This window comes from Methylorubrum sp. SL192 (genome assembly GCF_026672325.1).
Lineage (GTDB): Bacteria > Pseudomonadota > Alphaproteobacteria > Rhizobiales > Beijerinckiaceae > Methylobacterium > Methylobacterium extorquens.
Genome location: NZ_JAPPQV010000003.1, coordinates 3493571 through 3549959, shown reverse-complemented (window position 1 = coordinate 3549959; position 56389 = coordinate 3493571). Strand labels below are relative to the sequence as shown.

At 69.9% G+C, this 56389-nt stretch carries 52 protein-coding genes and 1 tRNA gene (2 of these 53 cut by a window edge); 30 read left to right on the top strand and 23 right to left on the bottom strand.

Annotated features, from left to right (window positions below):
* On the top strand, positions 1-1163 hold the 3' portion of the coding sequence (locus OVA30_RS17425) for an L-lactate permease (protein WP_003601303.1). Its footprint begins 577 nt before the window's first position; 1163 of the gene's 1740 nt are visible here — the last part of the coding sequence; its start codon lies off the left edge, out of view; its stop codon occupies positions 1161-1163.
* Positions 1164-1235: 72 nt separating this feature from the next.
* On the opposite strand, the gene OVA30_RS17420 is transcribed toward OVA30_RS17425, so the two are convergent.
* Positions 1236-1679 carry a DUF983 domain-containing protein gene (locus tag OVA30_RS17420; RefSeq protein WP_268176188.1) on the bottom strand — a complete coding sequence of 148 codons (444 nt, stop codon included), beginning with the start codon at positions 1677-1679 and terminating at the stop codon, positions 1236-1238.
* A 174-nt stretch (positions 1680-1853) separates the two neighbouring features.
* Here OVA30_RS17420 and OVA30_RS17415 point away from each other — a divergent pair, with 174 nt between their 5' ends.
* Together OVA30_RS17415 and OVA30_RS17410 are read left to right on the top strand one after the other, a co-directional pair.
* Positions 1854-2384: a GNAT family N-acetyltransferase gene (locus tag OVA30_RS17415; protein WP_268176187.1), complete on the top strand. Its 531-nt coding sequence runs from the start codon at positions 1854-1856 to the stop codon at positions 2382-2384.
* Positions 2385-2509: 125 nt separating this feature from the next.
* Entirely contained in the window at positions 2510-3244 is a 735-nt protein-coding gene (locus tag OVA30_RS17410) for a response regulator (protein WP_003601306.1), read from the top strand.
* Between the two features lie 12 nt (positions 3245-3256).
* Here OVA30_RS17410 and OVA30_RS17405 read toward each other — a convergent pair whose 3' ends face one another.
* On the bottom strand, positions 3257-4144 hold the full coding sequence (locus OVA30_RS17405; protein WP_268176186.1) for a DMT family transporter: 888 nt from the start codon (positions 4142-4144) through the stop codon (positions 3257-3259).
* Positions 4145-4265: 121 nt separating this feature from the next.
* Here OVA30_RS17405 and OVA30_RS17400 point away from each other — a divergent pair, with 121 nt between their 5' ends.
* Positions 4266-5681 (top strand): aminotransferase-like domain-containing protein, encoded by a 1416-nt coding sequence (locus OVA30_RS17400; protein WP_268176185.1) that lies wholly within the window; start codon positions 4266-4268, stop codon positions 5679-5681.
* Positions 5682-5796: 115 nt separating this feature from the next.
* Here the strand turns inward: OVA30_RS17400 and OVA30_RS17395 are convergent, their stop codons facing one another.
* Together OVA30_RS17395 and OVA30_RS17390 are read right to left on the bottom strand one after the other, a co-directional pair.
* Positions 5797-8205, bottom strand: coding sequence for a hybrid sensor histidine kinase/response regulator (locus tag OVA30_RS17395; protein WP_253387495.1), 2409 nt, complete (start codon positions 8203-8205; stop codon positions 5797-5799).
* 86 nt (positions 8206-8291) lie between these two features.
* Positions 8292-9653, bottom strand: a complete 1362-nt coding sequence (locus tag OVA30_RS17390) for a pentapeptide repeat-containing protein (RefSeq protein WP_268176184.1) — start codon at positions 9651-9653, stop codon at positions 8292-8294.
* A 172-nt stretch (positions 9654-9825) separates the two neighbouring features.
* Here OVA30_RS17390 and OVA30_RS17385 point away from each other — a divergent pair, with 172 nt between their 5' ends.
* Positions 9826-10200, top strand: coding sequence for a response regulator (locus OVA30_RS17385; RefSeq protein WP_003601316.1), 375 nt, complete (start codon positions 9826-9828; stop codon positions 10198-10200).
* A gap of 228 nt (positions 10201-10428) precedes the next feature.
* On the top strand, positions 10429-12387 hold the full coding sequence (locus OVA30_RS17380) for an AI-2E family transporter (protein ID WP_268176183.1): 1959 nt from the start codon (positions 10429-10431) through the stop codon (positions 12385-12387).
* Positions 12388-12405: 18 nt separating this feature from the next.
* Here OVA30_RS17380 and OVA30_RS17375 read toward each other — a convergent pair whose 3' ends face one another.
* Entirely contained in the window at positions 12406-12852 is a 447-nt protein-coding gene (locus OVA30_RS17375) for a DMT family transporter (protein WP_012255334.1), read from the bottom strand.
* A 245-nt stretch (positions 12853-13097) separates the two neighbouring features.
* Here OVA30_RS17375 and OVA30_RS17370 point away from each other — a divergent pair, with 245 nt between their 5' ends.
* Positions 13098-14258: a glycosyltransferase gene (locus OVA30_RS17370; RefSeq protein ID WP_268176182.1), complete on the top strand. Its 1161-nt coding sequence runs from the start codon at positions 13098-13100 to the stop codon at positions 14256-14258.
* A 125-nt stretch (positions 14259-14383) separates the two neighbouring features.
* Here OVA30_RS17370 and lipB read toward each other — a convergent pair whose 3' ends face one another.
* Positions 14384-15076: a lipoyl(octanoyl) transferase LipB gene (lipB, locus tag OVA30_RS17365; RefSeq protein WP_268177510.1), complete on the bottom strand. Its 693-nt coding sequence runs from the start codon at positions 15074-15076 to the stop codon at positions 14384-14386.
* A gap of 100 nt (positions 15077-15176) precedes the next feature.
* Here lipB and OVA30_RS17360 point away from each other — a divergent pair, with 100 nt between their 5' ends.
* Together OVA30_RS17360 and OVA30_RS17355 are read left to right on the top strand one after the other, a co-directional pair.
* On the top strand, positions 15177-15482 hold the full coding sequence (locus OVA30_RS17360) for a FliM/FliN family flagellar motor switch protein (protein ID WP_003601400.1): 306 nt from the start codon (positions 15177-15179) through the stop codon (positions 15480-15482).
* A gap of 123 nt (positions 15483-15605) precedes the next feature.
* Positions 15606-15690, top strand: a tRNA-Leu gene (locus tag OVA30_RS17355).
* A 374-nt stretch (positions 15691-16064) separates the two neighbouring features.
* Here the strand turns inward: OVA30_RS17355 and OVA30_RS17350 are convergent.
* Positions 16065-17396, bottom strand: coding sequence for an O-antigen ligase family protein (locus OVA30_RS17350; RefSeq protein WP_268176181.1), 1332 nt, complete (start codon positions 17394-17396; stop codon positions 16065-16067).
* An 82-nt stretch (positions 17397-17478) separates the two neighbouring features.
* Entirely contained in the window at positions 17479-18954 is a 1476-nt protein-coding gene (locus OVA30_RS17345; protein ID WP_268176180.1) for a GumC family protein, read from the bottom strand.
* 435 nt (positions 18955-19389) lie between these two features.
* Here OVA30_RS17345 and OVA30_RS17340 point away from each other — a divergent pair, with 435 nt between their 5' ends.
* The 5 genes from OVA30_RS17340 to OVA30_RS17320 all read left to right on the top strand — a co-directional run bounded on the left by OVA30_RS17340 (position 19390) and on the right by OVA30_RS17320 (position 26964).
* A complete protein-coding gene (locus tag OVA30_RS17340) occupies positions 19390-19596 on the top strand; it encodes a hypothetical protein (RefSeq protein WP_268176179.1) in 207 nt (68 codons plus the stop codon).
* 165 nt (positions 19597-19761) lie between these two features.
* The gene (locus OVA30_RS17335) at positions 19762-21195 is read left to right on the top strand and encodes an NAD-dependent succinate-semialdehyde dehydrogenase (RefSeq protein ID WP_268176178.1); all 1434 of its coding nucleotides are present in this window, start codon (positions 19762-19764) and stop codon (positions 21193-21195) included.
* A 300-nt stretch (positions 21196-21495) separates the two neighbouring features.
* A complete protein-coding gene (locus OVA30_RS17330) occupies positions 21496-22860 on the top strand; it encodes a polyhydroxyalkanoate depolymerase (protein WP_268176177.1) in 1365 nt (454 codons plus the stop codon).
* Between the two features lie 182 nt (positions 22861-23042).
* Positions 23043-26015: an FAD-binding and (Fe-S)-binding domain-containing protein gene (locus OVA30_RS17325; protein WP_268176176.1), complete on the top strand. Its 2973-nt coding sequence runs from the start codon at positions 23043-23045 to the stop codon at positions 26013-26015.
* A 76-nt stretch (positions 26016-26091) separates the two neighbouring features.
* Complete coding sequence (locus tag OVA30_RS17320) at positions 26092-26964, top strand: SDR family oxidoreductase (protein WP_056464637.1); 873 nt, start codon at positions 26092-26094, stop codon at positions 26962-26964.
* 115 nt (positions 26965-27079) lie between these two features.
* Here OVA30_RS17320 and hyi read toward each other — a convergent pair whose 3' ends face one another.
* Entirely contained in the window at positions 27080-27856 is a 777-nt protein-coding gene (gene hyi, locus OVA30_RS17315) for a hydroxypyruvate isomerase (RefSeq protein ID WP_268176175.1), read from the bottom strand.
* A 55-nt stretch (positions 27857-27911) separates the two neighbouring features.
* Positions 27912-28691, bottom strand: a complete 780-nt coding sequence (locus OVA30_RS17310) for a GntR family transcriptional regulator (RefSeq protein ID WP_056499650.1) — start codon at positions 28689-28691, stop codon at positions 27912-27914.
* Positions 28692-28854: 163 nt separating this feature from the next.
* Between OVA30_RS17310 and OVA30_RS17305 the strand changes: the two genes are divergently transcribed.
* Together OVA30_RS17305 and OVA30_RS17300 are read left to right on the top strand one after the other, a co-directional pair.
* On the top strand, positions 28855-30030 hold the full coding sequence (locus OVA30_RS17305) for a pyridoxal-phosphate-dependent aminotransferase family protein (RefSeq protein WP_268176174.1): 1176 nt from the start codon (positions 28855-28857) through the stop codon (positions 30028-30030).
* Positions 30031-30120: 90 nt separating this feature from the next.
* On the top strand, positions 30121-31422 hold the full coding sequence (locus OVA30_RS17300; RefSeq protein ID WP_056464629.1) for an MFS transporter: 1302 nt from the start codon (positions 30121-30123) through the stop codon (positions 31420-31422).
* Positions 31423-31459: 37 nt separating this feature from the next.
* Here OVA30_RS17300 and OVA30_RS17295 read toward each other — a convergent pair whose 3' ends face one another.
* From OVA30_RS17295 to OVA30_RS17285, 3 genes are all read right to left on the bottom strand, one after another.
* Positions 31460-31849: a hypothetical protein gene (locus OVA30_RS17295; RefSeq protein ID WP_003601380.1), complete on the bottom strand. Its 390-nt coding sequence runs from the start codon at positions 31847-31849 to the stop codon at positions 31460-31462.
* 422 nt (positions 31850-32271) lie between these two features.
* Positions 32272-34986 (bottom strand): DUF2339 domain-containing protein, encoded by a 2715-nt coding sequence (locus OVA30_RS17290; RefSeq protein WP_268176173.1) that lies wholly within the window; start codon positions 34984-34986, stop codon positions 32272-32274.
* Positions 34987-35156: 170 nt separating this feature from the next.
* Positions 35157-35408: a hypothetical protein gene (locus tag OVA30_RS17285; RefSeq protein WP_012255321.1), complete on the bottom strand. Its 252-nt coding sequence runs from the start codon at positions 35406-35408 to the stop codon at positions 35157-35159.
* Between the two features lie 376 nt (positions 35409-35784).
* On the opposite strand from OVA30_RS17285, the gene OVA30_RS17280 reads away from it, so the two are divergent.
* From OVA30_RS17280 to OVA30_RS17255, 6 genes are all read left to right on the top strand, one after another.
* Positions 35785-36489: a Crp/Fnr family transcriptional regulator gene (locus OVA30_RS17280; RefSeq protein WP_268176172.1), complete on the top strand. Its 705-nt coding sequence runs from the start codon at positions 35785-35787 to the stop codon at positions 36487-36489.
* A gap of 88 nt (positions 36490-36577) precedes the next feature.
* The gene (locus tag OVA30_RS17275; RefSeq protein WP_268176171.1) at positions 36578-37663 is read left to right on the top strand and encodes an ABC transporter ATP-binding protein; all 1086 of its coding nucleotides are present in this window, start codon (positions 36578-36580) and stop codon (positions 37661-37663) included.
* Complete coding sequence (locus OVA30_RS17270; protein WP_268176170.1) at positions 37660-38655, top strand: ABC transporter permease; 996 nt, start codon at positions 37660-37662, stop codon at positions 38653-38655. The genes OVA30_RS17275 and OVA30_RS17270 overlap by 4 nt, the downstream gene beginning before the upstream one ends.
* A complete protein-coding gene (locus tag OVA30_RS17265; RefSeq protein WP_012255318.1) occupies positions 38652-39431 on the top strand; it encodes an ABC transporter permease in 780 nt (259 codons plus the stop codon). Before OVA30_RS17270 ends, OVA30_RS17265 begins: the two co-directional genes overlap by 4 nt.
* A 54-nt stretch (positions 39432-39485) precedes the next feature.
* Complete coding sequence (gene tmk / locus OVA30_RS17260; RefSeq protein WP_268177509.1) at positions 39486-40205, top strand: dTMP kinase; 720 nt, start codon at positions 39486-39488, stop codon at positions 40203-40205.
* Entirely contained in the window at positions 40195-41286 is a 1092-nt protein-coding gene (locus OVA30_RS17255; protein ID WP_265244393.1) for a DNA polymerase III subunit delta', read from the top strand. Before tmk ends, OVA30_RS17255 begins: the two co-directional genes overlap by 11 nt.
* Before the next feature lie 104 nt (positions 41287-41390).
* Here the strand turns inward: OVA30_RS17255 and OVA30_RS17250 are convergent, their stop codons facing one another.
* On the bottom strand, positions 41391-41591 hold the full coding sequence (locus OVA30_RS17250; protein ID WP_012255315.1) for a hypothetical protein: 201 nt from the start codon (positions 41589-41591) through the stop codon (positions 41391-41393).
* A gap of 297 nt (positions 41592-41888) precedes the next feature.
* On the opposite strand from OVA30_RS17250, the gene OVA30_RS17245 reads away from it, so the two are divergent.
* From OVA30_RS17245 to OVA30_RS17230, 4 genes are all read left to right on the top strand, one after another.
* Entirely contained in the window at positions 41889-42104 is a 216-nt protein-coding gene (locus OVA30_RS17245; RefSeq protein ID WP_003602059.1) for a hypothetical protein, read from the top strand.
* 225 nt (positions 42105-42329) lie between these two features.
* The gene (gene metG / locus OVA30_RS17240; protein ID WP_268176169.1) at positions 42330-43898 is read left to right on the top strand and encodes a methionine--tRNA ligase; all 1569 of its coding nucleotides are present in this window, start codon (positions 42330-42332) and stop codon (positions 43896-43898) included.
* A 49-nt stretch (positions 43899-43947) separates the two neighbouring features.
* Positions 43948-44745, top strand: a complete 798-nt coding sequence (locus OVA30_RS17235) for a TatD family hydrolase (protein ID WP_253398090.1) — start codon at positions 43948-43950, stop codon at positions 44743-44745.
* 16 nt (positions 44746-44761) lie between these two features.
* Complete coding sequence (locus OVA30_RS17230; protein ID WP_268176168.1) at positions 44762-45592, top strand: MBL fold metallo-hydrolase; 831 nt, start codon at positions 44762-44764, stop codon at positions 45590-45592.
* A 108-nt stretch (positions 45593-45700) separates the two neighbouring features.
* Here the strand turns inward: OVA30_RS17230 and OVA30_RS17225 are convergent, their stop codons facing one another.
* The 6 genes from OVA30_RS17225 to OVA30_RS17200 form a co-directional block, all read right to left on the bottom strand.
* The gene (locus tag OVA30_RS17225; RefSeq protein WP_147017001.1) at positions 45701-46093 is read right to left on the bottom strand and encodes a group III truncated hemoglobin; all 393 of its coding nucleotides are present in this window, start codon (positions 46091-46093) and stop codon (positions 45701-45703) included.
* A gap of 67 nt (positions 46094-46160) precedes the next feature.
* Positions 46161-46964: an SGNH/GDSL hydrolase family protein gene (locus tag OVA30_RS17220; protein WP_268176167.1), complete on the bottom strand. Its 804-nt coding sequence runs from the start codon at positions 46962-46964 to the stop codon at positions 46161-46163.
* Between the two features lie 359 nt (positions 46965-47323).
* Positions 47324-48340: a sensor histidine kinase gene (locus OVA30_RS17215; protein ID WP_015824292.1), complete on the bottom strand. Its 1017-nt coding sequence runs from the start codon at positions 48338-48340 to the stop codon at positions 47324-47326.
* Positions 48341-48658: 318 nt separating this feature from the next.
* Positions 48659-49591 carry a DMT family transporter gene (locus tag OVA30_RS17210; protein ID WP_268176166.1) on the bottom strand — a complete coding sequence of 311 codons (933 nt, stop codon included), beginning with the start codon at positions 49589-49591 and terminating at the stop codon, positions 48659-48661.
* Between the two features lie 16 nt (positions 49592-49607).
* Positions 49608-50009 carry a hypothetical protein gene (locus tag OVA30_RS17205; RefSeq protein ID WP_015824290.1) on the bottom strand — a complete coding sequence of 134 codons (402 nt, stop codon included), beginning with the start codon at positions 50007-50009 and terminating at the stop codon, positions 49608-49610.
* Positions 50010-50015: 6 nt separating this feature from the next.
* Positions 50016-50255, bottom strand: a complete 240-nt coding sequence (locus OVA30_RS17200) for a DUF433 domain-containing protein (RefSeq protein ID WP_147017004.1) — start codon at positions 50253-50255, stop codon at positions 50016-50018.
* Positions 50256-50362: 107 nt separating this feature from the next.
* Between OVA30_RS17200 and OVA30_RS17195 the strand changes: the two genes are divergently transcribed.
* Genes OVA30_RS17195 through OVA30_RS17180 form a run of 4 tightly spaced genes read left to right on the top strand, consistent with a single transcriptional unit; the run spans position 50363 to position 55137 of the window.
* Complete coding sequence (locus OVA30_RS17195) at positions 50363-51859, top strand: protein adenylyltransferase SelO (protein ID WP_268176165.1); 1497 nt, start codon at positions 50363-50365, stop codon at positions 51857-51859.
* A gap of 7 nt (positions 51860-51866) precedes the next feature.
* On the top strand, positions 51867-52691 hold the full coding sequence (locus OVA30_RS17190) for an SDR family NAD(P)-dependent oxidoreductase (protein WP_268176164.1): 825 nt from the start codon (positions 51867-51869) through the stop codon (positions 52689-52691).
* 2 nt (positions 52692-52693) lie between these two features.
* The gene (locus tag OVA30_RS17185; RefSeq protein ID WP_268176163.1) at positions 52694-53629 is read left to right on the top strand and encodes an alpha/beta hydrolase; all 936 of its coding nucleotides are present in this window, start codon (positions 52694-52696) and stop codon (positions 53627-53629) included.
* Positions 53626-55137, top strand: coding sequence for a flavin-containing monooxygenase (locus OVA30_RS17180; protein ID WP_268176162.1), 1512 nt, complete (start codon positions 53626-53628; stop codon positions 55135-55137). The genes OVA30_RS17185 and OVA30_RS17180 overlap by 4 nt, the downstream gene beginning before the upstream one ends.
* On the opposite strand, the gene OVA30_RS17175 is transcribed toward OVA30_RS17180, so the two are convergent.
* The 3 genes in view from OVA30_RS17175 to OVA30_RS17165 are tightly spaced (at most 15 nt apart) and all read right to left on the bottom strand, a layout consistent with a single transcriptional unit that may run on beyond the window.
* Positions 55138-55605, bottom strand: a complete 468-nt coding sequence (locus OVA30_RS17175; RefSeq protein ID WP_268176161.1) for a DUF2721 domain-containing protein — start codon at positions 55603-55605, stop codon at positions 55138-55140.
* A gap of 15 nt (positions 55606-55620) precedes the next feature.
* Entirely contained in the window at positions 55621-55950 is a 330-nt protein-coding gene (locus OVA30_RS17170; protein ID WP_003599063.1) for a lipid-A-disaccharide synthase N-terminal domain-containing protein, read from the bottom strand.
* 4 nt (positions 55951-55954) lie between these two features.
* Positions 55955-56389 carry the 3' portion of a glycosyltransferase family 2 protein gene (locus OVA30_RS17165; protein WP_056464589.1) on the bottom strand. It continues 339 nt past the right edge of the window, so 435 of the gene's 774 nt are visible here — the last part of the coding sequence; the start codon falls outside the window, past its right edge — the gene reads right to left on this strand; it ends in the stop codon at positions 55955-55957.

Sequence of the window (56389 nt, the reverse complement as noted above, 5' to 3'; positions counted from 1 at the left end):
CGATGATCGGCCGTCAGCTGCCGTTCTTCTCCGTGATCGTGCCGTTCTGGCTGATCTGGGTGTTTGCGGGCTTCCGCGGCATGATCGCGATCTGGCCGCCGATCGCCGTTTGCGGCATCTCGTTTGCCGCGGCGCAGTTCCTGATCTCGAACTACATCAACCCCTGGATCGTCGATATCGGCGCCTCGCTGGTCTCGATGGCCGCCCTCGTCGCCTTCCTGAAGGTGTGGCGTCCGGCCCAGCTGTGGACCTCGCCCGCCCTGCGCGGCCACGACCCGTCGGTCGGCTACGGTGAGCCGCGTCCGGCCTCCCTCGGCGCGGGCGTCCCCGGCGATCTGCCCAAGGTGCATGTCGGCGGCCGCACCGCCTCGTCGAGCGAGATCTTCATGGCCTGGGTGCCGTGGATCATCCTCTCGATCATCGTGGCGATCTGGGGCACCGGCTGGTTCAAGGGCATCGTCAACCCGATCTTCTCGTGGAAGTACGAGGTGCCGGGCCTGCACAACATGATCATGAAGGTGCCCCCGGTGGAGGCCGCGCCGAAGGCCGAGGCCGCGATCTTCAACTTCACCTACATGTCCTACACCGGCACGGGCGTGCTGTTCGCCGCGATCATCTCCGGCATCATCATGCGGTTCTCGCCGGTCCGCCTCGTCACGGCGTATTTCGAAACGATCTGGGTGCTGCGCTACTCGCTCATCACCATCGCCGCGATGCTCGCCCTCGGCGTGCTCACCCGCTACGCTGGCGTCGACGCCACGCTCGGCCTCGCCTTCGCCGGCACGGGCATCCTCTACCCGTTCTTCGGCACGCTGCTGGGCTGGCTCGGCGTCGCGCTCACGGGTTCGGACACGGCCTCGAACGTGCTTTTCGGCGGCCTGCAGCGGATCACGTCCGAGCAGCTCGGACTGTCGGGCATCCTCATGGCCTCGGCGAATTCGTCCGGCGGCGTGATGGGCAAGATGATCGACGCCCAGTCGATCGTCGTGGCCTCGACGGCGACGGGCTATTTCGGCCAGGAGAGCAAGATCCTTCGCTTCGTGTTCTGGCACTCGATCGTGCTGGCCTGCCTCGTCGGCGGCCTCGTGATGCTCCAGGCCTACGTCTACCCGTTCACCGAGATGGTGATCCATCCGGCCGCGACGGCACCCGCCGCGCACTGACCGATCGGATCAACGGCACGTAAACGAAGCCCGCCCCGAACGATCGGGGCGGGCTTTTTCGTGGATCGGAAATTAGCGTGGGCCGGGCGCGTCCGGCTTTGCAACCTCGACCGGCGCCGGCCGGGCGAGCCGGCCCTCCTCGGCGCGGTGGACGTATTGGCTCGCCACCAGCCAGCCCTTGAAGAAGCGCAAGGGGAGGGTGCAGGCGATCAGCACCACGGGCAGGGTCAGGGCGAAGTGGAGCCAAACCGGCGGGTCGTAGGTCAGCTCCAGCCACAGGCCGAAGGCGACGGCGGGGATCGCCGTGGTCATCATCACGAAGAAGGCGGGTCCGTCGGCGGGATCGGCAAAGGAGAAGTCGAGGCCGCAGGCGTCGCAGCGCGGGGCGATGCTCAGAAACCCCTTGAACAGGTGGCCCCGGCCGCAGCGCGGGCAGGCGCTGCGCGCCGCCACGGAGAGCGGCGCCTGGGGCTCGTACCGGGTCTCGGTCGGAATCACGTCACGGGTGTCGGTCATCACGGTCTCCTGGCGAGGCAACCAAAGCCCGCTGCGATGGTTCGCCAGCGCCCCGCAGGCCACCCATGCGGGACCGGATGGATTTTTTCGAGCCGAGATTTTTCCAACGACCCTGGATTAAATGGCGGCGACAGAGCGTTAATGGTCTCACGCGCGCCACAGCATGCCGCAAACATGTTCCTCCGCCGGATCCACCGCGACAGCCTGAGCGACCTGCCCGGTCTCGAGACCGGGCGGCTGACGATCGCGCCGCTCAGTGCCGGAGACGCGCGGGCCGTGCACGCACTCACCGACGATCCGGCGATCACCGGCGCTGTCGATTTTCTCGCCACCCCCTTCACCCTGGCGGACGCCGAGGCGCTGATCGCCTCGGGCCGGCATGGGCGCGACCGCTTCCTCGGCGTCTGGAGCCGCGAGGCGGCCGCCCCGCTCGTCGGCGTCGTCGGCACCCATCTGCGGGGGGAGGGCGCGGTCGAGATCGGCTACTGGATCGGCGGCGCCGCCCGCGGCCGCGGCTTCGGGACGGAGGCGGTCTCCGCCATCGTCGGCCTGCTGCGCCGCCGCTTTCCCCGCCGGGCGATCGTGGCCGAATGCCGGCCCGGCAACGTCGCCTCCTGGGGCCTGCTGCACAAGATCGGCTTTCGCGAGACCGGCTCGGAGGGACACCGCCCCGGCCGCCGCCAGCTCGTCCTCGAAGGGGTCTGACGCCGCAGGCGGTGCCGACGGGCCGGACGGGCGGGATGGACCAAAGACCGGGAAGCGGCGGATCTCGAATCGGCTTAAGATCGGCGAATGGGCCCTCGCCGGCCAGTGCCGGCGCGCCGGAAGACATGATCGCGATGACGGCCAGCGCACAATCGGATATCGGCGGCCACTCCGACGAGGCGGCTCCCCTGGCAGGCGGACAGGCCCTGCGCCTCCTGATCGTCGACGATCACCCCCTGTTCCGCGAGGCGCTGGCGAGCGCCATTGCGCTCGCCTTCCCCGAGGCCGTTTTGCACGAGGCGGACGGCATCGGCACGGCCTGCGAGATCCTGGGCCGGAACCCCGCCATCGACCTGACGCTGCTCGATCTCTCGATGCAGGGCGTGACCGGGTTCGAGGGGCTCACCGCGATCCGCACGCGCTTTCCCCGCGTGCCGATCCTGATCGTCTCCGGCGTCACCGATCCGCGCATCATGCACGAGGCCGTTCGGCACGGCGCGGCCGGCTTCGTGCCGAAGGCCGTCGACAAGGCGACCCTGACCCGGGCGATCTCCGAGGTCCTCGGCGGCGCCCTGTTCATGCCGCCCGATCTCGCCGCCGCGCCGGCCCCGGTGCGGGGCGGCGACAAGGCGCCGATCGCCGAGCGGGTCGCCCGCCTGACCCCGCAGCAGATGCGGGTGCTCGGCATGATCCGCCAGGGCAAGCTCAACAAGCAGATCGCCTACGAGCTGCAGGTCGGCGACTCGACGGTGAAGGCCCACGTCTCCGAGATCCTGCGCAAGCTCGAAGTCATCAGCCGCACGCAGATCGTGATCGAGACGGCTTATGTCGATTTCGATCAGGCGGGCGGGGGGTTCTGAGGGGGATCGCCTTCAGGCGAACCGTTTCGCCGCGACGACGCACAGCACCACCCCGGCGGCGACCGCGACCATCGCCCCCTCGACCGGCTCGCCCAGCAGAAGGCCGGCGAGCGCGAGCCCGAAGAAGGGCTGGAGCAGTTGCAGTTGCCCAACCCCGGCGATGCCGCCGAGCGCCAGCCCGCGATACCAGAACACGAAGCCGACCAGCATGCTGAAGACCGAGACGTAGCCGAGCCCGGCCCAGGCCGGCAGGCCGATCCCGGCCCAAGAATCCGGCAGGGTGGCGAGCGCCAGAACGGCCATGGCGGGCGCGGCCAGAACGAGCGCCCAGGAGATGACCTGCCAGCCGCCGAGCCGGCGCGACAGGCGCGCGCCCTCAGCGTAGCCGAGACCGCATAGCAGGATCGCCCCCAGCATCAGCCCGTCGCCGGTCAGGTCAGCGCCGTCGCTGCGCGCCAGGGCGAAGCCCGCCACCAGTACGCTGCCCACGCCCGAGAACAGCCAGAAGGCGGGTTTCGGCCTGTCATCGGCCCCCAGCAAACCGAACAGGGCGGTGGCGAGCGGCAGCAGGCCGATGAAGACGATGGAGCGGGCCGAGGTGATGTGCCGGAGCGCCAGCGCCGTGAGCAGGGGAAAGCCGACCACCACGCCGAGAGCCACCACGCCGAGCGGCGCGAGATCGCCCCGCGCCGGCCGCTTCTGCCGCAGCACGGCCAGGAGCGCGCCTCCGAGCCCCGCGGCGATCACCGCGCGCGAGGCGGTGAGGAAGAGCGGCGTGAAACCGCCGACCGCCACCCGCGTCGCCGGCAGCGAGCCGCTGAAGATGAGCACGCCGAGGAAGCCGTGGCCCCACCCGCGCCAGGTCTTTCCAACCGGACTGTTCGTGTGATGTTCGGGCATCGTTCGTCTCGAAGGGCGATGCGAGGTTAGAGCTTGAACTCTGGCGGTGACAGAAACAGTACCCTACAGTTCAAACCGAACTGTATGGCCCTTTACGCCCATATGCTTGAGCGACCGCGACATGACGGATGAAACCGTGGGCCGTACGGCGGCGGTGATGACGGCGATCCGCACCAAGCTCGCCGCCCGGGCGCTGAGCCCGGGCGAGAAGCTGCCCTCGATCCGCCGCTTCGCCACGACCATGGGCGTCTCGCCCTCGACCGTGGTCGAAGCCTATGACCGGCTCGCGGCGGAGGGGCTGATCCGGGCGCGGCCGGGCGCGGGCTTCTTCGTCTCGGGGGCGGTCTCGCCGCTGGCGCTCACCGAGGCGGAGCCGCGGCGCGAGCGGGCGATCGATCCGCTCTGGGTCTCGCGCCAATCGCTCGATGCCGGTCCGGAGATGCTCAAGCCGGGCTGCGGCTGGCTTCCGGCGGAGTGGATGCCGAACGCGGCGATCCGCCGGGCCGTGCGCGGCCTCGCGCAGGCCGGGGACCCGGTACTGACGGATTACGGCGTCACCCGCGGCGCGCTGTCCCTGCGCCGTCACCTCGTGCGCCGGATGGCGGGGGAGGGGATCGAACTCGGCGCGGATCAGCTGCTGCTCACCGCCTCGGGCACGCAGGCCATCGACCTGATCGGCCGCTTCCTCCTGCGGCCCGGCGACACGGTGATCGTGGACGATCCCTGCTACTTCAACTTCCAGGCCTTGCTGCGCGTCCACGCGGTCCGGATCATCGGGGTGCCCTACACGCCGACGGGGCCCGATCTCGCAGCCTTCGCCGCGGCGCTCGCTGAGCATCGCCCGCGCCTCTACGTCACTAATTCGGCGCTCCACAATCCGACCGGCGCGACGCTCTCGCCGCAGAATGCCCACCGGCTCCTGACGCTTGCGGCAGCGCACGACCTCACCATCGTCGAGGACGACATCTTCGCCGACTTGGAGCCCGAGCCGTCGCCCCGGCTCGCCGCCCTCGACGGCCTGAACCGCGTGATCCGCATCGGCAGCTTCTCGAAGACGCTCTCGGCCTCGATCCGCTGCGGCTTCATCGCCGCGCGCCCCGACTGGATCGAGGCCCTGGTCGATCTCCAGGTGGCGACGAGCTTCGGCGGCCCGAGCCCGGTCGCCGCCGAGCTGATCGCCGGTACGCTCGCCGACGGCAGCTACCGCAAGCATCTGGAAGCCTTGCGCCGCCGCCTGTCGCGGGCGCGCCGGGAGGCCACCGCCCGGCTCGGTTCGCTCGGCATCACGCCCTGGATCGTGCCGCGCGGCGGCTTCACCCTGTGGTGCCGCCTGCCCGACGGGCAGGACGCGGCGGCCCTCGCCCGCGCCGGTTTGGCGGAGGGTCTGGTGCTGGCCCCCGGCAACGTCTTCAGCGTCTCGCAGACGGCCGGCAGCTTCATGCGCTTCAACGTGGCGCAGATGACCGATCCGCGGGTCTATGACGGGCTGGCGCGGGCGATGGAGGCAGCGAAGATCTCACCCGCATCCTCACCCTGAGCTGCCGCAAAGCGGCCTCGGACGGTCTTCCAGTACCCCGCGCGATCCCTGGAAGCCCGTTCGAGGCCTGCGCTTGGCTCCGGCACCTCAGGGCGAGGGCGCTGACTGGGATGACCTACGGCGACAGCTTGTCGATCAAGCTCTGGATCTTGCCCGGCAGCGGCGTGCCGTCCTGGTGGCTGTAGAGGTCGCGCAATTGCCGGCCGATCTCGGAGAGGCTCATCGTACCCTTGACGATGAGCCGGTCGGCCTGCCGGCCGAGGCTCTCCTTCTCTTCGCTCGTGATCTCCTTGGCGGTGAGCACCACCACGGGGATGCTGTCGCCATCGGGGCGGCCGCGCAGCGCCCGCAGGAAGGCGAAGCCGTCCATCACCGGCATCATCAGGTCGAGCAGGATCAGGCTCGGGCGGACCTGATCCAGGCTCTCGAGGGCGGCGGCGCCGTTCTCGGCCTCGCGCACCTGCCAGCCGTCGCGCTGGAGCGTGCGGCGCACCCGCTCGCGGGCATCGGCGTCGTCATCGACCACGAGCACGCTGCCCTCGCGGTCGACGGGGCGGTAGCGCTCCATCGCATCCTTGAGCGCACCCCAATCGATCGGCTTGACCATGTAGTCGGTGGCGCCGAGCACGTGGGCGAGGCTGAACTCGTTGACCACGCTGGTGATGATGACCGGCGTCTCGGCGATCTCGGGATCGGTGCGGATCGCGTGCAGCACCGCCCAGCCGTCCATGCGCGGCATCTCGATGTCGAGCAGGATCGCCCGCGGCTTCAACGCCCGGGCCAAGGTCAGCCCGGCCCGCCCGTCATTGGCGGTGCGCACGCGGAACCCCTCGCGTTCGAGGAAGCGCTGGAGCAGGTCGCGGGCGGCCGGGTCGTCATCGACGAGCAGCACCACGTCATGCAGATGCGCCTCGCCCTCGGTGATCTCCTGAACGCGGGCGGCGACGCTTTCCGCCTCGACCTCTTCCTCGTGGGCGGCGAGTTCGGCCGGCAGGCGGATCGTGAAGGTCGCGCCCGCGCCGAAGGTGCTCTCGACACCGATCGTGCCGCCCATCCGCTCGACGAAGGCGCGGGTGATGGCGAGCCCGAGGCCGGTGCCGCCGAACTGGCGCGTGGTCGATTCGTCGGCTTGAGAGAAGCGCTCGAACAGCCGGCCGATCTGCTCTTGCGTCAGGCCGATGCCGGTATCCGAGACGGAAAAGCTCAGCCAGTCGGCCCCGTCCTCCCGCAGGCGCCGCACACCGAGGATGATCTCGCCATCCTCCGAGAACTTCGCCGCGTTGCCGATCAGGTTGATCAGCGACTGGCGCAGCTTCAGCTGGTCCTGATGCATGGCGCCCAGATCCCCCTCGAAATCGAGGCGGAAGCGGTTGCGCTTCTTCGTGATCAGGCTCTGCGTGGCGGCCGTGACATCCTCGATCAGGGATACGACATCGAAGGTCTCCGCGGCCAGGGTCAGGCGACCGGCCTCGATCTTGGAGATGTCGAGCACGTCGTTGATGAGGCCGAGCAGGTGGCGGGCCGACGACTCGATCTTGCGCAGATCCGGCAGCAGCTCGGCCTGGCCCAGATCCTCCAGCTCCTCGCCGAGCATCTCGGAATAGCCGATCACCGCCGAGAGCGGCGTGCGCAACTCGTGGCTCATATTGGCCAGGAACTGGCTCTTGGCGAGGTTGGCGGCCTCCGCCGCGGCGCGGGCATGCTCGATCGCGGCCTCGGCCTCCTTCCGGGCGGTGATGTCGATGTTGAGGCCGACCCATTCACGGATGGAGCCGTCCTCGGCGAGCACCGGCACGCCGCGCACCTCCATGTCGCGCCAGACCTCGTCGTGGCGGCGCAGGCGGTACTCGACCTCGAACACGGTCACCCGTTCGACGCATTCGGCCCAGACTTCGGCGACGCGCGCCCGGTCGTCGGGATGGATCGCGTCGATCCAGCCCCAGCCCTGATAGGCCTCGTCGCTCTGGCCGGTATAGGCGGCCCAGCTCGGCTGGGGCGGCATCAGCTCCCCTTGCGCGGTCGTGCTCCAGATGACGGCGGCGGAGGCATCCACCAGCGCGCGGAAGCGCTGCTCGGAATGGCCCAGCGCGTCCTGCGCGAGACGCGTCTCGGTGACGTCGGTGTTGGTGCCGTACCAGCGCAGGACGGTGCCCTCCGCATTGCGGACCGGCTCGGCCATCGACAGGAACCAGCGGTAGCGGCCGTCCTTGCCGCGCAGGGGGAAGGTGTCCTGCCACGACTCGCCCGCCGCGATGCAGCTGGCGAAGCGCTCCGCGGCGCGTTCGAGATGGTCCGGGTGGTGCAGCTTGCGCCAGCCATGGTCGGCCATCTCGGCGGGCGTCGTTCCGGTGTAGTCGTACCAGCGGCGATTGTACCAGACGAGGGTGCCGTCGGCCTCGGCGATCCAGGCGAGTTGCGGCAAGGCGTCGGCGAGATTGCGGAAATCGGCCATGGTCGGCCCGGTTTCCGGCACCTTCCCGTCCTGTACGGTCACGGTGATGTCTCCCGTCAGCTTCGTCGGCATCATGGCTTCGTCGGCGTCGCAGCCGCGTCGTCACGGTTTGCGTCCGCCCGGTGTGGCCGGCTTTCGCGCGGATGCGAAATCAAAAGTCAGCGGCGCAGGCGGTTGCCGAGGACGAAGCCGAACAACCCCATCAGCACGATCCCCGCTGCCCCCTGCAACCCGACCAGCAGGTTGGTGACGCGGCCCAGCGGCTTCACCCCGATCTCGGGCGGGTTGGCGGTCATCATGTTGAGCGCGCTGTAGCTCACGAGATCGAGCGGGTTGTAGGTCGGCGCGTTCTCGCCCTCGTGGAAGAGCCCGCCCGTCGCCCCATAGGCCCCGGCGAACAGGAAGATCCCGACGAGGAAGGCGCGGGCGATCCGCGACAGGCTCTCGCCGTAGTCGCACAGCCACTCGACGAAGCGGTCGGCGATCCAGCGGTAACCGGAGCTCAGCGTTCCCCGCACATCGCGGGCGAAAAAGGCCTCGCGGGCCCGCACGCCGGCATGGCGGCGGCCCATGCGGCGCCCGCGCTTGTAGGCCCAGCTCGCGCCCTCGGGGCTGCCGATGCTCTGAAGGTTGCGCTCAAGCGCGAGATAGCTCGCCTGCGCCGCCTCGTATTCGCCCGCCGCCTCTTCGCCGACCATCCCGCCGATCTGCTCGACGGTGAGCCGCACGCCTTCCAGCCATGCGCCGGCAAAGCGCGCGCGGTGCAGCTTGCACGTCGTGAGGTCGAGCCGCACGAGGCTGGTGCGGGAGAAGTCGGCCCCCGACAGGTCCGCCCCGTCGAGGTGGGCCCCGGAGAAGTTAGCGCCGCGCAGCCGCGAGCCGACGAGCCGCGCCTTCTTCAGGCTCGCCCCCTCGAAATCCGCGCCGGTCAGGTTGCAGTCGGAGAGGTTGGCCTCGTCGAGCCGGGCCTTTCGGAACACGGAATCGTCGGCATCCGCCCCGGTGAAGTCGGTGCCCCAGAGGTCGGCGCCCTCGAAGCGGGCGCCATCGAGCAAAGCCTTGTCGAGCCGGGCAAAGCGCATGGTGGCGTCGGAGAAGTCGGCATCCTCCAGCATCGCCTCGCGGAAGGAGGCCTGCCCGCCGGCAATTCCGGTAAAGCGCGCGCCGCTGAGGTCGGCACCGGCAAAGTCCGCTTCCTCCAGGCAGGCATTCGCGAAGCCGGCCGAGCGCGCGAGGGCTCCGGCGAGCGAGGCGCGACGCAGGTTGGCGTCGGAAAAATCGGTCATCTCCAGCCGGGCGTCGGCGAGGTCGGCGCCGGCGAGGTCGAGCCCGCCCACGCCCTCCGTCCACCAGCGCGGCGGCGCCGTCGGATCGATGTGACCGTTCAGCGCGGCGCGCGACAAGGTCAGTCCGGCCAGGTCGTCGCGCCCGGCGATCGAGAACGGCGCCTCGTCGTCCGAGAGACGCGCGAGCAGTGCTGCGACGCGCGGATCATCGCCCTCCGCATCGCCCTGTCGCACCGCAAACGCCTCGCATGATCCCGCCGCCAAGCCCCATAGCCGGCCCGGCCCGAGCGACACAAGGCGAGGGACCGTGGGAGGGACGCGGTTTTGCAAATGATCCTATGCTACCGCAACGGCTTTCCGTGCGTTGTGTGGCCACAGCGCGTGCGGCGCGAGAAGGGGTTCAGGCGTGTCGGGCAAAATCCTGCTGGTGGAAGATCACGAGGAGATCTGGGATTTCCTGTCCCGCCGGCTCAAGCGCCGCGGCTACGAGGTCGTGCTCGCCCATGACGGCGAGGCGGGCGTGCAGCAGGCCCGCGCCGCCCAGCCCGACGTGATCCTGCTCGACATGAACCTGCCGATCCTCGACGGCTGGTCGACCGCCCGCGCTCTGAAGGCCGCGACCGATACCCGCGCCATCCCGATCATCGCCCTGACCGCCCACGCCATGTCGGGCGACCGCGACAAGGCGATCCAGGCCGGCTGCGACGACTATCACCCCAAGCCAATCGACTTCCCCAAACTGCTCACCCAGATCGGCACGGCGATCGGGGCGGGGGATTGAGGGAGCGGACTATCCATCGCTGATCCCACCCTCATCCTCATCCTGAGGTGCCCGCGGCAGCGGGCCTCGAAGGATCGTCCAGAGATCGCGTGGCTGGCTGGAAGATCGTTCGAGGCCGCTGCGCGGCACCTCAGGATGAGGGGGGATGAAGGGAACCACCTGTTGGCTGCCGGGGACAGGCCGCTTTCTTCTCTCGACGCCTGACGAGTCCGCCATCATGAGGCTTCCATGACCACCGATCCGGTCACCACGCGGCTCCTGCGGCAGGCGCTGCCGGTGGTGACGACGCTCGCCTCGATGCTGCTGGTCGTGACGCTCGCCGGCGCGCTGTATTTCGGCCGCGACATCCTCGTGCCGGTGGCGCTCGCCATCCTGCTGAGCTTCGTCCTCGTGCCCGCCGTCCGGGCCTTGCGGCGCATCCGCGTGCCGCGGGTGGCGGCGGTGCTGCTGGTGGTGGTGCTCGCCTTCGGCCTGCTCGGCGCGATCGGCAGCCTGATCGCCCGCGAGGCGGCGCAGCTCGCGACCGATCTGCCGCGCTACTCGCTGACCCTGCGCGATAAGATCACGGCCCTGCGCGCCGCCACCGCCGAGCGCGGCAGCCTGTCGGACACCTTTTCCGGCTTCTTCGACATGGCCGAGGAGATCGGCAAGGAGTTGCAGCCACCCGCCGCCAAGACCGAGTCCGAGACCAACGCGCCGCTCGGCACGGCGGAGCGGCCGATGCAGGTCGAGATCCACGCTCCCCGCACCGGGCTGCTGACGACGCTCGGCAGCGTGGCGGGCGGGGTGCTGCACCCGCTGGCGACGCTCGGCCTGATCCTGCTGTTCACGATCTTCATCCTGCTCCAGCGCGAGGATCTGCGAAACCGCGCGATCCGGCTCGCGGGATCGAGCGACCTGCGCCGCACCACCGCGGCGATCGACGACGCCACGAGCCGGCTCAGCCGGTTCTTCGTGGCGCAGCTCATCCTCAACGTCGCCTTCGGCCTCGTGATCGGCGTGGGCCTGTGGTTCATCGGCGTGCCGAGCCCGATCCTGTTCGGGGTCATCGCCGGCATCTCGCGCTTCGTGCCCTATGTCGGCGCGGTGCTCTCGGCGGCGCTGCCGCTCGCCATCGCCGTGGCGGTCGATCCCGGCTGGTCGATGGCGATCCAAGTCGCGATCCTGTTCGTCGTGATCGAGCCGATCGCCGGCCACGTGGTCGAGCCGCTGCTCTACGGGCATTCGACCGGCATCTCGCCGATTGCGGTGATCCTCGCGGCGACGATCTGGACCTTCCTGTGGGGGCCGATCGGGCTCCTGCTCGCCACCCCACTGACCGTCTGCCTCGTGGTGCTCGGCCGCCATGTCGAGCGGCTCTGGTTCCTCGACGTGATCCTCGGCGACCGCCCGGCGCTCGGCCCCCAGGAGATCTTCTACCAGCGCATGCTGGCGGGCGATCCGGCCGAGGCCGTCGATCAGGGGCGGCTGTTCCTGAAGGAGCGGGCGCTCGTCACCTACTACGACGAGGTCGTGCTTCCGGGCCTGCGCATGGCCCAGGAGGATGCGGCGCGCGGCATGCTCGACCGGGAGCGGCAGGGCGAGGTCGGCGCCGGCTTCCGCACGGTGGTCGAGGCGCTGGGACTGGCGCGCAAGCGCGGCATGCCGCGGCGCTCGCGCAAGCCCATCGGTGCCGAGGCCGAGGCCGCCTTCGCCGCGGTGGGGCCGGACCGGCACACCGCCGGCATCGTGCTCGGCCCGGACGATCTCGCATCGGCCTGGCGCGGCGAGGCGCCGGTCCTGTGCGTGCCGAGCGGAGGCGCCTTCGACGAGGCCGCGACGCTGATGCTCGCTCAGACGCTCTCCCGCCACGGGCTCGGAGCGCGGGTGGCGCCGGGCGACGCGTTGCGGAACGGTCTGCCCGAGGGCGAGCGCCCAGCGATGATCTGCTTTTCCTATCTCGACCCGATCAGCCTGTCGCAGATCCGCCTGACCATCCGCCGCGCCCGCAAGGCCGCGCCGGGGGTGACGATCCTCGTCGGCTTCTGGCGCGAGCGCGACCCGGCCTCCCTCGGCCGCCTGCGCCGGGCGATCTCCGCCGACCTGCTCGTGACTTCGCTGAGCGACGCCCTCGACGCCGCACTGGCGCGGGCGCGGGCCGGGACAGCCGCTCCGGCCTCGCCCCGGCTTCGGCAGGCGGCGGAGTAGGGTCGGTCGGGCGCCCCGTCAGGACAGGGCCACCAGGGCGACGCCCGCGATCATCAGCGCCCCGCCGAGAAGGCGCGTGACGCTCGCGGGGTGGACGGCGAAGCCTTCGAGCCCGAAATGGTCGAGCGTGATCGAGGTGACGACGCCCGCGGTCACGAGAAGGCCGAGGAAGGCCGCCGCGCCGATCCGCTGCGCGACGAAGAGCTGGGCCAGGATGACGCCGGCGCCGAGCGCACCACCGAACCAGGCCCAGATCGGCGTCTGACCGGCTTGCTGAAGGCTCGGCAGGTGCAGCCGCCCGGTCGCGAGGCCGATGCCGAGCATGGTGACGGTGCCGACCAGCATCGAGACGAGCCCGGCCGCGAAGGGCTGCTCGCCGAAGGATTTGGCGAGCTGCGTGCTTTGGCCGGGCTGCACGGCCGTGGCGATGCCGGCGAGCAGGGCAATGCCGTAGAGGACGATCATCGTTTCGGGTTCCTGCGGCGCGCCGCGATGAGGGGTCCGGATCCCGCGCGATCCCTGGACGATTCTTCGAAGCCTCCGTTGAAGGCTGCCTGCTGACGGGGGTGCGCGGGAAACCGGGACCCGCCCGCGCCGTTCCGTGGCGCGAGACCATCAGCCGCGGTTCATCAAGCGCAGCCTATGGAGGCGCACGCGCCGCGCGGAGCCCGCATTCCGGCGCCTCCCATCGGCTTTCCCGGAGCCTGTCCGTGCCGCCCGTTTCCCCCACGCCGTCGCGCCTCGACACCCTCATCGCCATCCCCGTGCGCAACGAGGCCGAGCGGATCGCCCGCTGCCTGACGGCGATCGACCGGCAGACCGGCCTCGCGCCGGGGCGGCTCGGGCTCGTGCTGTTCCTCAACAACTGCACCGACGACACGGCGGAGATCGTCGCCCGTCTCGTGCCAGCGCTCTCGATTCCCGTCCGGGTGATCGAGCGCGTTCATGCCGGGGCGCATGCGGGCTGGGCGCGCCGCGCGGCGATGGACGCGGCGGTCGCGTGGCTCGAAGCGGAGGGGACGGCCTCCGCGACGGCGACGCTCCTGACCACCGATGCCGACAGCATCGTCCCGCCGGATTGGGTCGCGGCCAACCTCGCCGCCCTGGAGGCGGGCGCCGACGCGGTCGCCGGCCGGGTCGAACTGATCCCGGAGGAGGCGGCCCTGCTGCCGCCCTCGCTGCCCGCCCGCGGCCGGCTGGAGGACACCTACGACGCGCTCATCACTGAGATGGAGGCGCGCATCGATCCTGATCCGCACGATCCCTGGCCCTGCCACCGCACCACCATCGGCGCCTCGCTCGCCGTGCGGCTTTCCGCCTACCGCGACGTCGGCGGCATGCCGGAAATCCCGCTCGGCGAGGACGGCGCCTTCATGGGCGCGCTGCTCCAGCGGGGCTTTCGCGTGCGCCATGACCGGGCGGTGCTGGTGCTGATCTCGGCCCGGCTCACCGGCCGCGCGGCCGGCGGCGTTGCCGACACGATCCGCTCCCGCTGCGAGGAGCCCGACGCTCTGTGCGACGCCCGCATGGAGGCGGTGCCCCGTGCGCTCCACCGCTACGTCTGGCGGGCGCGGCTACGCCGCCTCTACGACGAGGGCCGGCTCACCCGCGATCTCGGCTGGGCGCGCCGGCTCGGCATCACCGAGGCGGAAGCCCGCCGCATCGCCGCCCTGCCGCGGGTCGGCGAGATCGTCGCGGCGGTCGATCGCGCCAGCCCGCGCCTCGCCTACCGCCCGCTGATGCCGCGACAGCTCCCCGGCCAGATCCGGCTCGCCCGCCTCGTGCTGCCGCTGCTGCGCGCGGGTCTCCGCCTGCGCCGGGCAACGCCGTCCGCACGCCCGGTCGCCCCAACGGCCACCGCCGACGCGTAATGTCCGGGATCCCAAAGGGGTCACCCCTTTGGCGGGGCGCCGGGGCAGCGCCCCGGCTCACCCACCACCAGGGCTCCGCCCTGGACCCGCGAAAGGGCTTGCCCTTTCGAAACCCCTGATCTTGATCAGGGAGCCTCGTCGCGCGTCGGGCCGAAGATCGGCTCGAAGGCGGCGCGCAGCGCCATGTCCACCTCGGGCAGGCTGACGAGGCGGCCGAGATCGGCCAAGCTCGTAACCCCGTGCTCGCGCACGCCGCAGGGCACGATGCCGGAGAAGTGGGCGAGGTCCGGTTCGACGTTGAGGCTGATCCCGTGCAGGCTCACCCAGCGCCGCACGCGGATGCCGATCGCCGCGATCTTGTCCTCGACAGTCGGCCCCTTGTCCGGCCGGCGCACCCAGACCCCGACCCGGTCCTCGCGGCGCTCGGCCCGGACGTTGTAGGCGTCGAGCGTCGCGATCAGCCACGCCTCCAGGCTCGCCACGTAGGCCCGCAGATCGGGCCGGCGCCGGTTGAGGTCCAGCATCACGTAGGCGATGCGCTGGCCCGGCCCGTGATAGGTGTATTGTCCGCCACGGCCCGTGCGGTGGACGGGGAAGCGCTCCGGCTCGACGAGGTCGGCGGTCTTGGCCGAAGTGCCCGCCGTATAGAGCGGCGGATGCTCCAAGAGCCAGACGAGTTCATCCGCCTCGCCGCGGGCAATGGCCGTGGCGCGGGCTTCCATCTCGGCCTCCGCCTCTTGGTAATCGACGAGGGTGTCGGTCACGCGCCAGACCACCGGCGGCGCGTCCGCCCGCGGCAGGAATGTCGCGGGTGCGATTGAAAGCCGGGAAGCGGGTGCCGTGAAGGAATTGTTTACCAAGACTTCACCATCGCGTGCGGAAGGTTTTCCGGGTTTTTAACAAACGGAGCATCCGCGCGTGGCGGTCCTGGACGAATTGCAGGTCGATCTCAAGGTCGTGCTGGGGCGCAGCCACATGCCGCTGCACATGCTGCTGCGCATGGGCCGCGGCGCGGTGATCGAGCTGGAGGCCACCGAGACCGACATGGTCGAGATCCTCGCCAACGATCACCCGATCGCCCGCGGGCAGATCGTGGTGACCGGCAACCGCATCTCCGTGGAGGTGACCGAGCTGATCCGCAAGGCCGAGGTGGTGCGCACCCCCGGCGTGACCATCGGCGAGGGCGCCGTGCCGATCCTCGACGACGTGGGCACGATGCCCTGAGCGGTTTTCGAGGCGGCAAAACGCGAAGAAACGAATCCGGCGCTTGTGCACGTCCCGGGCATCTGTTATCCGCTGCGCCGCCCACACAAGACACCGGCCGCCACAAGCGGCACGGCGGCAAGGGCGGCCATGGCGGAATTGGTAGACGCGCTAGCTTGAGGTGCTAGTCCCGCGAGGGGTGGAGGTTCGAGTCCTCTTGGCCGCACCAAACTCTTTCCTGAGTGATCGGAAGGAGTTGGGGCGAAAATCAAAAAGCGAAAATGACCGCGCTCACACAGCGGTCTTACACACGACTTCCCGATGCGGCGCGTTGATGGAAGCATCCCCCGGCGCGGGTCTGTCCGTCCGGGGCGGCGATGTTTCGTGATCGCTCGACTGGCTCGAGGCGCATGGCATCGGCCCGGCACCGATGGTGCGCCGAACTCCCTCACGATCGAAGCCTTCGTCCTGTTCGTCCCGTCCGAGGTGATCATCCCGGCGGATCGACCGATCATGGCCGTGAGCGGCATGGTTCGGAAGACGCCGGCTTCGGGAACACCTTCGAACGCCGCTTCACCCGAGACAGGGCTGACGGCGTGACGCTCAGACGACGGCCGGTTGTGGGAAGCGCGGCCGATACCGGCGGCAGAGAACGAACAGGCAGTAGAACTGGAAGATCGTCGACATCCGGTTGTGTGCGAGGAAAAGGTAGCCGGTCGCGCTGTTGAGGATGAAGGCGATCAGGAGGGCCGAGAGCAGGAAGGCGGGGCGCCGCTCAAGGCTCGGATGCGCGAAGATGCAGGACGAGGCCAGGAGCAGGACGAGATAGAACGCGCCGCCGACGAGGCCCAAGCCGACCAGAGTGTCGAGGAAGGTGTTGTGGAAGTCGGGTGTGAAGAAGAACATCTCCCGCTCCCACACATTCCATGCTTTCGAGAACGGGTCGGTGTTGAAGAAACTCAGATAGCCGTAGCCGAACACCGGTCGATCGTGAAAAACTTCGAGGGCGTAGGGCCAGAAGTTGCTGCGCCCGGTGAAATCGGGACTGCGGCCGAGCGCGACGGCGATGTCGCCGACCCCGATGAAGGGCAGGAAGAGCGAGAGCAGGATCGCGAACCCGGTCACCGCCGCGAAGATGGCCCGGCCGCAGCCGGGCAGCATCCGGGCGGTCAGGAGCGTCAGGCCCGCCACCGCGATGCCGCTCACGGAGGACATCGAGTTGGCCAGGATCAGCCCGAGCGCGAGGATGGCGAGCGCCGGCCCGCGCAGGCCCCGCGGGCTCGCGCTGGGCAGGAACAGCAGGATCAGCATCGCGCTCGCGGCCGACATGCCGTGCAGGGTCTTGCTGCCATAGGCGCCGAACAGTTCGCCCGACATCAGCAGGCCCGGCCGGGTGATGTCGGTGCGCACCGCATCGGGCATCACCACCACCATCACCAGGGAGGACGCCACCAGGAAGACGTTGGTCCAGGCGTACAGGCTGAGGAACACCGCCGGATGGACGAGGCAGGCCAGCGCCGCGGCGATGGCGATGTTCAGGACGAGCATCCCCGCGGGAACCAGCGACGCCCAGCTATCGGTCGCCCAGCAGGTGGAGAGCAGGATGTAGCCGGCGAACGGAAGGACGGCGACCAGGCAGAGGTCGATCCCGTTGCGCCGCATGTCCCGCAGCACCACGCCGAGGGACAGGACGTAGAGGCAGAGCCAGAGCCCGACATAGAGCAGGTTGTTCCGGTTCGACGGCATCAGCGTCTTGGTGTTGCCGACCTCGTTGTTGCTGCCGAGGAAGAGCACGTAGAAGGCGTTCGCGCACATCAGCACCGCGAAGACGACAAAGGCCGCGCGCCACCGCGCGCCGGACAACCCGATCGACGGCGGCGCGGCCCGGACGGCGTTTGGCGGAAGGCTCGTGTCGGTCAGGCTGGTGGCAGTCATGGCGCGAGGCTCGGGAAAGGCGTTTGGGGCCCCTGCGGCCGCCGATGGCGGAGGGTCTCCGGCCGCAGGGGTGCACGGGGTGTCAGGCGATCACCGCTTCGCCCGACCCGACCGGGTAGCGCGGCAGGGGCGCCGCCTCGCCGCGCAGGACGCCGAGGGCGATCGCCGCCAGGATGCCGAGCGCCAGGCCGATCAGCGTTCCGAGCACGAGGACGATGGCCTTGCTCAGGTTTGTCGGCAGTTCGGGCGGGATCGCCGCGCCGATCACGCGGATGTTGTTCACGTCGACCTGCGTCTGCTCGATGAGTTCGCGAGAGCGCACGAGATACTGGGCGAACAGCTTGCGCTGGGCCTCTGCCTCCGCCTCCCGCGCCCGCAGCTCAGCGAGCGCGCGGTCGTCGGCGAGCGAGGCGGTCGACATCGTCTCCACCGTCCTGCGCAGCTCCTCCTCGGTCTGCTTGGCTCGGCGATAATCGTTCCGTGCCGCGTCGCCGATCCGCTGCAGCTCCTGGCCGAGCTGATCCTGAAGGGCATCGATCTCGCGGCTGATCGAGTTCAGCTCGGGATGGCGCGGTCCCAGCACGTTGGCGAGGTTGGCCCGGCGGCGACGGGCCTCGGTGATCTGGTAGCGCAACTGGATCATGGCCTGGGACTGGACGGCCTCCGACAGGCCGTCGAGCCGGCCGCGCAGGGCGTTCGCCTGCTCCATCCGGACGAGGGCCTCGGTGGACCGGGCCCGGGCGGCGGCGAGCTGCGTGTTGAGGTCGCGCAGGCGCCGGTCTCTGGTGAGGGCGCCGTCGGCGCTGACGAGGTCGTGCTCGCTCCTGAAGGTCGCGACCCGGTTCTCCGCGGCGCGCACGGCGGCGCGCAATTCGGCGAGGCGATCGTCGAGGGAGGCGCCGGAGCGGCGCGCGAGCTCGGACCGGGTCCGGTTCGCCTGCTCGGTGTAGAGCGTCACGAGTTCGTTCGCGATCCGGGCCGACTTGTCGGGATCACGGGTTGCGACATGCACCTCGACGACGAAGCTGCGCTCGGCCCGGCGGACGGCGATCTTGCGCTCCAGGGTCTGGAGCGCCGCGCGGCGCGGATCGGGCGAGCGGGGCGGCGACAGGCCGACGCGGTCGAGGATCGCGGCCTTCGCCCGGCGCAGCAGGCCGGGCGGCTCGCCGGTGAATTCGGGATCCTCGTCGAGCCGGTCGCGGGTGATCAGGGCGTTGAGCACCGTGCTCGACCGCAGGACGCGCATCTCGTTCTCGACCGATGCGATCTGCGCGTCGGCGTTGTCGATGCTCGGCGTCACCTCCCGTTCGACCACGCGCAAGGCGCGCGGATCGATGATGACCTGGGCGGTGGCGACGTAGTTCGGTTCCGTCCGCGCGACGACGAGTACGCCGCCCAGCGTGCCGAGGATCATCGAGAGGGCGATGAGCCGACGGCGGTGCCTGAGCATCGCCAGGAGCTGCGCCGGCGTAATGGAAGGGGACTGCCCGGCGGGTGCGGCAGGCCGATCGAAGGAGGAGAGCGGAATGGCTCCGCGCGTGGCTGTGTAGGTCGTCATGTCGTCAAGCCGGCATCGGCCCCCCAGCGGCATCAGCGTACCACCGGCTGTGCGACTCGATCGCAACATCCAGCGATTACCTCCCTCGTGATGCAATGCAGCTGCCGGTTTCATTGCTCCATTCAGGGACAACCGGCGACGATCCGGCCTCGGTCCCAAGGGGAGGGGGCCCGAAAGGGCAGGAAGCCGTCCACCCTGCCCGCCGGCGCCCATCCCGAACCGGGACTGCGAACCGTGTTGCGGCATTGAGAGCGTGCGTCCGTGGGTCGTGTTCCCCGGCAGCCGATTCTCGATGCGAGGGTGGCTCCGCCGCGCTGGGTGTTCGGAGGACGGATGTCATGGCTCGGTGTCGAACCGACGGAGGTCGCGCTCGAGCGGCTGGCAGAGGGGCGACGCACCGTTGGGCGGCCGCAACCGGAAACATCCGGCTACGACATGGGCAGCCGCGTTTGGTTCGCCGGTGAGGACGGCATGCTGACCGATCCGGACTTCGTGCCGGCCGGCGAGCACGGCCGTTGCCGCCCCGTGGCGGTGGACGGCGCCCTCGTGGACGGTGAGCGGCAGCGGCTCGACGGCGTCTTCGCCGCGGAGCTCGATGGGCACAGCGCCTGGGCCGACGCACCGGTGTGGCATGCCGCGTAACACGGCCCTTCTCGTAACCGACCGCGCGCCTCTGCCGAACTCCGGCAGGGGCGCGTGGCGTTGGGCCTGCCCGCGGCCACCGAGCAGGCCGGATGCGGTCCAGGGCGGATGCCCTGGCGCCGCGGCGCCTATATGAAAGGCCGTCCCCTTCCGCGGAGATGGCTCATGGACCTCGACGTTTCGCTTCACATCGCCGGCCGCTGGCGCCCCGGTGGCGGCGGCGAGACCCTGGCCGTTCTCAACCCCGCCACGGGCGAGGCGATCGGCCGGGTCGCGGTGGCGACGCGGGCCGATCTCGACGAGGCGCTGGAGGCGGCCGAGCGGGGCTTTGCCGCGTGGCGGCGGGTCTCCGCCTTCGACCGGTCCAAGGTGCTGCGCCGGGCCGCCGCGCTGATGCGCGAGCGCGCGGAGGACATCGCCCGCACCATGACCGTCGAGCAGGGCAAGCCGCTCGCCGAATCACGGGTCGAGACCGGGGTGGCGGCCGACATCATCGAGTGGTTCGCCGAAGAGGGCCGGCGCGCCTACGGCCGGGTCATCCCCGCCCGCGCCGAGGGCGTGTTGCAGATCGTCACCCGCGAGCCGGTCGGGCCGGTGGCGGCCTTCACGCCTTGGAACTTCCCGATCAATCAGGCGGTGCGAAAGCTCTCGGCGGCGCTCTGCACCGGCTGCCCCGTCATTCTGAAGGGCCCCGAGGACACGCCGGCCTCCTGCGCCGAACTGGTGCGCGCCTTCCTCGATGCGGGCGTGCCAGGCGATGCGCTCGCTCTGGTCTACGGCGATCCGGCCGAGATTTCCGGCTACCTCATCCCGCATCCGGTGATCCGCAAGATCACCTTCACCGGCTCGACCGCGGTCGGAAAGCAGCTCGCGGCGCTCGCGGGCCAGCACATGAAGCGGGCGACGATGGAACTCGGCGGCCATGCCCCGGCGATCGTGTTCGACGATGCCGACATCGACACCGCCGTGCGGGTGCTGTCCGCCAACAAGTACCGCAATGCCGGACAGGTCTGCGTCGCCCCGACCCGCTTCCTCGTGCAGGAGGGCGTGTACGACCGCTTCATCGACGGCTTCGTGGCCGCCTCGAAGGCGCTCAAGGTCGGCGACGGCCTCGATCCCGAAACGCAGATGGGCCCGCTCGTCCACGGCCGCCGGGTCGAGGCGATGGAGGCCTTCGTGGCCGATGCCGAGGCCAAGGGCGCGCGCCTCCTCACCGGCGGCAGCCGCATCGGCAATCGCGGCCACTTCTTCGAGCCCACCGTCTTCGCCGACGTGCCGTTGGAGGCCCGGATCATGAACGAGGAGCCGTTCGGGCCGATCGCGGCGATCCGACGCTTTTCCGACGACGCGGAGGCGCTCACCGAGGCCAACCGTCTGCCCTACGGGCTCGCGGCCTACGCCTATACCCGCTCCGGCACCCGGGCGAACCGGATCGGGGCGGGGATCGAGGCCGGCATGATCTCGATCAACCACCACGGCATCGCGCTGCCCGAAACGCCCTTCGGCGGCGTGAAGGATTCCGGCTACGGCAGCGAGGGCGGCTCCGAGGCGATCGAGGCCTATCTGACGACGAAATTCGTGACGCAGGCCAACGCCTGACCGGCTCGGGGTGGCGCCCTCGCTCGCCACCCCGACCGCCACGTCACCGGTTGAGCGTGTCTCAAAGAACGCCCGGTTACCACTGTCTTTCCTCCCGGCGAGGCAGCGCAGCGGGCGTTCTCAGAGACAGGCGGCCTCCGCCGAGCCGATGCGGCGCCCTTTACGAGCGGGTGGGACTGCTCTGATCCACAACCCAACTAGAGCAAACGAAACTTTCCTTGGGGTTCGGAGTTTTAACCCTCACGAACTCAAGAAAAGGACAGCTTGATTCAAGCGAGCTGCTCCCAGGGAAGCGCTCGCATGCTGTATCCTCTTTACGAGGCCGGCCATCTTATGCTCGCACCGATGCGCTTGGCGGCGGAGGCCACCAAGCTTGCCTGCGAAAACCCGTTCAATCCCTTCGCCTACGCCCCGCAGAGCCGCACCATGGCTGCGGGCTGCGAGATGTTCGAGCGTGCCACGCGCGTCTACGCCAAGCCGGCCTTCGGGCTCGGCGTGCCGGAGCGGGTGGTCTGGGAGCGCCCCTTCTGCCGCGTCGTCGCCTTCGGCGAGCCCTCCGCGGAACTCGAGGCCAAGCCGAAGCTGCTGATCGTCGCGCCGATGTCGGGCCACTACGCCACGCTGCTGCGCGGTACGGTCGAGGCGTTCCTCCCGAGCCATCAGGTCTTCATCACCGATTGGTCCGACGCGCGTCAGGTGCCGGCGAGCGCCGGCCGGTTTGGCCTCGACGATTACATCGATACCTGCATCGCCCTGTTCGCGGCGCTCGGGCCGGACCTTCACGTCGCGGCGGTCTGTCAGCCCTCGGTGCCGGTGCTTGCCGCCATCGCTCGCATGGAAGCGGAGGATCATCCGCTCGTGCCGCGCTCGGCCGTGCTGATGGGCGGTCCCATCGATACCCGCCGCTCGCCGACTGCCGTCAACCGCATGGCCGAGGAGAAGGGCTTCGCGTGGTTCGAGCGGCACTGCATCCACAGGGTGCCGGGCGGATATCCGGGAGCCGGCCGCGCGGTCTATCCAGGCTTCCTTCAGCTCGCTGGCTTCATGGGGATGAACCTCGAGCGCCACCGGGACGCCCACCACGCGATGTTCGACCATCTCGTGCGCGGCGATGGCGACTCGGCCGCCCGCCATCGCGCCTTCTACGACGAGTACCTCGCAGTCATGGACCTGACCGCTGAGTTCTACCTCGAGACGATTGAGCGGGTCTTCATCAGCCACGACTTGCCCCGCGGTACCCTGCGCCATCGCGGCGAACGGGTCGATCTCGGCGCGATCCGCCGCTGCCACCTGATGGCGGTGGAGGGCGAGAAGGACGACATCACCGGCCTCGGCCAGACCAAGGCCGCGCTCGACCTCGCGGTGAACCTGCCCGAGGCAGCCAAGACCTACCACATGCAGCCGGGCGCCGGGCATTACGGCATCTTCAACGGCTCGCGCTTCCGCCAGGACATCGTGCCGTTGGTCTGCAGCTTCATGGAACGCAGTTTGCAGCCGGCTGCGCCGCGCCCGGCCCCGGTGGTGCCGGCACTGGAGTCGCACCCGATCCTCCTGCGCCACGGCCCCATCATGCAGCCTCCGCGCGCCACGCCCGCCCGCGCCATCGTGTGGCCCCAGCCTCTGGTCGATCGACCGGGAGCGATTCCGCAGCGGATCGCCCTGTAACCGCCACTCCCGACCGTTCTCCGCCATCCACCCGTCGAAGCGGCCGCCGATCCCCTCGGCGGCCGCTTTGCCGTGGAAGGGACGCTGCGACCCCACCGCGTTTGACCCGTTCCCGCGGTGGAATTATGAATTCAAAAAGCCATGCGCCCGTACAGGCTGCGGCGCGGGGAGGGAGGTTCCACTTGGGCGCGAGCGCGAAACCGGGCGAGGCAGCGTTCGAGGCACCGGCCTCCAGCGCGCGGGCGAAGGCCCGCAACGCGGCCGGATTGCCGCGCAAGCTCGCGGAGGTGCTGCAGGGCGAGGCTCGCTTCGACGCCTTCACCCGCGGACGCTACGCGACCGACGCCTCGATCTACCAGATCATGCCGGCGGGCGTGGTCTTCCCCAAAAGTGCCGCCGACATCGCCGCGACGCTGAAGGTCGCGGCCGACTACGACGTCCCCGTGATCCTGCGCGGCGGTGGCACCTCGCAGAACGGCCAGCCGATCGGCTCCGGCCTCGTGGTCGATTGCTCGCGCCACTTCAACGGCGTGCTCGCCTACGACGCGGAAGCAGGCACGGTCACTGTCGAGCCCGGCCACGTGCTGGAGCGCCTCAACGCACGGCTGAAAGCCGACGGTTGGTTCTTCCCTGTCGAGCCCTCGACCGCGACCCGCTGCACCATCGGCGGCATGGCCGGCAACAATTCCTGCGGCGCCCGCTCGCTGCGCTACGGCAAGATGAGCGATAACGTGCTCAGCATTGAGGCGCTGTTCCACGACGGCACCGCCTTCGGCTTCGGGCTCACCGGCAACGCGGCGAGCGCCGTGACCGGCGGCGCGCGGGCGGAGGATCTGGCGCGGCGGATGCTTGCACTCGCCGACGCGCACCGTGACGAGATTGCGGAAAAATACCCGAAGGTGCAGCGGCGGGTCGGCGGCTACAATCTCGATTCCCTGATCGAACCGCGCCCGAACCTCGCCCACCTCCTTGTCGGCTCGGAGGGGACGCTCGCCGCCACCACCGCGGTGACGCTCAAGCTCTCCCGCCTGCCGGCCCACCGGGCCATGGGCGTGTGCCACTTCCCCTCGTTCCGCGCGGCGATGGAGACGACGAAGGCGATCGTCGCCCTCGACCCCGTCGCGGTCGAACTCGTCGACAACAACGTGCTCGTGCTCGGCGCCGACATCCCGCTGTTCCGCACGACCCTGGCCGACATCACGCGGGGCCAGCCGAACTGCCTGCTGCTGGCCGAGTTCGCGGGCGACGACCTTGCTGCGCTGAAGCGCGACCTCAAGCGTCTCGACCAATGCATGGCCGATCACGGCTTTCCCGACGCGGTCGTCGAGGTGGTGGAGCCGAACCGCCAGAAGGCGGTCTGGGAGGTGCGCGAGGCCTGCCTCAACATCATGATGTCGATGAAGGGCGACGCCAAACCTGTCTCCTTCATCGAGGATTGCGCCGTCCCCCTGGAGCATCTGGCCGACTACACCGACGCGGTCACCGAGGTGTTCACGCGGCACGGCACCCGCGGCACGTGGTACGCCCACGCCTCCGTCGGTTGCCTGCATGTGCGCCCGATCCTCGACATGAAGCAGGGCGGCGACGTCCGGAAGATGCGCGCCATCGCCGAGGAGACGGCGGAGCTGGTGCGCCGTCACAAGGGCTCCTATTCGGGCGAGCACGGCGACGGCATCTCACGCTCAGAGTTCGTGGAGCCTTTGTTCGGCCAAAAGCTCACCCGCGCCTTCGAGACGGTGAAGGACGGCTTCGACCCTGACAACCGCCTGAACCCCAACAAGATCGTCCGCCCGCTTAAGATGGACGACCGCACCCTGATGCGCTTCGGCCCCGACTACGCGGTGAGCGAGCCGCAGAAGACGGCGCTGGACTGGTCGGATTGGGGTGGGTTCGGCCCGGCGGTCGAGATGTGCAACAACAACGGCACCTGCCGGAAGCTCGCCGGCGGCGCGATGTGCCCCTCCTACCGCGCCACCCGCGACGAGCAGCACCTGACCCGCGGACGCGCCAACTCGCTGCGCCTCGCGATCTCGGGCCAGCTTGGGCCGGACGCGTTCCTGTCGCCCGAGATGAAGCGCACGATGGATCTGTGCGTGTCGTGCAAGGCCTGCCGCCGGGAATGCCCGACCGGCGTCGACATGGCCAAGATGAAGGTCGAGTTCCTGCACCATTACCACGCCCGGCACGGCCTGCCGCTGAAGGAGCGGCTGGTCGCCGAGATGCCGCGCTACGCCGGCGTCGCCGCAGCCCTCGCGCCGCTGCTCAACCTGCGCAACCGCTACCCGGCGCTCGCCCAGTTCGGCGAGGCATGGACCGGCTTCTCCGCCCGTCGCTCGCTGCCGCAATGGCGCCGGCCCTGGCGGGAGAGCGGCGAGGTTGCCCACCCGCAAGACGTGGCGGGTGACCACCGCGACCTCGTCCTGTTCGGCGACACCTTCAACCGCGCCTTCGAGCGTGAGAACCTGGAAGCCGCCGAGCGGGTGCTGCGCGCCGCCGGCTACCGCCTGCACCGCGTCGTCGCCCATGAGGGCCGCCGCCCGCTCTGCTGCGGCCGCACCTATCTCGCCTCCGGCCAGACCGACCGGGCGCGGGAGGAGGCTCGGCGCACGCTCGACACGCTCCTGCCCTTCGTGCGGGCCGGCGCCCGCGTGGTCGGCCTGGAGCCCTCCTGCCTCCTCACCTTCCGCGACGAGTTTTTGTCCCTGCTGCCGCGGGCGGAGGCGAGCGAGTTGGCCCAGAGCGCCCTGCTGTTCGAGGAACTGCTCGCCACCGATCTCGCCGCCGGCCGCATCAGCCTCCCGCTCGCCGACCAGGGCGGCCGGGTCGCCCACCTGCACGGCCATTGCCACCAGAAGTCGTTCGGAGTGATGGGGTCGGTGGAGACGGTGCTGCGCACCGTGCCGGGGCTCGATGTGCGCGTCATCGAATCCAGCTGCTGCGGCATGGCCGGCGCCTTCGGCTACGGCAAGGATACGATCGACGTCTCCTTCGCCATGGCCGAGCTGTCGCTGTTCCCGGCGCTCCGGAAAGCGTCCGCCGACGACCTCGTGGTCGCCGACGGCACGAGCTGCCGCCACCAGATCCATGACGGTCTCGGCCGCGACGCGATCCACGTCGCCCGCGTGCTCGACGCGGCCCTGACGCCGGGGCGCTGAGCGCGGCCCTGCAACGGCGGGTGGAACACCCGCCGGCTGCCCCCGTTGACGCGGCAATCCCTCAAAAGGAGCCGTGATGACCGATCCGCTGACCAAATATCCGCGCCCGCCCTTCGAGACGCCGCCCCAGAGTTTCCCCGGCAAGACAGCCAAGATGGCGCCCGAGCCGGATCACGGCGAGGAGAGCTACAAGGGCTCCGGCAAGCTCAGCGGAAAAGCCGCTTTGGTGACGGGCGGCGACAGCGGCATCGGCCGGGCGGTGGCGATCGCCTATGCCCGCGAGGGCGCCGACGTGGCGATCTCCTACCTGCCCGACGAGCAGAAGGATGCGGAGGCCGTCGGCAACTGGATCGAGAAGGCGGGCCGGCGCGCCCTGCTGCTTCCCGGCGATATCAAGGACGCGGCCTATGCCCGCGAGATCGTCGAGCGCACGGCCAAGGAATTCGGCCGGCTCGATATCCTGGTGAACAACGCCGCCTTTCAGCAGCCGAACCAGGGCGTCACGGACATCGACGACGCGTTGTTCGAAAAACACTTCCAGACCAACATCTTCGGCCCGTTCTACGCCACCAAGGCCGCGCTGGCGCATCTCAAGCCCGGCGCCTCGGTGATCTTCACCTCCTCGGTCAATTCCAAGCACCCGGTGCCGACCCTGTTCGCCTACAGCGCCACCAAGGGCGCGCTCAGCAACATGGTGCTCGGCCTCGCGCAGTTGCTCGCCGAAAAGGGCATCCGCGTGAACGGCGTGCTGCCCGGCCCGATCTGGACTCCGTTCATCCCCGCCGGGATGAGCGAGGATGCGGTGAAGACCTTCGGCAGCCAAGTGCCGTTCAACCGCCCCGGCCAGCCGGCGGAACTCGCCTCGGCCTACGTCATGCTGGCGGCCGAAGACAGCAGCTACACCTCCGGCGCCCTCATCACCGTCGCAGGCGGCATGCCGATCTTCTGAAGTCGAGGTTTCGAAAGGACAGGTCCTTTTGCGGGTCCAGGGCAGAGCCCTGGAAGAATGCCGGGGCTCTGCCCCGGCGCCCCGCCAAAGGGATGATCCCTTTGGGATCGCGGGCCTATCTGTAGGCGGACATCCAGCCGAGGCCGGCTTCGGTGCCGGAAGCGGGCAGGTATTCGCAGCCGATGAAGCCGTCGTAGCCGAGGCGGTCGAGGGTCGCGAACGCGGCGGGGATATCGATGCGGCCGGTGCCGGGCTCGTGGCGGCCGGGGGCGTCGGCGATCTGGACGTGGGCGATGCGGTCGCGGTGGGCTGTGAGACTGCCTGCCAGATCCTCGCCCATCATCGCCATGTGGTAGAGGTCGGCCTGGATGAAGAGGTTTTCGGAGCCGACCGCCTCGATCACAGCCGCAGCATCGGCGAGGCGGTTCAGGAAGAAGCCCGGCATGTCGCGGTCGTTGATCGGCTCGATCAGCAGGCGAAGGCCCGCTCGTTCCAGCGCGTCGGCGGCGTAGGCAAGGTTTTCGGTCAGCGTCGCGAGAAGGCGCGCCCGCTCGATGCCGGCCGGTATGAGCCCGGCAAGACAGTTGATCTGCCGACATCCGAGCGCTCCGGCATAGTCGATCGCGCGCGCGACGCCCTCGCGAAATTCGGACACCCGGTCGGGCAGGATGGCGATGCCGCGCTCGCCCGCCGCCCAGTCGCCGGGCGGCAGGTTGTGCAGCACGAGCGGCAGGCCCGTCTCCGCGAGACTGCGCGCCAACGCCTCTTTCGTCTCGGCATAGGGAAACTGCATCTCCACCGCCGCGAATCCGGCGGCGCGCGCCGCGGCGAACCGGTCGAGCAGCGGCCGTTCGGTGAACAGCAGGCTCAGATTAGCAGCGAAGCGGGGCATATCCGGGCCGTCTGGTCACGCAAAATGCATTCAAAAATGATGGGTTGTACCGACATCACTCAATGTCGGCTGGGGCCGGCCCGCCGGAGATGGGCTGCGCGGCCTCCCGGTCGGCGGCGGCCTTCCGCTTGTTGCGCAGGTGGCGGAACAGGATGTCGCTGAGTTCCGCACCGGCCCGGCGGCGCAGGGCGTCGAGGATTTCCTCGTGCTCGCGCATCGCCTCACCCCAGCGGTCGCGGTTGGCATCGAGATTGGCCGAGTAGCGCGCCCGCCGCAGGCGCCCGGCGAAGCCGGCATAGGTGGCGCTCAACGGCCCGTTGCCGGCGGCCGCCACGATCCGGTCGTGGATCGCCTGATTGCACGCGAAGTAGCCGTGCAGGTCGCGCCGCAGATAGTGGCCGTACATCTCATGGTGGAGCCGCTCGATCTCGGCAAAGGCCTCGTCCGTGATGCGTTCGCAGGCGAGGCGACCGGCCAGGGCCTCCAACCCGCCCATCACGTCGAACAGCTCGACGATTTCCTGTTCGCCGATCCGCCGCACCCGCGCCCCGCGGTTCGGCAGCAGGTCGATCAGCCCCTCTGAGGCCAGCACCTTCAGCGCCTCCCGCAGGGGGGTGCGCGAGATGCCGAAGCGTTCGCACAGGAGCCGTTCGGGGACACGGGCGCCCGGCGCGAGATTGCCCTCGACGATGAATTCGCGCAGCCGCGCCAGCACCTCGTCGTGGAGGGAATGCACGAGGTTTTCCCGCGGCTTGGCCGGCAGTTCGGCCGGGAGCCGGGCGGGGAGGGGGATCGGGCCGTCCGCGCCCTCCGATTCGCGTTCGGCGAGTGTCATGGCGGAAGTCATGCCCGATTGGTAGCAGCGGGCTCAACCGCCGTCGATGGGACGAATGTAGGCATGATACTTCTTGTCTCGGCCAAAAATGAATGCAAACCTACGGGATGAAACGACCGGGCTCGACGTGAAGCGCTCGGCATCCGGCCCAACGGGAGGGACCATGACGCACCGCACCGGACGACACTTCCTGCACATTCCGGGCCCGAGCCCGGTGCCGGAGCGGGTGCTGCGCGCCATGGACCGGCAGGTGATCGACCATCGCGGGCCGGACTTCGGCGTGCTCGGCCGCGAGGTGCTGGAGGGGTGCCGCACGATCTTCCGCACAAAGGGACCGGTCGTGATTTATCCCGGCTCCGGCACGGGGGCCTGGGAAGCGGCGATCGTCAACACGCTCTCGTCGGGCGACCGGGTGCTGATGTTCGAGACCGGCCACTTCGCCACCCTGTGGCGGCAGATGGCGGCGCGGTGGGGCATCGAGGTCGAGTTCGTGCCCGGCGATTGGCGCCACGGCGTCGATCCGGCCCTGGTCGAGGCGAAGCTCGCCGAAGATCGCAGCCATTCCTTCAAAGCCGTGATGGTGGTCCACAACGAGACCTCCACCGGCGTCACGAGCCGCATCCCCGCCATCCGCAAGGCGATCGACGCCGCCGGCCACCCGGCGCTGCTGCTGGTCGATACGATCTCCTCGCTCGGTTCGGTCGATGTCCGCCACGACGAGTGGGGCGTCGACGTCACCGTCAGCGGCTCGCAGAAGGGCCTGATGCTGCCGCCGGGCCTCGGCTTCACCGCGATCTCGGACAAGGCCCGGGCCGCCGGAAAGTCCAACAACCTCCCCCGCTCCTACTGGGACTGGGAGGAGATGCTGAAGCCCAACGCCAACGGCTACTTCCCCTACACGCCGGCCACCAACCTGCTCTACGGCCTGCGCGAGGCGGTCGCGATCCTGCTCGAAGAAGGGCTCGACAACGTCTTCGCCCGCCACCAGCGGCTGGCCGCCGCGACGCGCGCTGCGGTCGATGCCTGGGGGCTCGAAGTGCTGTGCCAGAACCCGGACGAGCACTCGCCGGTGCTCACCGCGGTGATGATGCCGGACGGCAAGGGGGCGGACGCCTTCCGCGCTCTGGTGCTCGAGAAATTCGACATGTCGCTCGGCGCCGGGCTGTCGAAGCTCGCCGACAAGATCTTCCGCATCGGCCATCTCGGCGAGACCAACGACCTGACCCTGATGGGTGCCCTCTCCGGCGTCGAGATGGGCTTGGCAGCGGCCGGCGTGCCGCACCGGCCGGGTGGCGTGCTCGCCGCCATGGCGAGCCTGCGCTCCGGCCTCGACGGCTGATCTTTTTCCCGAACGCCCACGCCTCGGGCCAAGCCGCGCGTCAGATGCGGAGCCCGGGGCGATTGCTCATAAAAACTGGAGGAAGCCCCGATGATCACGATCCCACGCCGCGTGACGGCGCCGGGCATGGTGCTGTTCCTGCTCTGCCTGATGTACTTCATCACCTATGTCGACCGGGTCAACGTCGGCACCGCCGGCCCGGCGATCAAGGGTGAACTCGGCCTCAGCAACACCGAACTCGGCCTCATCTTCTCGGCCTTCGCCTACCCCTACGCGGTGTTCCAGATCATCGGCGGCGCGATGGCCGACAAGTGGGGCGCGCGGCGCACCCTGTTCATCTGCGGCCTGATCTGGGCGGCGGCGACGGTGGCGACCGGCTTCGTCGGCGGCGTGGTCTCGCTGTTCCTGGCCCGCTTCGCTCTCGGCTTCGGCGAGGGCGCCACCTTCCCCACCGCCACGCGGGCGATGCAGTCCTGGGTCGCCAAGGACCAGCGCGGCTTCGCGCAGGGCATCACCCACTCGTTCGCCCGCTTCGGCAACGCGATCACGCCGCCGCTGGTCGTGTTGATGATGGCCTATGTCGGCTGGCGCGGCGCCTTCGTCGTACTCGGCATCGTCAGCTTCGCCTGGGTGCTGGTCTGGGTGTTCTACTACCGGGACGACCCACGCGAGCATAAGAGCGTCACGAACGAGGATCTGGAGCGGCTGGCGATCCGCGACCGGACGGCCAAGCCGGCCGCCAAACCGCCGGTGCCGTGGCGCCGGCTGATCCCGCGCATGGCCCCCGTGACGCTGACCTATTTCTGCTACGGCTGGTCGCTGTGGCTCTACCTCAACTGGCTGCCCTCCTTCTTCAAGGACGGCTACGGCCTCGACATCAAGAACTCGGCCCTGTTCGCCTCGGGCGTGTTCTTCGCGGGCGTGGTCGGCGACACGCTCGGCGGCGTGGTCTCCGACCGCATCCTGAAGAAGACCGGCGACCTGCAGAAGGCGCGCCGCAACGTGATCTGCCTCGGCATGCTGGGCGCCGCCGCTTGCCTTGCCGGCGTGTTCTTCACCAAGGACCTTACCCTGGTGGCCCTGCTGCTGAGCGGCGGGTTCTTCTTCCTCGAGCTGGTGATCGGGCCGATCTGGTCGGTGCCGATGGACATCGCCCCGCAATATGCCGGCACCGCGAGCGGGCTGATGAATTTCGGCTCGGCGTTTGCCGCGATCGTCTCGCCGCTCACCTTCGGCCTGATCGTGGATCTCACCGGCAACTGGATCCTGCCGTTCGCCGGGTCGGTCGGCCTGCTGCTTCTGGGCGCGGGCCTCGCCTTCACCATGCACCCCGAGCGCCCGTTCGAGGATGAACCGGCGCCCCTGACACCGCGGGTGGTGCCGGCGGAGTAGATCCGTCCCGTCGCCGCGCTCGCCCCGCGGCGACGGTTCAGGGTAGGGGAAAGCGGCGCTGGAGGTCCGCCAGCATCTCGACCGCCTCGTTCGAGATGCCCGTCTCCCGCACCGCCTTGAGGCTGCGGTCCTCGAGTCCCGGCGCGGTCACCGGCTCGAACTGGCGGCGATGAGCCTGATCGAGAATGTCGGCGATCCGGTCGCCGACCGCCAGGGCGATCGCGGTCGAATCCGGCCCCTCCGAGCGATGGGCGTGCATGCGCTGGAGCGCGTCGGCGATCTGCCGCTCGAAGGCTTCGAACAGGACCCCGGCCGCCTGCGGGCTCATCCGCATCAAGGCGCCCGCGGCGGCGCAGTACGTCTCCTTGAGCATGTACAGGGTCAGGCGGTCGATGGCCTGCTCGTCTTCGTCCGCCGGCTTCGCCATGCGCTTTCTGTCCCGTCTGCTCGGTTCCGAACCCATGGCCCTGCCGAGACGAAGGGACAAGGGACCGGTCCCCCTTTTTAAAGGATCAGGCATGGGACCTGCCAAGCCCCGAGACGGGCCGGAAGCGCGTGACCGTCGGCGCGCGGCACGCGGCCGCCCTCGAAGCGACGGATCGTCACCGGCGGGTTGGCCGGGCTCACCCCGTTCAGCGCCGTAGTGGTGTCGGTGGGGGAGGGCGTTCTGCGGCGTCGCAACCGCTCCGTCGAGCCGGTGCGAGCGTCCCCGCCGTCCACGCGGGACGGCGGGGGGTTGTCGTTCGCACGACCGAGCCGATACGCAACGTGGCTCCCCCTTAGAATGACCGCGACCGGTTAGCCGACGGTCAATGCCGGAAACCGGCGACGTGCCGGAACGGGACCGTCTCACGCATCCGGCGCGGCCGGCCGGGGGGCGGGCGCGAAGACGAGGCGCTGGTAGACGAGACCGATGCCGATCAGGCAGCCGCCGAGCCCGAGGAAGGAGAGCGCCCGCAGCGGCCCTTCCAGGCCCGAGAGATCGAACAGGAACACCTTGAGCGTCGCCAGCCCCACCAGCACGGCGGAGGCCAGCCGCGCGGTCGCCGACCCGCGCAGGATGCCGTAGCCCAGGGCGATCAGGCCCAGGCCGAGCCACACCGCCGAGTAGGCGTACCACTCCGCCTGTCCCGTCTCGCGGTCGAGACCGAGCCGCTCGCCCTGGAAGCCGTGGCGCACGGCGAGGCACAGGGCGAGGAAGCTCAGGGCCAGCCCCAGACCGCCGGCCATGCGCACGAACCAGACGGGCCGCACGCCGCGTGCCGCCCGCGCCAGGGCGAAGGCCGCCGCCGCCGGTAGGGCGTAGGCGAGCACGGCGTCGTTCAGGATGAGCCCGCCCGTGACCGGCTCGTCGGTCAGGAGCGGGTTGGCGGCGAGCCCGAGGCCGAGCGCGCCCTGGAACAAGGCGAGGCAGGCGAAGGCGAGGCCAGCAAAGCGGATCACCGGCGAGGCCGAGGAGCCGGAGAACCGCACCAGCACCAGGGAGAAGCCGAGGGAGGTCAGCGTCGTCAGACCCTGTTCCAGGACGCTCGTGCCCGGATCGGCCAGGGTGCCGCCGTGGAGCGCGTGACGGATCTCCAGGAAGACGAACAGGCCCGAAAGCAGAAGGCTCAAAGCTTGAGCCACCTGCTCCGGGATGTCGGCAGAGTGGCCTGGTCTGCGATCCGGTCTGCGGATCGCCCAGGCGGCGAGGCCGAAGCACAGGGCCGGCAGGCCGTAGGTGGTCACGAGCCCGTTGAGGATGATCCGGTCCGACAGGCCGCCCCGGATCAGGGCCGGGTCCCAGGCGAGCCGCGCGGCGACGATGACGGCCAGACCGGCCACGCACCAGCGCAGGGCCGGGATGTCGAGGCGCCGGGCGATCAGGCCGGTGGCGAGCGCTGCCCCGGCTAGGGCCGGCGTCAGCGAGCCGCCCGCGAGGGCGAAGACGAGGCCGAGGCACAGGCTCGCCACCGAAGCCGCGGCGAAGGCGCCGAGCCCGAGCGTGAGGGCCGGGGAGGGGGTGGCGTCGCCCTGCCGCCGGCACAGGACGGCAAGACCGCAGAATCCGGCGGCCAGCCCCCCTGCGGCGGCGGCAAAGTCCGGCGCCACCGCGCCGCCCGTGATTCGCAGATAGGCCAGGGCGAGTGCCGCGAGGGGCGCCACCGCCGCGCCCGCCGCGAAGGCCAGCGCGGTGGCATAGGGCAGGCGGCTGCCGCCCAGGAGCCGCAGCGTGCCGAGACCCGCGACCGCGAGCGATCCGGCCGCCGCCAGCGCCAGCAGCAGACCGGGATGGTCCGTGCCGTACCAGAGGAAGAAGAAGGGGGCGCTCGCGGGCTCGGCCGCCTCCGGCCAGAGCACGAGGGCGCCGGCGAGCGTCAGGGCCGCGACGGCGCCACCCGCGGCGGCGGGCGCGGTGACGAAACCCGCGAGCGCAGGCAGCACGATCGCCGCCAGGGCGGCGGCCGCCCAAGCCAGGCCGCTGCCGGCATGGGCCGTCAGGCCGAGCACCGCCAGCGCCACGCCCGCCGCCGCGGCGAGGGCGAGCGCGGCGAAGCGATCGAGGCGCGCCTCCGCGTCCGGCACGCCGCGCCCCGGCAGGACGGCGAAGACGAGGATCGCCAGCGCCTGCTGCAGCACGAGGTGGACCTGCACGGCGACATTCTCACCGGGCAGAAGGGTGAGGAACAGGGCCCAGGCCGCCGCGCCGAGGGCGCCCGCTACCGCAAGCGCGCGCCAGCCCTTCAGCCAGGCGAAGGCATAGGCGCTGCCCGCCACCACCGGCAGGTAGAGAGCGAGCGGCCACAGGCTCGTCCCCCCGCCCCCGACGAGGAGCGGCGTGGCGAGGGCCCCGACGAGGCCGATGCCGGCCAAAGCCGGCCCGTGCAGCAGGGCGGCGACCATGGCGGCGAGGCCCGTTGCCGCGAGGCCGGCGAAGGCCAGACCCGGCCCGATGAAGCCGTAGAGGGCGTGCGCGGCGTAGACCGCGCCGAACAGGCCGACCGTGCCCGCCGCGGTGACCATGGCCGGTACGTCGGGCCAGATCGGAGGCACGGGCTCCGACCCGCGCAGGCGCCGCCGCAGGAACTCTCCGAGCCCGACGAGACTGAGCGCGAGGGCAAAAGCGCCCGCGATGCGCACGCCCGGCCCGAACAGGCCGCGCTCGGCCGAGTAGCGGACGAGCAGCACCGCGCCGAAGGCGAGGGCGAGGCCGCCGACCCATACGGTCCAGCGGGTGCCGAAGCGCTCCTCGATGGACGGGGCGGGGGCCGAGATCGGCCGCTCCGGTGCCACGGCCGGAACCGCACCGCGCGGCGGCGGCGCAGGCGGAAGGGCAGGGGAGGGAACGGGCGGCACCGCAGCAGGCACCGGCTCCGGTGCAGGAATCGGAGTCGTCATCGGGGTCGTTATCGGGGCCGTGATCGGCCCGGAGCCGGCGACCGGACGCGCCTCCACCAGAGCGAGGCGCCGTTCGAGCACCCGGATATGGTGGCGCTGCCGCAGCGCCAGCAGCAGGCCCGCCGGACCGGACAGCGCAAGCGCCAGCACGATCAGTGCCGCGCTCAGGAAAAAACTATCGTCCATAGGCCGAGCGTCCGCTTCGGGAGCGGCGAAGCTAGCCTCGTGTCCGGCCCTTACGGGTGCGGGTGCTCACACGCTCGTGAAATCGTGGCGTCACGACTCCTACAGATCGCGCGGTCTTGCAAATGCTTGGCGGTTCAGGCGTTCGCAGCGGACGTCATCGCGGCGCCGCCTCAGCGGACAAAGGCGAGATGAAGACGGCAACCCTCGCGTTCGACGACGGCGCAACGACAATCGATCTTCATGCAGCCGATGAACAAGCGCACAGAATCAGGAACGACGACATCTGGGCCAACTTCGACATCGACACCATCGGGTGTCTCGTCCCAAATGAGGCATCCGATATCATTGCGGATCCCCGAAGATGAAATCAGTCCTACCTTGAAAGCGTCCTGCAGAAATAAGTCACGGTAACCAGCCAACATCGGTTAACTCCGCGATTGCTTCTGATGGGTGCCCAAACTTTACGGTTAATGACCCCTAAAATCACGCGGAAAATGATTACTTGAAGTACAAAAAACTTGTTGCGCGACGGGCAAGTTCATGGAAGCCGACGAGAGAGTCCTTATTCGTTCTTCGGCTAAGTGCCTCTCTTTCAGATCTTTTGGTGCCCTGACGGCCTCGCGAAGCGTCCCCGGTGAGTCGTACTCGGGGCGTCGGGCCTGCCTCCGGCGGAACCGGTGCCGGCCGGAGGCCCGCGCCGTCCACGTCAATCGTCCCGCCGCCGCGCCCGGCGACTTGACCCGCCCCGGCCGGAGCCTCACCATTCAGTCTACGCGCGTAGACTAAGGTACAAGAGGCGTGGCGACAGCCCGGTTGGCGAGCATCCCGTTCTTCAAGGAACCGGGTGTCGATCTTTCCCCATTCGAGACGCGCTGCCATTGGCGGCGCTTCGACGAGAACGAGACGCTCGTCGATTACGACGACATCTCCACCGACGTGTACTTCCTCGCCATGGGGGAAGTGCGGATCCTCAACCGGTCGCAATCCGGCAAGGAGGTCATCCTCGGCGAGATGCGCGTGGGCGCCTTCTTCGGCGAGCTGGCGGCACTGGACGGCATCGGCCGCTCGGCCAACGTCACGGCGCTGACCCGGGGTGAGGTCTGTGTCGTACCCGCCCCCGTCTTCCGCCAGATCGTGTTCGCTTCCGAGGTCATCGCCGACCGGCTGTTCCGCCTGCTCGCCAAGCGCGTGCGCGAGTTGAACACCCGGCTGATGGAGCACGCGCTGCTCGACCTGCGCCACCGTCTCTACGCCGAATTGCTGCGCCTCTCCGTGCCGCGGGCCGGGCAGGGGAGCGATTCCGTGGGCGAGCGGGTGGTGACGCCGCCGCCCTACCACCACGTGCTGGCCGCCCGCATCGGCTGCCGCCGGGAGCAGGTGACCCGCGAGTTCACGGTGATGGCGGGCGAAGGCCTGATCGACCGCACCCGCGGCGCCCTCATCATCCGCCGTCCCGACCTGTTGGAGGCTCGGGTGCAGGAGGCTCTGCGGGAGGACGCCTAGAAAACGCTCCCGATGCGAGCGCTTCTCAGGGCCCATTTCCCACGCTACGTCGCCAAGATCCGTCGCGGCACTGGTCCGAAGATCCATCTTGCACGCCAGCACTCCCCTTCCGGACCAGAGGCTCCGCCTGGAGCGGGTCACCAAGCGCTTTTCCGCGCATACGGCCGTCGATGCGGTCTCCCTCGAGCTCGCGGAAGGGGAATTCTTCTGCCTGCTCGGGCCGTCCGGCTGCGGTAAGAGCACCCTGCTGCGAATGGTGGCGGGGTTCGAGACGCCGGATTCCGGCACGATCCGTCTCGGCGAGACCGACCTGACGGCGCTGCCGCCGCACCGGCGGCCGGTCAACATGATGTTCCAGTCCTACGCGCTGTTCCCGCATATGAGCGTGGCGGCCAACCTCGCCTATGGCCTGAAAGGTCTGGGCCTGAGCCGGGCGCAGATCGCCGGGCGGGTGAAGGACCTGCTCCGGCTGGTGCGGCTCGACGGCTTCGAGGCGCGCCGCCCCGACAAGCTCTCGGGTGGCCAGCGCCAGCGCGTGGCCCTGGCGCGCGCCTTGGCCCGCGAACCGCGCCTCCTTCTCCTCGACGAGCCGCTCGGCGCGCTCGACCGCGCCCTGCGCGAGGAGACGCAAGGCGAGTTGCGGGCGATCCAGCGGCGGCTCGGCACCAGCTTTATCGTCGTCACCCACGATGCCGAGGAAGCGATGGCGCTCGCCGACCGGATCGGGGTGATGGAAAGCGGGCGCCTCGTGCAGGTGGGGCCGGCGCGCGCGCTCTATGAGCGGCCGGCGAGCCGCTACGTCGCGGGCCTGCTCGGCGACGTGAACCTGATCGACGGCCGCCTCGGGCGGGCGGAGCCGGGTGGCATCCGCAGCGTCGAGACGGCATTCGGCCTCCTGCGCGCGAGCGGCCAGGGCGAGGCGGGCAACGCGGTCGTGATCGCGGTTCGCCCCGAGCGTCTGATCGTGGGCGGGGAGGGGGGAACCCCTGGGCTGTCCGGCCTTCTGACCGAGGCGACCTTCCTCGGCGACCGCATCCGCTACCGGGTCGAGATGGCGAATTGCACGACCTTACGTGCCTCCGCCGCCCTGCCGGCGCCCGGCCCGATCCCGGCCGTCGGCGAGACCGTCACCCTCGGGGTGCCCGCGCAATCCGCCTGGATTCTGCCGGCATGAGCGGGCTGTCGCGACCGACCGGCGATGACGGCTCGTCGCCGGTTGCCCCCGCACCTGTGGGGCGGCTGTCTCAGCGCCTGGGCCGCGGTCTCGTCCGGGGCCTGCCGCTGCTGTGGCTGGCGCTGTTCTTCCTCGTGCCCTTCGCGGTGACGCTGAAGATCAGCTTCTCCTCGCCGGCCACCGCGCAGCCGCCCTACCTGCCCTTGCTCGAATGGGATGGCGGCCTGGAGGGATGGCGCGAGTTCTTCGAGGCACTCGACTTCCAGAACTACCAGATGATCGCGGCCGACGCGCTCTACCGCGACGCCGCCCTCTCCTCGCTGGGCTATGCCGCGCTCGCCACCGCGATCCTCGTCGGGATCGGCACGCCGACGGCCTACGCCATGGCCCGCGCCTCGGCGCGCTGGCAGCCGATCCTCGTGGCGCTCGTCATCGTGCCGTTCTGGACGAGTTTTCTGATCCGGGTCTATGCCTGGATCGCGATCCTCAAGCCCGAGGGGCTGCTCAACGCGGCCCTTCTGAAACTCGGCCTGATCGCCGCGCCGCTGTCGATCCTCGACAGCCCCTATGGCGTGCTGATCGGGCTCACCTACGCCTACCTGCCCTTCATGGTGCTGCCGCTCTACGCGGTGATGAGCCGGCTCGATCCGGCGCTTACCGAGGCCGCCGCCGATCTCGGCGCGTCGCGGGCGCGGGCCTTCTTCACCGTCACCCTGCCGCTCAGCCTGCCCGGCCTCGCCGCCGGGGCGCTGCTCTGCTTCATCCCGATGGTCGGCGAGTTCATCATCCCCGATCTGCTCGGCGGCTCCGACACGCTGATGCTCGGGCGCGTGCTGTGGAGCGAGTTCTTCTCCAACCGCGACTGGCCGCTGGCCTCGGCAGTAGCGGTGCTGCTGCTGATCCTCGTGGTCGGGCCCGTGGTGCTGTTCCGCGAGGCCGAGTTGCGCCGCGAGGAAGCGGTGGAAGGGGCTCATGAGGGGGCCCAGCGATGAGCCTCTTCGCCCGCACGGCGCTGACTCTCGCGCTGGCCTTCCTCTACGCGCCGATCCTCGTGCTGGTCGCCTATTCCTTCAACGATTCGAAGCTCGTGACCGTCTGGGGCGGGTTCTCGACCCGCTGGTACGGGGTGCTGTTCCGGGACGGGCCGCTGATCGCCTCGGCCCTCGTCTCGCTGAAGGTTGCCGTCCTGTCGGCGGCAATCGCCGGGGTGCTCGGCACCTGCGCCGCGCTGGCGCTCGACCGGCACGGGCGTTTTTGGGGGCGCGGCGCCTATACCGGTCTGCTCTATGCGCCGATGGTAATGCCGGAAGTCATCACCGGCCTGTCGCTGCTGCTGCTCTTCGTCGGCATCGGCCTCGACCGGGGCATCGCGACCCTCGTCATCGCACACGCGACCTTCGCCACCGGCTTCGTCGCGGTGGTGGTGGGGGCGCGCCTGAAGGGCCTCGACCGCTCGCTGGAGGAGGCCGCCGCCGATCTCGGCGCGGGGCCGGCCCGCGTCTTCTTCGGCATCACCCTGCCGCTGATCGCGCCTTCGGTCGCGGCCGGGTTCCTCCTCGCCTTCACCCTGTCGCTGGACGATCTCGTGATCGCGAGCTTCGTCTCGGGGCCCGGCGCCACCACCCTGCCGATGCGGATCTACAGCCAGGTCCGCCTCGGGGTGAACCCGGAGATCAACGCCGCCTCGACCCTGCTGATCGCCGCCGTCGGCCTCGTGGTGCTGGGCGCCTCCTGGCTTACGGGGCGGAAGGGCGCCATGGCCGACTAGGGCGCGCGGCTGATGAGGTCGCGCCCCGTCGCCTACTGTGCTAGCCCGCAATCCATGTCGAGCGATGCGCCGCGGGGCGCCTTCATCACCTTCGAGGGCGGGGAGGGGGCGGGCAAGTCCACCCAGATCGCGCGCCTTGCCGAGACCTTGCGCAGGGTGAGCGGGCGCGAGGTCGTGACCACCCGCGAGCCCGGCGGGACGGAACGGGCGGAAGCCCTGCGTGCGGCTTTGCTGCGGGGCGTGGCCAAGCCCTACGGGCCCTTCGCCGAGGCGCTGATGTTCGCCGCCGCCCGCATCGACCACATCGGGAACTTGATCCGCCCGGCCCTGGACCGCGGCGCGATCGTGCTGTGCGACCGTTTCTCCGACTCGACCCGCGCCTATCAGGGCGCGGCGGGGGGCCTGGATCCGGCGCTGATCGACAGCCTGGAGCGGGTAACGCTCGAGGATCTGCGCCCCGACCTCACCCTGATCCTCGATCTGCCGCCCGAGGCCGGCCTCGCCCGGGCGCGGCGGCGCGGGGCGGGCGAACCCGCCGACCGCTTCGAAGCCGAGGGCATGCGTTTCCACGAGCGGCTGCGGACGGCCTTCCGCAGCATCGCCGAGGCCGAGCCGGAGCGCTGCCGCGTCATCGACGCAGATCTCGGCCCCGATGCGGTCGAGACCGACATCGCCAACGCCATCGCCGCCCGGTGGCCGGATCTGCTGCCAGCCCTGGGAGAAGGGCAGGGACAAGAGGATAAGGCGCGGGAAGGACACGGTCATGCGGCCTGATTCCGCCCGGACCGCCCGCGATGCCCGCACCGAGGCCGAGGCGGGCGACCTCGCCCACGTCCCGCGCCCGCGCGAACAGACCCGCCTTTTCGGGCACGGGCACGCGGAAGCCGCCTTCGCGGGGGCGCTGGCCGCGGGCCGGCTCCATCATGCGTGGCTGATCGGCGGTCCCGCCGGCATCGGCAAGGCGACGCTGGCCTACCGGGTCGCGCGCCGGCTCGTGGCCGACCCGCGCACGCTCCCCTTCCCCGATTCCCTCGACGTACCGGAGGATCACCCGGCCGCGCGGCAGGTGACGGCCCTGTCGCACCCGAATCTGGTCGCGCTGCGCCGGGTCCAGGCGCCGGGCGCCAAGACGCTGCCGACCCGCATCTCGGTCGATGCTGCCCGCGAGGCGCTTGCCCTCTTCGGAGCTACCGCGGGCGGGGAGGGCGGCTGGCGCGTCTGCATCGTCGACAGCGCCGAGGATCTGAACGCCAACAGCGCCAACGCCCTCCTGAAGATGATCGAGGAGCCGCCGCCCCGCGCCATCTTCCTCATCGTCTCCCACGCGCCGGGCCGCCTGCTGCCGACGATTCGCTCGCGCTGCCGGGCCCTGACGCTGCGTGCGCTGCCGGAGGCGGACGTGCGCGCGATCATCGAAGAATTTCCGGCGCCCTTCGCCCGGCCCGACGCGGCGGCTCTGGCGCGGGCCGTCTCGCTCTGCGAGGGCTCGGTCGCCCGCGCGGTGGCGCTTCTCGACCCCGCCACCGCCGCGGTCGAGGCGGAAGTCTCGGCCCTTCTCGCCGGCCTGCCCGAGCCGGACGGGCGGCGCGTGCTCAAGCTGGCCGAAACGCTTGCGGGCCGCGACGCCGAACCTCTGCTTGCCACCGTTCTCGACGCGATCCAGCGCCACGTCGCCACCGAGATCGATCGGCGGCAAGGGGAGGGGCCGGCCCGGCTGCTGGCGCTGGTGGAGGCCGCCGAGCGCATCGCGTCCTCGGCCCGCGAGGCCGCGATCTACAATCTCGACCGCCGGCCGCTGGTGCTCGCGGCCTTTCGTGAATTGGCGGCGGCGACGCGGATTCCGTTAACGTCTTGATAGGCTGAGAACAGCACCGGACGGATCGAGCGCGACCCGTCAATGGGCAAGGCCGGACTTTTTCCCGGCTCGCGCCCGCAAGCCGTGCGACCGCACGGCGCCTGTCAGATCAAAGCACTGATCAGGGTGGTTGCACCGATCAGGACCACGCAGGCGCCGATTTGCACGACGCGAAAGATTTCGCCGGCCGGCCGGCGGTTGTCGTTCGCAGCGCGGCTGCAGGAGTGCAGCATGTAACGGTCAAGATTCGGCTCCGGGAGCTCGATCCACTGCTCTTCAGGCTGGCGAACCTTGGCGATTGACATGAAAACTGTCCTCGAAGTCGTCGGCGAGGGTGGGCCAACGCTTTTGACCACGCTGGAACCTTGTCGGCCGGTCGCAGCGCCGCCGAGGATTAACCCGATGATCCCCGCCGTGTCCATGCAAAATAGAACAGGATGCTGGGTATTATAGCACCATAATGCAAAATGCTCGGGGCTCAGGCCTCGGAACGCTCGATACATGCATCCAGCGAATATCTGGCATTTGGTGCTTGGTATACCAGAACGGCCCCGTTGGTGGCACATACGCTGCAACGCAACAAACCGCACGGGATGCCCACCATGATCTCCCTGGCTCTGCTCGCCGCCCTCACTGCCGGCGTCGCCAACATCGCTCTGGTCACCCTGGTGGCCAACCGTCTCGGTCCGAAGGCCGATACCGCTGCTGCCGGCGAGTTCGCGGCCGTCGGCGGGGCTGCGCCTGCTTCCGCGAAGCGCGCCGCCGTCAAGATCGGCAACGAGAACGTCCTGCCCGTCGGCGCCCAGCGCGCCGCCTAAGCGCCCTCGACCCTACACGAGTGCTGCACGTTCAAAGAGCCCTGCCGGGTCCCGGCAGGGCTCTTTTGCGTCTTCATAAGGAGCGCCGCTTCGGGCCGGATGCGGGCGGCGCGGCGCCCTCCTTCGCGCGCCGGCCTCCGGCGCCCGGCAGGCCGGTTGCGTCGCGGGACGTTGCGCGCCACAAGGCATGACAGTCCGACCTTCGCATCCGGGACATCTTCTGACGTGAGCGCGAGCGAGAAGGCGAACGAGCCCTTCCTCATCACCACGGCGATCTCTTACCCGAACGGCGCGCCGCATATCGGCCACGCCTACGAGGTGATCGCCACCGACGCCATCGCCCGCTTCCACCGCCTCGACGGGCGCGACGTGCTGTTTACCACTGGCACCGACGAGCACGGCCTCAAGATCCAGCAGACGGCGTCCCGCGCCGGCGTCACGCCGCGCGCCTTCGTCGATGACATGGCCGGGCGCTTCGAGGCCGTGGCCGACCGGCTCGACTGCAGCTACGACCGCTTCATCCGCACCACGGAAGCCGACCACTACGCCGCGGCCCAGGAGCTGTGGCGGCGGATGGAGGCCAACGGCGACATCTACCTCGCCAAATATGCCGGCTGGTACTCGGTGCGCGACGAGGCCTATTACGACGAGGCCGAGACCGCGCTCGGCCCCGACGGCAACCGCCGCTCGATCAAGACGGACACGCCCGTCGAGTGGATGGAGGAGGAAAACTACCTCTTCCGTCTCTCAAAGTACCAGGAACCCCTGCTCAAGCTCTACGCGGAGCAGCCGGACTTCCTCGGCCCTGAGACGCGGATGAACGAGGTCGCGAGCTTCGTGCGCTCCGGCCTCAAGGATCTCTCGATCAGCCGCACCACCTTCGACTGGGGCGTGCCGGTGCCGGACAGGCCGGGCCACGTCATGTATGTCTGGGTCGATGCCCTGACCAACTACCTGACGGTGACGGGCTTTCCCGATGCGCAGGCGCCGAACGCCCGGTTCTGGCCAGCGAGCCTGCATATCATCGGCAAGGACATCGTCCGCTTCCACGCGGTCTACTGGCCGGCCTTCCTGATGTCGGCCGGGCTGCCGCTGCCCAAGCGCGTGTTCGGCCACGGCTTCTTTCTCAGCCGTGGCGAGAAGATGTCGAAGTCGCTCGGCAACGTGGTCGATCCGCTCGATCTCGTCGGCACCTACGGCGTCGATCCGGTGCGCTACTTCCTCCTGCGCGAGGCGCCATTCGGCAGCGACGGCAATTACGACCACGAGGCGATCATCAACCGCATCAACGCGGACCTCGCCAACGACCTCGGCAACCTCGCCCAGCGCTCGCTCTCGATGATCACGAAGAACTGTGAGGGCGCGGTGCCGGAGCCGGGTGCCTTCACCGAGGCCGACGAACGCCTGCTCGCCGCCGCCGGCGCCCTGCCAGAGAAGGCACGGGGGCTGATGCAAAATCTCGCCCTGCACGCGATCCTGGCCGAGATCTGGGCCGTGGTCGGCGAGGCCAACCGCTACTTCGCCTCCGAAGAGCCGTGGAAACTGCGCAAGTCCGATCCGGCGCGCATGAACACGGTGCTCTACGTCACGGTCGAGACCCTGCGCCGGGTCGGCCTGATGGTGCAGCCCTTCGTGCCGACGGCGGGCGCCGCTTTGCTCGACCTGCTCGCCGTGCCGGTGAACGCACGCAGCTTCGCTTTTACCGGCGCCGAGCACCGCCTGCAGGGCGGCACGGCGCTGCCCGCCCCAGCCCCGATCTTCCCCCGCTTCGAGAAGCCGGAGGCGACGGCCTGACGCCGCCTCCCCGCATCGCTCCTTCCCCAAAGAATCCGCCAAAGAGACCATGCTGGTCGACAGCCACTGCCACCTCGATTTCCCGGACTTCGCGCAGGACATTCCGGGTGTGATCGCCCGCGCGGCCGACGCCGGCGTGACGCGCCTCCTCACCATCTCGACGCGGGTCGCCAAGGCCGACAGCTACCGCGCGCTCGCCGAGGCGAACGCGGCGGTCTGGTACACGGTGGGCACCCACCCGCACGGCGCCGCCGAGGAGCCGGACGTGCCGGCCGAGACCATCGCCGCGCTGGCCGATGCCCCGCGCTGCGTCGGCATCGGCGAGGCGGGGCTCGACTACCATTACGAGGACGCCGCGCCGGAGGCGGTGCAGGAGCGGGTGCTGCGCGCCCATATCGAGGCCGCCCGCCTCTCCGGCCTGCCGCTGGTGATCCATTCCCGCGACGCCGACGCGCATATGGAAGCGGTGCTCACCGGCGAGATGGCAAGGCGGCCGTTCAAGGCGGTGCTGCACTGCTTCTCATCCGGTGCGCGGCTCGCTGAAGTCGGGGTCGAGCTCGGCCTGTCGGTCTCGTTCTCCGGCATCGTCACCTTCCGCCGCTCGGACGCTTTGCGCGACATCGCCCGCAGCGTGCCCCTCGACCGCATCCTGGTCGAGACCGACGCGCCGTTCCTCGCGCCCGAGCCGCACCGGGGGCGACGCTGCGAACCGGCCTACACCGCCGACACCGCCCGCGTGCTGGCCAAGGCGCTCGGCCTGCCCTTCGAGGAGTTTTCCGCGCGCACGACGGCGAACTTCTACCGGTTGTTCTCGAAGGCCGCCGCGATCGAGGGAATCGCCGCATGAGGATGGGGGAGGGCGCATGCCGAGCTTGAGCCTGCGCATCCTCGGCTGCGGCTCGTCCGGCGGCGTGCCGCGGGTCGGTTACGGCTGGGGCGCCTGCGACCCGGCCGAGCCGCGCAACCGCCGCCGCCGCTGCTCGCTGCTGGTGGAGCGGCGCCAAGGGGACGGAAACGGGGACGGAAACGGGGGAGGGGGCGCCACGACGGTGCTGGTCGATACCTCGCCGGATCTGCGCGAGCAGCTCATCGACGCCGGCGTCACCCGCCTCGACGCCCTGCTCTACACCCACGCGCATGCCGACCACACCCACGGCATCGACGACGTGCGCCCGCTCGTCATCCACATGCACCGGCGCATCCCGGTCCATGCCGACCCCCTCACCCACGCGCACCTCATGAAGCGCTTCGGCTACGCCTTTGAGACGCCGCCAGGCAGCCTCTACCCGCCGATCCTCGACCTGCACGAGATGCGAGCGGATGAACCGCTGACCATCGCGGGCGCGGGCGGGCCGATCGTGGCGGACGCCTTCCGCATGGAGCACGGCAACGAGATCGCCCACGGCTTCCGCTTCGGCCCCGCCGCCTACGCGCCGGACGTGAGCCTGATGCCCGAGGCGGCCAAGGCCCGCCTGCACGGCCTCGACCTGCTCATCATCGATGCCCTGCGCGAGACCCCTCACCCGTCGCATTACTCGGTCTCGGACGCGCTCGCCCTGATCGAGGAGGTCGCGCCGCGCCGCGCCATCCTGACGAACCTCCACACCGATCTCGACTACGCGACGCTGGCCAAGAAGCTGCCGGGACACGTGGTGCCGGCCTATGACGGGCTGACGGCGACCGTCGATCTCTAGAGCATCATCCCGAAAGGTGGTTGCCGGCTTTCGGAAAAAGATGATGCAAGAACAAAAGGTTAGAGCATCGTCCTAGATCCGATATCCAGGACGATGCTCTCAAGAAGATCAGGGCCTTACGGTCCGCATCTCCGGCCGGAAGAACAGCCCGGATTTCAGGCTGTCGCCGATGCGATGCGCCCGCTCGACGAGGATCCCCGCGATCTCAGGCACGAAGACTTCCCTGGCGGTCTCCTCGAACAGGCCGAGCCAGCGCGCGAAATGCGCAGGGTTGATCCCCTCGATCCCGAGGTGGCGGCCGAACGGGTTGCCCTTGTAGCGGCCGGTCTTGAGCAGCACCGAGGACCAGAAATCGTGGATCGTGGCGAGATGGCGCGGCCACGCCTCGTCCGGAATCTTGGCCGCGAAGACGGGGCCGATCAGCGGATCGCGGCGCACCCGGGCGTAGAAGGCGTCGAGGAAGGCGGCCAGAGCCGCTTCGGTGAGTTCGGCCTGCTTCATGCGACAGCGCGGGCTGTAACAGCGCGGGGAGGGGGCTTCATGCTTGCGAAAGCCGCCCCTGCCCCGGTCAGTTCCGGGCGATCGAGGGCTGGATCAGGCCGGCGCCGACGAGGATCTGGGCAGCGGCCGCCTTGGCGAGCTGGTGGTAGCCGGCATCGGTCATGTGCAGGCCGTCGGGGCCGATCATCTGGGCCGGGGTCATCAGTCCGTGCGAGACCCAGGACTGCATCAGGGCGCGGCGGCGGATCACCGGCACGCGCAGTTCGGTGGCGAGCGCGTGCAGAGCCTCGCCGTAGCGCTCGGCGCCCTCCATGCCCGAGAGCTTGCTGCACCATTGCTGGTCCATCAGCACCACGTCGGCTCCGGTGGCGCGGATCGCCAGGATGCCCGCGCGGGTCAGTTCGACGAAACGCTCCAGCGGCACCCCGGCGAGCGGATCGTTGCTGCCGGTCTGCCAGACCACGAGATCCGGGCGCTCGGCCAGCACATCGCGCTCCAAGCGCCGCGCCATCGCCTCGGCGGTGTCGCCGCCCTTGCCGCGGTTGATCACGGTGATCGAACGTCGGCTCGACGCGCCGATCTGGAGGCGCTCCTCCAAGTCGCGCTCGAGCAGGGCAGGGTAGGCCATGGCCGGGGACGAGGCGCCCGCCCCTTCCGTCGAGGAGGAGCCGAAAGCCACGATCCGCACATCGCCGTCGCGCCCGAGCTGTGAGGCGAGCCGTGCCAGCTTCGTCGGCAGGCGCTCGACGGACGCCGGCATCTGCGGTGCCACGACCGGCGGCGCATCGGGCTGCGCGCGGGCACCGGACAGGCCGAGCGGGCCGGCGAGGGCGGTGGCGAGGATGAGACCAGAGAGCGGGCGGTGGAACATGGCGAAACGTCTAGCAGCCGATTCTGTTTCCCGATGTCTCCGACTGTTGCCCGATGATTGTGACGATTGCGAGGGTTCGATTCGATAGGCCGGATCGGCATCGGAGGGACGAAAACCAGGAAATTGCCGGGGATTTATGGTTAACAAATACCTGCAAGGGCATCTGCACCCGCTCTCATGTTCCATAATATATCTTATGCGAACGGCTTTGATGGGCTGCGAAAGGCGTGAACGGGCAAAGGATCCACGGCCCGAAACGGCGCGCAGGCACTCTGTCGGATGCATGAGGCTGCATCGGCTTTGCGCCTTACGCGAAGGCGCCCTGCCCCGGCCGACCGTGACGGCTCGCGGACGCTTCGTCAGGCGTCCGTTGGACCGGTGACGAAGACGAGGCGCACCACCGTGCCGCCCTCGTTGGCGTAGGTGAGCGTGCCGTCGAGCTGGCCCGCGAGCCCCTGAACGATCCGGAAGCCGAGACTGCGGCTCGTGTCCGGATCGAAGGTCGCGGGGATGCCTGGCCCGTTATCGGCGATGCTGAGCGACGCCTGCCCCGCTCCGAGGGTTTCGAACCGGATGGTGATGGTGCCGCGCTCGGTCCCATGGAAGGCGTGCTTGAGGGCGTTCGTCACCACCTCGACCACGAGGAGCGACAGGGTGGTCAGGCGGGCGAGATCGAGGCGCACCGGCGGCGCATCGACAAGACAGACGATGTTGCGCGCGCCCGTCGCGTCGAGCAGGTCGGAGCAGAGCTCCTGCAGGTACTGGCCCACGGGCTGGTCGGCCCGCGCCGGGTCGTAGAGGCGGCGATGGATGCGCGCGATCGTCTGCAGCCGGGCCTGCGCCTCGTCGAAGACGTCGGCCGCCTCCTGCGGATTGTCGATGACCTTGCGCTTCTGAAGGGCGAGGAGGGCCGCCACGAACTGCATGTTGTTGGCGACGCGGTGCTGCAGCTCCTGAAACATGGTGCGCTGCTGCTCGTAGAGTTGGGCGCTCACCGCCCGCTCCGCATTCAGCCGTTCCCCCGCGACGCGCATCAGGTGGATGAGCGTGATGTCGACCGTGACGATGAAGGCGTAGAAGCCGAGTGCCAGCGCGGTCTGCGCATCGAACAGAAAGACGTTCGCCTCGCCGATGAAGAAGTACCACGCGGCGAGCCCCGAGAGCACGGCGCAGACGATCCCCGGCCGCAGGCCGAAGAAGAACGTCGTCAGGATCACCGCCGGAAAGAAAGTCAGGAACGGGAAGCCCGGCGGCAGCACGTCGTCGAGCGCGTGGCGCAGGGCGATGGCGATCCCCGTCGCGCCCAGGGCAGCGACGTCGCCGAACCACGGCGGCGCGGGCAGCCGTCCGGCGGCAAGGGCGAGGAAGGACGGCATCTGGAGGGGGAGGGTCCGCAATGTGATTCGAAAGAACATTATCCGGTTTTCAGGCCCGATCTGTGTCCCGCCCACCGCGGTGCAGGTTTTTCCGCCCGTCGTTCGGGCCGGGGCGGATGAGATGAGGCACAACCCTCAAAGCCAGGCTCGATCACGCTGCAATCGCACACGGTTCTAAGTTCTTCGACTTCCGCGCTTTTGCACGCCCGGCAGGCATCCATTTCGGTGCAGGGCGATCTATTTCGGGATGGGCTGCGACCGGAGCAGCGCCCCCCCTCGCCTCCCGCTGTACTTGCCGCTGCCCTTCCCTGCCCCGGTTTAACGGCTCGGGGATCGTGCCGCCCGCCGCCCGGCGATCTCGGCAATGAGGATGCCGCCGAGCACGAGGAGCAGCGCCAGCATTTCGGCCCCGCCGAAGGGTTCGCCCGCCAGCAGCACGGCGAGTCCCGCGCCGAAGACCGGCACGAGGTTCACGAACAGTCCGGCCCGGTTCGGGCCGATCAGCTCGACGCCGCGGATGAAGGACAGCTGTGCCAGCAGCGACGGACCGAGCGCGACGAAGGCGACGATGGCCCAGGCCGTCGCGGTGGTGGGCCAGATCGCGTGGCCGAGCGCCCATTCGGCGGCGAGCGGCGGCAGCGAGGTGAGGAAGGCGGCCAGCGCCAGCGCGGTGAAGAAGGCGAGCCCCGACACGGCGGGGCGCCCGGCGAGCGCCACGGTGTAGCCGGCATAGACGAGGCTCGCAGCGAGCATCAGGCCGTCGCCGCGGTTGAGGCCGAGATGCGCCAGCACCGCGAGATCGCCGTGGGTGGTCGCCACCGCGACACCCACCAGGGTCACGGCGGCGCCGATCACCTGCCCTGCCCTCACCGGCACGCGGCGCACGGCGCGGTTCAGCGCCATGACGAAGACGGGAACCGCCCCCTGGATCAGGGCGACGTTGACCGCGCTGGTATAGGTGCCGGCGGCGTAGAACAGGCTGGCAAAGATGGTGAAGCCGCACGCGCCCATCAGGAACAGGTAGGGCCAGCGCTGTACCAGCCGGTCCCGGTCCGCCAGAACCTGGCGGCGGGCCACCACGAGCAGCACCGCGAAGGCGAAGGCCCAGCGCAGGGTGGTCAGCACCTGCGGCGAGACCTCCCCGACCGCCCACTTGCCGGCCACCGTGTTGCCTGCCCAGAGGAGGGTGGTCAGCGTCAGGATCGGGTAAGCCGCCGCGGAGGCGCGGGCGCCGGTGGTGCCTTGGGTCACGCTGGCAGGATCGCTCTCAGAACCGAAAGGTCGCCACGGCGGGAAGCCGCTCCTCGACAACAGACCCATCGACGATCCTCCGGATCGTCCGGGTACCGTCGATTTCGATCACGATGTGCTCGCCGGGATTGGCGCGTCGCAGGGTGTCCGCAATATCCTCGATCCTTTCGATGATGGCGCGGCGCCGATTGTGCGGCAGAGCCACGACGGCGAGGCGCTTCCCCTGCAAGCTCTGTTGATCCGCGATGTTCTTGTCGTTGGTGACGAGCACATCGTACCCCTCGGCCTCGCACGCGCGGATGAGGACGCCGTTGCTCAGCGATATCCACTTACGCGGGAACCGGGAAGCATCGATCCCTTGTTCGATCAGGGCGCTCGCCAGGTGCCGGGGCACGCCCTCGTCGATCACCACCTTCATACGACGTCATGCCGCCCGTGGCGCGGCGAGCGAACGGGCGGTGAGTTCGAGCACTGCCACGACATCACCTCTGTCGAGGCTCTCGTACTCGTCCAGGATCTCATCGAGCGAGAGGCCGTCGGCAAGGTTCTCGAACAGCACCTCCACAGGCACGCGCGTTCCCCGAAAGACGCGCCGACCTCCCATGACAGCGGGATCGGAGGTCACCAGTTCGTCGAGACGGAGTCGCGTCGCGGTCTCTCGCATCGCTCGATGCCTTGTTCGTCATCGTTCCCGTTGGAAGAGATAGCCGCGAACCGGGGACGGCACCAGGGATCGCCCCTCCCCGCCGCCGGGTTCAGCCTTTCGTCGGCTTGACGTTCCCCCGCGCCTGCCCGACTCCTCCCGCCACACCGGACGGAGCCGAACCCCTGCCCGCTTTCAAACCCTCGCGCCGCCACGCCGATCTCGGGCCCGACTTCTACGACGTCGTGGCCCCGGCCGACTTCCCCTCGGCGATCCTGCGCTACCGCAACCAGGCGTGGGCGCGGCGCGTCGGGCTCGACGATCTGTCGGACGAGGCTTGGATCGCGCATTTCGCGCGCTTCACGCCCCTGCCCGGCTCGTTCGAGCGGCCGCTGGCGCTGCGCTACCACGGCCATCAGTTCCGCTCCTACAACGCGGATCTCGGCGACGGGCGCGGCTTCCTGTTCGCGCAAGTCCACGACCGGCGCGACGGGCGCCTGCTCGATTTCGGCACCAAGGGCAGCGGCACGACACCCTGGTCGCGCGGCGCGGACGGGCGGCTCACCCTGAAGGGCGGCGTACGCGAGGTGCTGGCCACCGCCATGCTGGAGGCGCTCGGCGTCGAGACCTCGAAGTCATTCAGCCTGATCGAGACCGGCGAGGCGCTGGAACGGGGGGACGAGCCCTCCCCCACCCGCTCGGCGGTGCTGGTGCGGCTGTCGCACGCGCACCTGCGCATCGGCACCTTCCAGCGCTTCCAGTTCCTCGAACAGCCCGAGGCGATCGCCCGCCTCGTCGATTACGTGGTCGAAACCTACTATCCCGGCATCCAAGAGGCGGACGGGACTGAGCGCGCGGCCCTGTTCTTCGAGGCGATGCTGGCGCGAGTGGCGCGGATGGGCGCGCAGTGGATGGCCGCGGGCTTCGTCCACGGCGTGCTCAACACCGACAATATCAACGTCACCGGCGAGAGCTTCGATTACGGCCCCTGGCGCTTCGCTCCCACCCATGATCCGGCCTTCACCGCCGCCTATTTCGACGAGTGGGGCCTCTACAGCTTCGGCCGCCAGCCCGAGGCCCTGTTCTGGAACCTGAGCCGGCTGGCCGATTGCCTGCTCGGCCTCGTGCCGAAGGAGCGGCTGGAGGCGGGGCTGAAAGGCTTCGGCCCGGCGCTTCAGGACGCGTTCGCCGAAGCGATCCTGTTCCGGCTCGGGGTTACGCCCGCGCAGGGGGAGGGCGAGGGCGCGGTCCACCGGCTGGTCGGCGCATTCTGGGCCTTCCTCGAGACCAGCCGCGCGCCGTTCGAGCAGGTCTTCTTCGACTGGCGCGGCGGGCTGGCGAGTGAGCCCCGCGCGGCCCGGAGCCCGGCGGGCGAGCACTACGCCAGCGACGCCTTCCGCCCGGTCCACACCGCGCTCCAGGCGATGCGCCCTGCCGCCAAGGCCAACCTCGACCACCCTTACTTTGCCCGCGAAAAGCCCTGCACGATGCTGATCGACGAGGTCGAGGCGCTCTGGGCGCCGATCGCCGAGGCCGACGACTGGTCGGCGCTCCACGCCAAGCTCGCCGAGATCGAGACCATGGCCGGGGCCTACGGCACGCAAGCGCTCCCCCCGGGGGCCTGAGGCGGAGATGGCTCAGCGTTTCGTTCTGCAGGGGCGGACCGCCCTCGTTACGGGGGCCGCGAGCGGCATCGGCGCGGCGCTGAGCCTCGCGCTGGCGGGGCGCGGTTGCGCCCTGGCGCTGGCCGACCGCGACGCGCCGGGCCTCGCCGAGACGGCGCGGGCCGCCCGCGCTGCCGGCGTCACGGTCAGCGAACACGTGCTCGACCTCGCCGACCGGGAGGCGCTTCTCGCATTGCCGGAGGCGGTCCGTACCCGTCACGGCGGGCTGCACCTCCTCGTCAACAATGCCGGCGTGGCGCTCGGCGGCCGGTTCGAGGACACGGACCCGGCCGATATCGACTGGCTCATGGACGTGAACCTGCACGCGGTGATGCGGCTGACCCATGCCTGCCTGCCGTTGTTGCGGGCTCAAGCACAGGCCCAGATCGTCAACCTGTCGAGCGTGTTCGGCATCATCGCGCCCGCGGGGCAGGCAGCCTACGCGGCGAGCAAGTTCGCGGTGCGCGGCTTCACCGAGGCCCTGCGCCATGAAGTCGAGGGCACCGGGCTCGGCGTCACGCTGGTGCATCCGGGCGGGGTCGCCACCGCGATTGCCCGCAACGCCCGCCGACCTCGCACCATGGATCCGCACGAAGCCGCCCAAGCCCATCTCGCCTTCGAGCGCCTCCTGACGATGAGCCCGGCGAAAGCCGCCGCGGCGATCCTGCGCGGAATCGAAACGCGGGCGCCCCGCGTGGTGATCGGCGCCGACGCCCGCCGTGCCCTGCTGATCCAGCGCCTGATGCCGGTGCGCTACTGGTCGCTGATCCGCCGCGCCGTTCGAGACACTTAACCATGGCCAGCCTGCGCGCCCATCTCTACGATCTCACCATCCGCCTCGCGGTGAAGGGGCGGCTCGGCGGCACCCACGATGTCTACGCGATCCGCCGCGCCTTCGAGGGCGCCCGGTTCCCAACGCCGGCCGGCGTCGCCTTCACCCCTGGCGAGGTCGGCGGCGTGCCCGGCGAGTGGGCGGAGGCCGCAGGGGCGAAGACGGAAGGGACCCGCGCGGATGGCGAGCGCCCCACCCTGCTCTATTGCCACGGCGGCGGCTTCATTGCCTGCTCGGCGCAATTGTACCGCCCAGTCACCGGCCGCTTCGCTCGAGCCGGGTTCCGGGTGTTCACGCCGGATTACCGGTTGGCGCCGGAGCACCCCTTCCCCGCGGCGGTCGAGGATTGCACGGGCGTCTGGGCCACGCTCGCGGAAGCGGGCCCGGCGGTCGTCGCTGGGGATTCCGCGGGCGGCAGCCTGGCGCTCACCACGATCATCGAGGCGCGCCGCCTCGGCCTGACCCCGCCCGTGGCGGCGGCCCTGTTCTCGCCGGCCACCGACCTGATCGGCCGCAGCGCCTCGTTCCGCACGAATGGGCGGCGCGACGCGATGTTCCGCCCCGAGGCGCTGATGCGGCTGGTTCCGGCCTACCTCGCCGGGGCCGACCCTGCCAACCCGCGCGCCTCGCCGATCGAGGCGGATTTTTCCGGGTTTCCGCCGCTCCTGATCCATGTCGGCCTCCGCGAGATCCTGCGCGACGATTCCCTGCGCCTCGCCGAGAAGGCGAAGGCCACGGGTGTGCCGGTCGAACTCACGGTGTTTCCCGTGGTGGCGCATGCTTGGCAGCTCGCCGAGAGCTTTCTGCCCGAGGCACGCCGCTCCCTCGACGAGGCCGCGACCTTCCTGCACCGCGCCCTGAAAGCGCCCCCCCATCCTGAGGCGGAGGTCGCCGCGTGAGCGAAGCGCCCCTCGATCTCGTCATCGTCGGCGCCGGCTTTTCCGGTCTCGCCATGGCGATCCGCGCGCGGCAGGCCGGGTTCGACCGCCTCCTCGTGCTGGAGAAGGCCGCAGGCGTCGGCGGCACGTGGCGGGAGAACACCTATCCGGGGGCCGCCTGCGACGTGCCCTCGCAGCTCTACTCCCTCTCCTTCGCGCCGAAATCCGACTGGTCGCGCCTCTTCGCGCCCCAGCCCGAGATCGAGGCCTATCTCGAAGGGCTCGTGGCCGCGCACGGCCTCGCGCCGTTCCTGCGCCTGGAGACCTGCGTGACGCGCGCCGTCTTCGATGCGGAGGCGGGCCTGTGGCGGGTCGAGACCGACAAGGGCGTCCTCTCCGCCCGCGTGCTCGTCGGTGCCATGGGCGCCCTGCACCACCCTGCCCTGCCCCGCCTTCCCGGCCTGGAGCAGTTCTCGGGAAAGGCCTTCCACTCGGCGGCCTGGGATCATTCCTGCGACCTGACGGCTCAGCGCGTCGGCGTGATCGGCACGGGGGCGAGCGCGGTGCAGTTCGTGCCGGAGATCGTCGGCCGCGTCGCCCATCTCACCCAGTTCCAGCGCTCGGCCCCCTGGATCCTGCCCCGCGGCGACCGCCCGACCGGGCGCGGATTTCGGCGGCTGATGCGGATTGCCCCCTTGCGCCGGCTCCACCGCGCCTCGCTGTTCTGGCGCCGCGAGGTCACGGCGCTCGCGGGCTTCACCCGCGTCTCGCGCGTGACCGCTTTGGCCGAAGCGTGGTCGCGCCGGCACCTCGCGGCTTCGATCGCCGATCCGGCGCTGAGACGACAGCTCACGCCTGACTACCGGCTCGGCTGCAAGCGGGTGCTGCTCTCGGACGACTATTACCCGGCGCTAGCCCGGCCCAACGCGAGCCTCGTCACCGCGCCGATCCGCGAGGTTCTGCCCCACGGCATCGTCACGGCCGACGGCGCCGAGCACCCGCTCGACGTGCTGATCTTCGCCACCGGCTTCGCACCCGGCGGCAGCGTTGTGCGTACGGAGGTGATCGGGCGCGACGGGTTAAGTTTGCTGCAAGCATGGAAGCAGGGAGCGGACGCCTTCCGCGGCGTCTCGGTGGCGGGCTTCCCGAACTTCTTCCTGCTGCTCGGCCCCAATACCGGGCTCGGCCACAACTCGGTGCTGCTGATGGTCGAGGCGCAGGTCGCCCACGTGCTCGGCGCGCTGAAGCGGCTGCGCGACCAGCCTGGCGGCGTGCTGGAGGTGCGCCCCGAGGCTCAGGCGCACTTCCGCGAAGAGGTCGATGCGCGGATGCGGGACAGCATCTGGACGCAGGGCGGCTGCGGGAGCTGGTATCTCGACCGCGCGGGGCGCAACCGCACCCTCTGGCCCGGGACAGTGGGGGATTACGTGCGCGGCACCGAGCGGATGCGGGCGGAGGATTACGACGTCGTCGGTTCCTCAGGGCTCCGCCCTGGACCCGCGAAAGGGCTTGTCCTTTCGAAACCCTGATTATCTCGGCCGGTCCTGCTTGCGCTCGACCTCCAGGCGTATGCCCCGGCCGGCCAGGAGGATTTCGGCGAGGAAGGCCAGGATCGCCAGGATGGTGCAGCCGAGCGCAAGGCCGAAGCAGGCGAACAGCACGGAGGCCGCGGAGGCGTCCCTGAGGGCGCCGACGAACAGGGTCAGCACGGCCGCGCCCGTCATCACGCCGCCGAGGCTCGCCAGCACCACGGCGAGATCGAGCAGAAGCGAGCGCCGGCGCAGGTAGGCGAGGCGGTGGGCCAGCGTCGCCCGCGCCGCCTCGTCCGCACCGGGCAGGCTGGCCGAGAGCGCATCGACCTTGTCGGCGACGCGGCCGAGGCGGGTCGAGAACACGTTGAGCAGGGTCGCCAGCGCCGAGAGCAGGAAGGCGGGGGCGAGCGCTACCTGGATGATGTGGGCGATGCTCTCGGGATCGCCCGTCGCGGTCTGGAACATGCCGTCGGGTTCGTCTCAGGCCCGGCGGGCGCGGCGCCGCTCGCGGAAGATGAGGGCGAGGTTGCGCAGGTAGATGAAGGTGGACAGCCCCTGCCCGATGATGATCACCGGCTCCCGGCGCACGAAGCCGTAGACCAGGGTCATCAGCCCGCCGATGATCGACAGGAACCAGAACGAGAGCGGCATCACGCTCTTTCCCGCCCGCTCGCTGGCGATCCATTGCAGGATGAAGCGGGAGCCGAATACGAGCTGCGCCCCGATGCCGAACACCAGCCAGAAATCGAAGCGGGTGACGAACACGTCGTAGAAATAAGCCGGCAGGTCCTCGGCGAGCTGGATCAGCATGGATTTACCGGCTCTCGCTATGCGGGATTTCCTCGGCCCGGGGGGCGGGGCGCCGCCGCCGGATCAGCCACCACACCCCGGCCAGATCGAGGATGCCGACCCAGAGCCGGTCGAACATCCCGTAATTCGAGTGCCCGGTGAAGCGCGGCCGGTCCACCACGTCGCGGTGAACCACGCCGAACCCCTCGCGGGTGACGAGCGCGGGCATGAAGCGGTGAAGCGCGTCGAAATAGGGCAGCGTAAGGTAGACCTCGCGGCGAAACACCTTGAGCCCGCAGCCGGTATCGCGGGTGGCGTCCTTCAGGATCTTTCCGCGCACGCCGTTGGCGATCCGCGACTGGAACTGCTTCCACGCCCCCTTCCGGCCGATCCGCTGCCCCTGTGCGAGCCCGACCGTCGGGCCGGCCTGCTCGAGGGCGGCATAGAGCACGGGGATGAA

What these genes read in the sequence shown, in the direction of transcription:
- OVA30_RS17420 (WP_268176188.1), bottom strand. Translation starts at nt 1,679, where the DNA reads ATGACCGACACCCGTGACGTGATTCCGACCGAGACCCGGTACGAGCCC.
- OVA30_RS17415 (WP_268176187.1), top strand. Translation starts at nt 1,854, where the DNA reads ATGTTCCTCCGCCGGATCCACCGCGACAGCCTGAGCGACCTGCCCGGT.
- OVA30_RS17410 (WP_003601306.1), top strand. Translation starts at nt 2,510, where the DNA reads ATGATCGCGATGACGGCCAGCGCACAATCGGATATCGGCGGCCACTCC.
- OVA30_RS17405 (WP_268176186.1), bottom strand. Translation starts at nt 4,144, where the DNA reads ATGCCCGAACATCACACGAACAGTCCGGTTGGAAAGACCTGGCGCGGG.
- OVA30_RS17400 (WP_268176185.1), top strand. Translation starts at nt 4,266, where the DNA reads ATGACGGATGAAACCGTGGGCCGTACGGCGGCGGTGATGACGGCGATC.
- OVA30_RS17395 (WP_253387495.1), bottom strand. Translation starts at nt 8,205, where the DNA reads ATGCCGACGAAGCTGACGGGAGACATCACCGTGACCGTACAGGACGGG.
- OVA30_RS17380 (WP_268176183.1), top strand. Translation starts at nt 10,429, where the DNA reads ATGACCACCGATCCGGTCACCACGCGGCTCCTGCGGCAGGCGCTGCCG.
- OVA30_RS17375 (WP_012255334.1), bottom strand. Translation starts at nt 12,852, where the DNA reads ATGATCGTCCTCTACGGCATTGCCCTGCTCGCCGGCATCGCCACGGCC.
- OVA30_RS17350 (WP_268176181.1), bottom strand. Translation starts at nt 17,396, where the DNA reads ATGACTGCCACCAGCCTGACCGACACGAGCCTTCCGCCAAACGCCGTC.
- OVA30_RS17345 (WP_268176180.1), bottom strand. Translation starts at nt 18,954, where the DNA reads ATGACGACCTACACAGCCACGCGCGGAGCCATTCCGCTCTCCTCCTTC.
- OVA30_RS17340 (WP_268176179.1), top strand. Translation starts at nt 19,390, where the DNA reads ATGGGCAGCCGCGTTTGGTTCGCCGGTGAGGACGGCATGCTGACCGAT.
- OVA30_RS17335 (WP_268176178.1), top strand. Translation starts at nt 19,762, where the DNA reads ATGGACCTCGACGTTTCGCTTCACATCGCCGGCCGCTGGCGCCCCGGT.
- OVA30_RS17330 (WP_268176177.1), top strand. Translation starts at nt 21,496, where the DNA reads ATGCTGTATCCTCTTTACGAGGCCGGCCATCTTATGCTCGCACCGATG.
- OVA30_RS17320 (WP_056464637.1), top strand. Translation starts at nt 26,092, where the DNA reads ATGACCGATCCGCTGACCAAATATCCGCGCCCGCCCTTCGAGACGCCG.
- hyi (WP_268176175.1), bottom strand. Translation starts at nt 27,856, where the DNA reads ATGCCCCGCTTCGCTGCTAATCTGAGCCTGCTGTTCACCGAACGGCCG.
- OVA30_RS17310 (WP_056499650.1), bottom strand. Translation starts at nt 28,691, where the DNA reads ATGACACTCGCCGAACGCGAATCGGAGGGCGCGGACGGCCCGATCCCC.
- OVA30_RS17305 (WP_268176174.1), top strand. Translation starts at nt 28,855, where the DNA reads ATGACGCACCGCACCGGACGACACTTCCTGCACATTCCGGGCCCGAGC.
- OVA30_RS17300 (WP_056464629.1), top strand. Translation starts at nt 30,121, where the DNA reads ATGATCACGATCCCACGCCGCGTGACGGCGCCGGGCATGGTGCTGTTC.
- OVA30_RS17295 (WP_003601380.1), bottom strand. Translation starts at nt 31,849, where the DNA reads ATGGCGAAGCCGGCGGACGAAGACGAGCAGGCCATCGACCGCCTGACC.
- OVA30_RS17290 (WP_268176173.1), bottom strand. Translation starts at nt 34,986, where the DNA reads ATGGACGATAGTTTTTTCCTGAGCGCGGCACTGATCGTGCTGGCGCTT.
- OVA30_RS17285 (WP_012255321.1), bottom strand. Translation starts at nt 35,408, where the DNA reads ATGTTGGCTGGTTACCGTGACTTATTTCTGCAGGACGCTTTCAAGGTA.
- OVA30_RS17270 (WP_268176170.1), top strand. Translation starts at nt 37,660, where the DNA reads ATGAGCGGGCTGTCGCGACCGACCGGCGATGACGGCTCGTCGCCGGTT.
- OVA30_RS17265 (WP_012255318.1), top strand. Translation starts at nt 38,652, where the DNA reads ATGAGCCTCTTCGCCCGCACGGCGCTGACTCTCGCGCTGGCCTTCCTC.
- tmk (WP_268177509.1), top strand. Translation starts at nt 39,486, where the DNA reads ATGTCGAGCGATGCGCCGCGGGGCGCCTTCATCACCTTCGAGGGCGGG.
- OVA30_RS17255 (WP_265244393.1), top strand. Translation starts at nt 40,195, where the DNA reads ATGCGGCCTGATTCCGCCCGGACCGCCCGCGATGCCCGCACCGAGGCC.
- OVA30_RS17250 (WP_012255315.1), bottom strand. Translation starts at nt 41,591, where the DNA reads ATGTCAATCGCCAAGGTTCGCCAGCCTGAAGAGCAGTGGATCGAGCTC.
- OVA30_RS17245 (WP_003602059.1), top strand. Translation starts at nt 41,889, where the DNA reads ATGATCTCCCTGGCTCTGCTCGCCGCCCTCACTGCCGGCGTCGCCAAC.
- OVA30_RS17235 (WP_253398090.1), top strand. Translation starts at nt 43,948, where the DNA reads ATGCTGGTCGACAGCCACTGCCACCTCGATTTCCCGGACTTCGCGCAG.
- OVA30_RS17230 (WP_268176168.1), top strand. Translation starts at nt 44,762, where the DNA reads ATGCCGAGCTTGAGCCTGCGCATCCTCGGCTGCGGCTCGTCCGGCGGC.
- OVA30_RS17225 (WP_147017001.1), bottom strand. Translation starts at nt 46,093, where the DNA reads ATGAAGCAGGCCGAACTCACCGAAGCGGCTCTGGCCGCCTTCCTCGAC.
- OVA30_RS17220 (WP_268176167.1), bottom strand. Translation starts at nt 46,964, where the DNA reads ATGTTCCACCGCCCGCTCTCTGGTCTCATCCTCGCCACCGCCCTCGCC.
- OVA30_RS17215 (WP_015824292.1), bottom strand. Translation starts at nt 48,340, where the DNA reads ATGCCGTCCTTCCTCGCCCTTGCCGCCGGACGGCTGCCCGCGCCGCCG.
- OVA30_RS17205 (WP_015824290.1), bottom strand. Translation starts at nt 50,009, where the DNA reads ATGAAGGTGGTGATCGACGAGGGCGTGCCCCGGCACCTGGCGAGCGCC.
- OVA30_RS17200 (WP_147017004.1), bottom strand. Translation starts at nt 50,255, where the DNA reads ATGCGAGAGACCGCGACGCGACTCCGTCTCGACGAACTGGTGACCTCC.
- OVA30_RS17190 (WP_268176164.1), top strand. Translation starts at nt 51,867, where the DNA reads ATGGCTCAGCGTTTCGTTCTGCAGGGGCGGACCGCCCTCGTTACGGGG.
- OVA30_RS17185 (WP_268176163.1), top strand. Translation starts at nt 52,694, where the DNA reads ATGGCCAGCCTGCGCGCCCATCTCTACGATCTCACCATCCGCCTCGCG.
- OVA30_RS17175 (WP_268176161.1), bottom strand. Translation starts at nt 55,605, where the DNA reads ATGTTCCAGACCGCGACGGGCGATCCCGAGAGCATCGCCCACATCATC.
- OVA30_RS17170 (WP_003599063.1), bottom strand. Translation starts at nt 55,950, where the DNA reads ATGCTGATCCAGCTCGCCGAGGACCTGCCGGCTTATTTCTACGACGTG.